56 protein-coding genes and 1 tRNA gene (2 of these 57 running past the window's edge) are annotated in these 57,671 nt (G+C 50.1%); 32 read left to right on the forward strand and 25 right to left on the reverse strand.

Translation table 11 applies throughout. The annotated features are described in order from the left end of the window. On the reverse strand, positions 1–1,495 hold the 5' portion of the coding sequence (locus Q1A04_RS05790; RefSeq protein WP_299702438.1) for a tyrosine-protein kinase. The gene continues 860 nt to the left of window position 1, outside the view; the window shows 1,495 of its 2,355 coding nt (coding positions 1–1,495); the start codon lies at positions 1,493–1,495; its stop codon lies off the left edge, out of view. Positions 1,496–1,518: 23 nt separating this feature from the next. After that, positions 1,519–2,310 (reverse strand): polysaccharide biosynthesis/export family protein, encoded by a 792-nt coding sequence (locus Q1A04_RS05795; protein ID WP_299702440.1) that lies wholly within the window; start codon positions 2,308–2,310, stop codon positions 1,519–1,521. 387 nt (positions 2,311–2,697) lie between these two features. Between Q1A04_RS05795 and Q1A04_RS05800 the strand changes: the two genes are divergently transcribed. Beyond that, a complete protein-coding gene (locus tag Q1A04_RS05800) occupies positions 2,698–3,615 on the forward strand; it encodes a flavin reductase family protein (RefSeq protein WP_299702441.1) in 918 nt (305 codons plus the stop codon). A gap of 63 nt (positions 3,616–3,678) precedes the next feature. Here the strand turns inward: Q1A04_RS05800 and Q1A04_RS05805 are convergent, their stop codons facing one another. The 4 genes from Q1A04_RS05805 to Q1A04_RS05820 form a co-directional block, all read right to left on the reverse strand. Next, complete coding sequence (locus Q1A04_RS05805; RefSeq protein ID WP_299702442.1) at positions 3,679–4,437, reverse strand: DUF6503 family protein; 759 nt, start codon at positions 4,435–4,437, stop codon at positions 3,679–3,681. Between the two features lie 414 nt (positions 4,438–4,851). Continuing rightward, positions 4,852–5,514, reverse strand: coding sequence for a YceI family protein (locus Q1A04_RS05810; protein ID WP_299702444.1), 663 nt, complete (start codon positions 5,512–5,514; stop codon positions 4,852–4,854). A 448-nt stretch (positions 5,515–5,962) separates the two neighbouring features. Then, on the reverse strand, positions 5,963–6,622 hold the full coding sequence (locus Q1A04_RS05815) for a YceI family protein (RefSeq protein ID WP_299702446.1): 660 nt from the start codon (positions 6,620–6,622) through the stop codon (positions 5,963–5,965). A 143-nt stretch (positions 6,623–6,765) separates the two neighbouring features. Continuing rightward, positions 6,766–7,215, reverse strand: coding sequence for a MarR family transcriptional regulator (locus Q1A04_RS05820; RefSeq protein ID WP_299702448.1), 450 nt, complete (start codon positions 7,213–7,215; stop codon positions 6,766–6,768). Between the two features lie 270 nt (positions 7,216–7,485). On the opposite strand from Q1A04_RS05820, the gene Q1A04_RS05825 reads away from it, so the two are divergent. From Q1A04_RS05825 to Q1A04_RS05835, 3 genes are read left to right on the forward strand one after another with little or no spacing between them, the layout of a single operon-like run. Further along, on the forward strand, positions 7,486–8,493 hold the full coding sequence (locus Q1A04_RS05825; protein ID WP_299702450.1) for a c-type cytochrome: 1,008 nt from the start codon (positions 7,486–7,488) through the stop codon (positions 8,491–8,493). Positions 8,494–8,531: 38 nt separating this feature from the next. Continuing rightward, on the forward strand, positions 8,532–9,032 hold the full coding sequence (locus Q1A04_RS05830; protein WP_299702451.1) for a methylated-DNA--[protein]-cysteine S-methyltransferase: 501 nt from the start codon (positions 8,532–8,534) through the stop codon (positions 9,030–9,032). Between the two features lie 60 nt (positions 9,033–9,092). Next, positions 9,093–9,527, forward strand: a complete 435-nt coding sequence (locus Q1A04_RS05835) for an RDD family protein (RefSeq protein WP_299702453.1) — start codon at positions 9,093–9,095, stop codon at positions 9,525–9,527. A gap of 13 nt (positions 9,528–9,540) precedes the next feature. Here the strand turns inward: Q1A04_RS05835 and Q1A04_RS05840 are convergent, their stop codons facing one another. From Q1A04_RS05840 to Q1A04_RS05860, 5 genes are all read right to left on the reverse strand, one after another. Then, positions 9,541–10,119: a histidine phosphatase family protein gene (locus Q1A04_RS05840; RefSeq protein ID WP_299702455.1), complete on the reverse strand. Its 579-nt coding sequence runs from the start codon at positions 10,117–10,119 to the stop codon at positions 9,541–9,543. Between the two features lie 461 nt (positions 10,120–10,580). Then, positions 10,581–13,457, reverse strand: a complete 2,877-nt coding sequence (locus Q1A04_RS05845) for a tetratricopeptide repeat protein (RefSeq protein WP_299702457.1) — start codon at positions 13,455–13,457, stop codon at positions 10,581–10,583. Positions 13,458–13,593: 136 nt separating this feature from the next. Continuing rightward, positions 13,594–14,289 carry a phosphatase PAP2 family protein gene (locus tag Q1A04_RS05850; RefSeq protein ID WP_299702459.1) on the reverse strand — a complete coding sequence of 232 codons (696 nt, stop codon included), beginning with the start codon at positions 14,287–14,289 and terminating at the stop codon, positions 13,594–13,596. Positions 14,290–14,471: 182 nt separating this feature from the next. Next, positions 14,472–14,553 (reverse strand) — tRNA-Leu (locus Q1A04_RS05855). A 123-nt stretch (positions 14,554–14,676) separates the two neighbouring features. Continuing rightward, complete coding sequence (locus tag Q1A04_RS05860) at positions 14,677–15,384, reverse strand: phosphatase PAP2 family protein (RefSeq protein ID WP_299702461.1); 708 nt, start codon at positions 15,382–15,384, stop codon at positions 14,677–14,679. Between the two features lie 90 nt (positions 15,385–15,474). Between Q1A04_RS05860 and thpR the strand changes: the two genes are divergently transcribed. The 13 genes from thpR to Q1A04_RS05925 all read left to right on the forward strand — a co-directional run bounded on the left by thpR (position 15,475) and on the right by Q1A04_RS05925 (position 28,635). Beyond that, on the forward strand, positions 15,475–16,047 hold the full coding sequence (gene thpR, locus Q1A04_RS05865) for an RNA 2',3'-cyclic phosphodiesterase (RefSeq protein ID WP_299702463.1): 573 nt from the start codon (positions 15,475–15,477) through the stop codon (positions 16,045–16,047). Between the two features lie 39 nt (positions 16,048–16,086). Continuing rightward, positions 16,087–16,578, forward strand: coding sequence for a CinA family protein (locus Q1A04_RS05870; protein ID WP_299702465.1), 492 nt, complete (start codon positions 16,087–16,089; stop codon positions 16,576–16,578). Positions 16,579–16,713: 135 nt separating this feature from the next. Further along, positions 16,714–16,986 carry a GIY-YIG nuclease family protein gene (locus Q1A04_RS05875; RefSeq protein WP_366943820.1) on the forward strand — a complete coding sequence of 91 codons (273 nt, stop codon included), beginning with the start codon at positions 16,714–16,716 and terminating at the stop codon, positions 16,984–16,986. Between the two features lie 28 nt (positions 16,987–17,014). Beyond that, positions 17,015–17,665, forward strand: a complete 651-nt coding sequence (locus Q1A04_RS05880; RefSeq protein ID WP_299702471.1) for a class I SAM-dependent methyltransferase — start codon at positions 17,015–17,017, stop codon at positions 17,663–17,665. 57 nt (positions 17,666–17,722) lie between these two features. Beyond that, positions 17,723–19,561, forward strand: coding sequence for a M61 family peptidase (locus Q1A04_RS05885; protein ID WP_299702474.1), 1,839 nt, complete (start codon positions 17,723–17,725; stop codon positions 19,559–19,561). A 2-nt stretch (positions 19,562–19,563) separates the two neighbouring features. After that, positions 19,564–20,067 carry a hypothetical protein gene (locus Q1A04_RS05890; RefSeq protein WP_299702476.1) on the forward strand — a complete coding sequence of 168 codons (504 nt, stop codon included), beginning with the start codon at positions 19,564–19,566 and terminating at the stop codon, positions 20,065–20,067. 107 nt (positions 20,068–20,174) lie between these two features. After that, positions 20,175–20,825 (forward strand): hypothetical protein, encoded by a 651-nt coding sequence (locus tag Q1A04_RS05895; RefSeq protein WP_299702478.1) that lies wholly within the window; start codon positions 20,175–20,177, stop codon positions 20,823–20,825. Between the two features lie 380 nt (positions 20,826–21,205). Then, a complete protein-coding gene (locus tag Q1A04_RS05900) occupies positions 21,206–22,222 on the forward strand; it encodes an MBL fold metallo-hydrolase (RefSeq protein ID WP_299702480.1) in 1,017 nt (338 codons plus the stop codon). Between the two features lie 52 nt (positions 22,223–22,274). Beyond that, on the forward strand, positions 22,275–23,735 hold the full coding sequence (locus tag Q1A04_RS05905) for a sodium:solute symporter (RefSeq protein ID WP_299702483.1): 1,461 nt from the start codon (positions 22,275–22,277) through the stop codon (positions 23,733–23,735). 173 nt (positions 23,736–23,908) lie between these two features. Then, entirely contained in the window at positions 23,909–25,711 is a 1,803-nt protein-coding gene (locus Q1A04_RS05910) for an ABC transporter ATP-binding protein (protein WP_299702485.1), read from the forward strand. Positions 25,712–25,868: 157 nt separating this feature from the next. Beyond that, positions 25,869–26,393 (forward strand): hypothetical protein, encoded by a 525-nt coding sequence (locus tag Q1A04_RS05915; RefSeq protein ID WP_299702486.1) that lies wholly within the window; start codon positions 25,869–25,871, stop codon positions 26,391–26,393. Between the two features lie 102 nt (positions 26,394–26,495). Further along, positions 26,496–27,377, forward strand: coding sequence for a DUF2911 domain-containing protein (locus tag Q1A04_RS05920; RefSeq protein WP_299702489.1), 882 nt, complete (start codon positions 26,496–26,498; stop codon positions 27,375–27,377). Positions 27,378–27,717: 340 nt separating this feature from the next. After that, positions 27,718–28,635, forward strand: a complete 918-nt coding sequence (locus tag Q1A04_RS05925; RefSeq protein ID WP_299702492.1) for a bifunctional 2-polyprenyl-6-hydroxyphenol methylase/3-demethylubiquinol 3-O-methyltransferase UbiG — start codon at positions 27,718–27,720, stop codon at positions 28,633–28,635. A gap of 68 nt (positions 28,636–28,703) precedes the next feature. Here Q1A04_RS05925 and Q1A04_RS05930 read toward each other — a convergent pair whose 3' ends face one another. From Q1A04_RS05930 to Q1A04_RS05940, 3 genes are read right to left on the reverse strand one after another with little or no spacing between them, the layout of a single operon-like run. Beyond that, complete coding sequence (locus Q1A04_RS05930; RefSeq protein WP_299702495.1) at positions 28,704–30,407, reverse strand: sodium:solute symporter; 1,704 nt, start codon at positions 30,405–30,407, stop codon at positions 28,704–28,706. After that, complete coding sequence (locus tag Q1A04_RS05935; RefSeq protein ID WP_299702497.1) at positions 30,404–30,547, reverse strand: hypothetical protein; 144 nt, start codon at positions 30,545–30,547, stop codon at positions 30,404–30,406. Before Q1A04_RS05935 ends, Q1A04_RS05930 begins: the two co-directional genes overlap by 4 nt. Positions 30,548–30,602: 55 nt before the next feature. Next, a complete protein-coding gene (locus tag Q1A04_RS05940) occupies positions 30,603–33,134 on the reverse strand; it encodes a PIG-L family deacetylase (RefSeq protein ID WP_299702500.1) in 2,532 nt (843 codons plus the stop codon). A gap of 412 nt (positions 33,135–33,546) precedes the next feature. Between Q1A04_RS05940 and Q1A04_RS05945 the strand changes: the two genes are divergently transcribed. The 4 genes from Q1A04_RS05945 to Q1A04_RS05960 all read left to right on the forward strand — a co-directional run bounded on the left by Q1A04_RS05945 (position 33,547) and on the right by Q1A04_RS05960 (position 35,687). Further along, positions 33,547–34,239 carry a hypothetical protein gene (locus Q1A04_RS05945; protein ID WP_299702503.1) on the forward strand — a complete coding sequence of 231 codons (693 nt, stop codon included), beginning with the start codon at positions 33,547–33,549 and terminating at the stop codon, positions 34,237–34,239. Between the two features lie 118 nt (positions 34,240–34,357). Beyond that, positions 34,358–34,729, forward strand: coding sequence for a DUF3221 domain-containing protein (locus Q1A04_RS05950; RefSeq protein ID WP_299702506.1), 372 nt, complete (start codon positions 34,358–34,360; stop codon positions 34,727–34,729). A 7-nt stretch (positions 34,730–34,736) separates the two neighbouring features. Further along, entirely contained in the window at positions 34,737–35,099 is a 363-nt protein-coding gene (locus Q1A04_RS05955; RefSeq protein WP_299702509.1) for a Rieske 2Fe-2S domain-containing protein, read from the forward strand. Positions 35,100–35,210: 111 nt separating this feature from the next. Next, entirely contained in the window at positions 35,211–35,687 is a 477-nt protein-coding gene (locus tag Q1A04_RS05960) for a hypothetical protein (RefSeq protein ID WP_299702512.1), read from the forward strand. Here Q1A04_RS05960 and Q1A04_RS05965 read toward each other — a convergent pair. Next, positions 35,684–35,884 carry a hypothetical protein gene (locus Q1A04_RS05965; RefSeq protein ID WP_299702515.1) on the reverse strand — a complete coding sequence of 67 codons (201 nt, stop codon included), beginning with the start codon at positions 35,882–35,884 and terminating at the stop codon, positions 35,684–35,686. The genes Q1A04_RS05960 and Q1A04_RS05965 overlap by 4 nt on opposite strands. A gap of 369 nt (positions 35,885–36,253) precedes the next feature. Here Q1A04_RS05965 and Q1A04_RS05970 point away from each other — a divergent pair, with 369 nt between their 5' ends. From Q1A04_RS05970 to Q1A04_RS05990, 5 genes are all read left to right on the forward strand, one after another. Then, entirely contained in the window at positions 36,254–37,741 is a 1,488-nt protein-coding gene (locus Q1A04_RS05970; protein WP_299702517.1) for an amino acid permease, read from the forward strand. Positions 37,742–37,899: 158 nt separating this feature from the next. Then, on the forward strand, positions 37,900–38,847 hold the full coding sequence (locus Q1A04_RS05975) for an alpha/beta hydrolase (protein ID WP_299702520.1): 948 nt from the start codon (positions 37,900–37,902) through the stop codon (positions 38,845–38,847). 56 nt (positions 38,848–38,903) lie between these two features. Further along, a complete protein-coding gene (locus tag Q1A04_RS05980; protein WP_299702523.1) occupies positions 38,904–39,557 on the forward strand; it encodes an alpha/beta hydrolase in 654 nt (217 codons plus the stop codon). Then, a complete protein-coding gene (locus tag Q1A04_RS05985; RefSeq protein WP_299702526.1) occupies positions 39,554–39,811 on the forward strand; it encodes a hypothetical protein in 258 nt (85 codons plus the stop codon). Before Q1A04_RS05980 ends, Q1A04_RS05985 begins: the two co-directional genes overlap by 4 nt. 2 nt (positions 39,812–39,813) lie before the next feature. Then, the gene (locus Q1A04_RS05990) at positions 39,814–40,953 is read left to right on the forward strand and encodes an FAD-dependent oxidoreductase (RefSeq protein WP_299702529.1); all 1,140 of its coding nucleotides are present in this window, start codon (positions 39,814–39,816) and stop codon (positions 40,951–40,953) included. Between the two features lie 129 nt (positions 40,954–41,082). Here the strand turns inward: Q1A04_RS05990 and Q1A04_RS05995 are convergent, their stop codons facing one another. The 8 genes from Q1A04_RS05995 to Q1A04_RS06030 form a co-directional block, all read right to left on the reverse strand. Continuing rightward, positions 41,083–41,304, reverse strand: coding sequence for a hypothetical protein (locus Q1A04_RS05995; RefSeq protein ID WP_299702532.1), 222 nt, complete (start codon positions 41,302–41,304; stop codon positions 41,083–41,085). 194 nt (positions 41,305–41,498) lie between these two features. Beyond that, positions 41,499–42,011: a hypothetical protein gene (locus Q1A04_RS06000; protein ID WP_299702535.1), complete on the reverse strand. Its 513-nt coding sequence runs from the start codon at positions 42,009–42,011 to the stop codon at positions 41,499–41,501. Positions 42,012–42,021: 10 nt separating this feature from the next. Beyond that, positions 42,022–43,689: a Zn-dependent hydrolase gene (locus Q1A04_RS06005; RefSeq protein WP_299702538.1), complete on the reverse strand. Its 1,668-nt coding sequence runs from the start codon at positions 43,687–43,689 to the stop codon at positions 42,022–42,024. A 115-nt stretch (positions 43,690–43,804) separates the two neighbouring features. After that, entirely contained in the window at positions 43,805–44,548 is a 744-nt protein-coding gene (locus Q1A04_RS06010; RefSeq protein WP_299702541.1) for a LytTR family DNA-binding domain-containing protein, read from the reverse strand. Further along, positions 44,541–45,245, reverse strand: coding sequence for a sensor histidine kinase (locus tag Q1A04_RS06015; RefSeq protein WP_299702544.1), 705 nt, complete (start codon positions 45,243–45,245; stop codon positions 44,541–44,543). Before Q1A04_RS06015 ends, Q1A04_RS06010 begins: the two co-directional genes overlap by 8 nt. Before the next feature lie 478 nt (positions 45,246–45,723). Continuing rightward, entirely contained in the window at positions 45,724–48,165 is a 2,442-nt protein-coding gene (locus tag Q1A04_RS06020; protein ID WP_299702547.1) for an outer membrane beta-barrel protein, read from the reverse strand. A gap of 167 nt (positions 48,166–48,332) precedes the next feature. Then, a complete protein-coding gene (locus Q1A04_RS06025; protein ID WP_299702550.1) occupies positions 48,333–48,947 on the reverse strand; it encodes a deoxynucleoside kinase in 615 nt (204 codons plus the stop codon). Between the two features lie 684 nt (positions 48,948–49,631). Next, positions 49,632–49,808: a hypothetical protein gene (locus tag Q1A04_RS06030; RefSeq protein ID WP_299702553.1), complete on the reverse strand. Its 177-nt coding sequence runs from the start codon at positions 49,806–49,808 to the stop codon at positions 49,632–49,634. Between the two features lie 463 nt (positions 49,809–50,271). On the opposite strand from Q1A04_RS06030, the gene Q1A04_RS06035 reads away from it, so the two are divergent. Further along, the gene (locus tag Q1A04_RS06035) at positions 50,272–50,451 is read left to right on the forward strand and encodes a hypothetical protein (protein ID WP_299702556.1); all 180 of its coding nucleotides are present in this window, start codon (positions 50,272–50,274) and stop codon (positions 50,449–50,451) included. A 92-nt stretch (positions 50,452–50,543) separates the two neighbouring features. On the opposite strand, the gene Q1A04_RS06040 is transcribed toward Q1A04_RS06035, so the two are convergent. After that, complete coding sequence (locus Q1A04_RS06040) at positions 50,544–51,176, reverse strand: hypothetical protein (RefSeq protein ID WP_299702563.1); 633 nt, start codon at positions 51,174–51,176, stop codon at positions 50,544–50,546. A 242-nt stretch (positions 51,177–51,418) separates the two neighbouring features. Here Q1A04_RS06040 and Q1A04_RS06045 point away from each other — a divergent pair, with 242 nt between their 5' ends. The 4 genes from Q1A04_RS06045 to Q1A04_RS06060 all read left to right on the forward strand — a co-directional run bounded on the left by Q1A04_RS06045 (position 51,419) and on the right by Q1A04_RS06060 (position 55,718). Beyond that, entirely contained in the window at positions 51,419–53,857 is a 2,439-nt protein-coding gene (locus tag Q1A04_RS06045; RefSeq protein WP_299702566.1) for a GAF domain-containing protein, read from the forward strand. A gap of 240 nt (positions 53,858–54,097) precedes the next feature. Next, a complete protein-coding gene (locus tag Q1A04_RS06050) occupies positions 54,098–54,892 on the forward strand; it encodes a hypothetical protein (RefSeq protein ID WP_299702569.1) in 795 nt (264 codons plus the stop codon). Positions 54,893–55,039: 147 nt separating this feature from the next. Then, on the forward strand, positions 55,040–55,264 hold the full coding sequence (locus Q1A04_RS06055; protein ID WP_299702572.1) for a CDGSH iron-sulfur domain-containing protein: 225 nt from the start codon (positions 55,040–55,042) through the stop codon (positions 55,262–55,264). Between the two features lie 31 nt (positions 55,265–55,295). Continuing rightward, entirely contained in the window at positions 55,296–55,718 is a 423-nt protein-coding gene (locus Q1A04_RS06060) for a DUF2007 domain-containing protein (protein ID WP_299702575.1), read from the forward strand. A 54-nt stretch (positions 55,719–55,772) separates the two neighbouring features. On the opposite strand, the gene Q1A04_RS06065 is transcribed toward Q1A04_RS06060, so the two are convergent. Continuing rightward, a complete protein-coding gene (locus Q1A04_RS06065; protein ID WP_299702578.1) occupies positions 55,773–56,024 on the reverse strand; it encodes an acyl-CoA-binding protein in 252 nt (83 codons plus the stop codon). A gap of 121 nt (positions 56,025–56,145) precedes the next feature. Between Q1A04_RS06065 and Q1A04_RS06070 the strand changes: the two genes are divergently transcribed. After that, positions 56,146–57,671, forward strand: the 5' portion of a protein-coding gene (locus Q1A04_RS06070) for a S9 family peptidase (protein WP_299702581.1). It continues 676 nt past the right edge of the window; only the first 1,526 of its 2,202 coding nucleotides appear in the window; it begins with the start codon at positions 56,146–56,148; the stop codon falls past the right edge of the window.

Raw genomic sequence — 57,671 nt, forward strand, 5'->3', positions numbered from 1 at the left:
CTGCTATCAAGGCCATTAAATAAATGTTAGTAGCTAATGGTTCAACTGGGCTCCCTCCAGCGGTGGCTGGATCGATAACGCGAGAGTTAGAAGGGGTAATTGCCTGTGAGAGGGCTGCTTCTTCACGTTTCTGCAAGAGATATAAGTATAATCCTTCTTTTATACCCTGCTGCCGACCGATTACCTGCAAATCACGCTGCATAGAAGGCACTTGACGGACTTGTGACTCGAACTGTCGGGCACTTGCTTGCAAATTACGACGGACGATCAAAAGTCCATTTTTAATATTTTGCAGGTTCTCCAGAATGTTAAGGCGTAAAGTTTCTAATTGTGCATTAACATTTCGTACCAATGGGTTAGTTTCTGTATTAATTCGTAACAAGCGACGGCGCTGATTTTGCAACTCATTAAAGTTCGCAATAAGGCCATTAAGGGTAGGGTCTGCTATATCAAGGCTGGTAGGGACTAGCTCAAACTTATTTTCTTCTTTTTTCAGATAAGCCTCTACCGAGTTAAGAATATCCAATCTGATCTCATTCTGAGTAACTTCCTGATTATACTCATGGGCAGTACTAGAATAAACACCTCCACTGGCAGCCACATCAATCATCTTATTTTCTTGTAGATACTGCACAACCTCTTTCTCTACATCTGATAGTTCTTGAGTCAGATATACCAATCGATCATCGATAAACTGAATCGTCTTTGTAACAGCTTGATTCTTTTCATTAACTGACTCACGGTTGTATACTTCAATCAGTTTATTAAGAATATCTTTTCCTTTAGCTGGCACTGGATCAGTCAAACTGAGTTCCATCACAGTGGCATACTCATTCACGCTTTTAACCACCAAATCTTTGCTATAACGATTGGCCAGTTTGCGCAGGTCATTAAAACGAACCAAAACTCGACGTCCTTTATCATTCGTGATATCTGAGTCTGCAACTACTGTAAAAGCTCCGTACTTCTTCCTGATTTGCTCACCAAACTTATGCATTGACACTTTATCTTCCCCCTCAAATATGCTGAAGGTATTATTGTCTTCTACCTCTACTATGAAACTCCGGCCCAAACCGGCAGAATCAAGATTAGCGATGACTACTTTAATTGGGCTTTTCCCACCGTACAATTCAGGTGACTTAATACGTCCTTCTCCAAAGTAAGAAACTTCCATACCCAATTCAGAAAGTACACGTTCCATAAGGCCTTTAGATTTGATCACCAAAACCTCATTAGAAAATGTTTTATTTGACTTCATCAACGCCATATCAGCGAACATCGCACTGCTCGCCAAGTCGGCTCCGCTTTCGTCCTTTATTAGTATGGTTGCTTTAACACTATAAACAGGAGTGGAATACCGCAAATAGAGATGCGCGGCAGTAAGGGCAAGGGCGACGCCAATCACGAAAAGGTACCAGTAGCGTAGGTATTTCATGATCAAGCCTTTTATATCTAAAGACTCACTGTTGTCTTCCTGAAAATCGAGTTCGGACATTTTATAAAATAGGAAGCGTTAGACTATTTGAATAATTGGTAGAGCACGAATGCTGATGAAACAATGCCCGCTGCGAAAGCCCAATTGCGTCGAATAAAGCTTGTTCCTGCCACCTTTGCCTTATCCGGCTCCACGTACACGATGTCATTCTGCTGCAGGTAAAAGTATGGGGAGTATAAAGTTTCTTTGCTGTTAAGATTCAAGCGAGCCATGGTACGAACACCTTCTTCTTCTCTGATCACCAACACATTGTTCATTTTGCCATAGATGGAAATACCACCTGCCATCGCCAGACCTTCTAGCAAGTTTACGTCTTCATTATCAGCTGGGACCTCCACCACCGTTGGACCGGTTTCACCCATCATGGTAAAACGGAAATTCTGTAATCTCACCTTTACAATCGGGTCTTGCACGTATTCGCGAACCTTCAACAGAATAGTATCACGAACTTGTTCCGTTGTAAGATTATTTACAGGCATATTCCCAATCACAGGAAAGTCGATAGAGCCTCGGGTATCTACTAAGTAGCCTTCATTCTGGTTACCTTGCTGCTGTCGTATCATCTGTCCGCCTCCAATACCACCCTCATCCATGATAACACCACGGTTAAAGAGCATATTGGTTTCAACACTAGGCGTGAGCACTTCTATTGTTAGCAGATCACCCGGCTTAATAGTCAGGCGTTTCATTTCTACCTGTTCGGTAATAAGGGGCTTTTGCTCAAGATCACTGAAATACACAATATTCCGGGTGCGCAGCGAGGTGCAGGAGGCGAAGAAAAGAAGACTCAAGAAGAGTGCTAGTTTTATTTTCATATAGGGTGTAAGCAAATTGCCTGCACGCAATCGCAACTCAGGCAATGTTTCGTATCAACAGCGGCTGCTATAGGTAGCCACCTTTTGCAAAATTAAGCAAAATGTTTTCAAATACATTTATAATATGGGGTTAATTATCCCCCCAGCCCCAAAGCTATCAGGGTCTAATAGGAACTATCCCCTTGAGGGGATTATAGGGGTGTTGGCGTTTAGTATAAGACTTTCACAACTGGCTTTACACCCCTGCGGTCCCCTCAAGGGGACAGTTTGAATGTCACAATATCAAAAGCTTTACCATTATTGTATGCACAAGTTAGAACCTATTAGCCCTAGGCATAGGGTATATTTTTCGTACCTTGCATCTCACTACCACAACACGGCTATCCCATGAAAACGATAAACCCGAAAGAAACGAAAACGGCGGAGGTGCATGCTTTATTGCTTGGGGCGATTGCGCCGCGGCCGATTGCTTTTGCCAGCACCATGGATGAGGAGGGCAATGTGAACCTGAGTCCTTTTAGTTTCTTCAACGTGTTTAGCGCTAAACCTCCAATCGTGGTCTTCTCCCCCGCTCGCCGTGTGCGTGACAATACGAGCAAGCATACACTGGAGAATGTGATTAATACAAAGGAGGTGGTTATTAATATCTGCAACTATGATATAGTGGAGCAGATGTCGCTTGCCAGCACGGAATACGATAAAGGAATAAATGAGTTCATTAAGTCCGGCTTAACACCTGAGCCCTCGGCAATGGTGAAGCCCCCTTACGTGAAAGAAGCACCTGTAGCCATGGAGTGCCGGGTAAACGAGGTGATTAGTTTAGGGCCAGAAGGCGGGGCTGGTAACCTCGTGATCTGTGAAGTGCTTCTCTTACATGTAAATGAGCATATTCTAGACGAGCAGGGCAAAATAGACCCTTACAAACTGGATGCTGTGGCCCGTATGGGCGGTGACTATTACCTGCGCGCAAACGGCGATTGTATTTTCGAGCTTCCAAAGCCCATCCGCAACAAAGGTATCGGCGTAGACCAAATCCCAGCACACATACGCAACAGCAGCATCCTAACTGGCAACAACCTCGCCCGCTTGGGTAATACAGAGGTGATGCCTAGCGCTGAGGAAGTAGAAGCTTTTAAGGCTGATCCGTTGGTGAGCTATACATTGAATAAGTATAATGAAGACAAGGAGAAAATGCGGCAAGAGTTGGAGCTGCTAGGAAAGAAGCTACTGGAAGATAATCAGGTGCAGGAGGCGTGGAAGGTTTTGATGCTAATTGCTGATGTTGATTGTTTGTTGCACGGTTAACCCACCCCTGCCCCTCCCAAGAAGGGATTTCGGTGCACGATTCGGACAGGTCGCAACCTGTCCCTACAGGGAATCTATCTCCCTTACTTCTATTTCTTCTAAGATAATCTCCGACACCTTCTCCATCTTGCCTGCTTCGAAGGCGCGGTCGTAGTTCTCGAGTGGTGTATCCTCCTTTAAGGTATAATTCACATAATCTTGAAACAGGACACCGCCGACGGTGCGGGGGTTGATGGCTTCGCGGAAGCGGGTGCCGCCGTCGTTTTCCTGAAATGAGTAAGCGAGGTAGTCCATGGTGTTGCGCTCTTGGTGGAACCAGTAGACGTACACATCCTGATAACCCTCACCGCCACCTTCCTGCGCAAAGGTCACCCGCACTTTGTGGTAGGGTTCGCCTTTGATGGTCATCTCACCAAGATACTCTTTGCGAACTGCCTCATCATTGAGGGCATAAGGCAACAGGGCAAAGTAAATAACAGAGTTTACAGAGGCAGTAAAGGCTTTTTGCCTTTCTTCAGGCAGCTCTACCTCCACATCATTCACGGTACGGTTAAAGCCACTATTGCGCCACACATCGCGCACCTGCTGGCCAGTAGAATCGGTGAAAGTGCGGCTATACACAAACACTCCGCCATCGCGCAAGGCACGGTACTGCCTGTCCCGAAACATAAAGCTGATCGCGCTTTTCTCATACCGCTCCCCCCCATGCGCCGCGATCGCCTCATCCACGATCCGCTGCGCATCCGGCTGCTTTTCGGTTTGGCAGGAGGTAATGGTGAAAAGAAATAGGGCTAATAAGGTATAGAGAGCTTTGTATAGCATGTTGTGATGGGTTTGTTTGAAGGGCAAGATACGAAATTGCCGGCCAATTTATCCAACCACCCCTAACCCCTCCTTGTCTAAGGCGGGGAATTTTACTTACTGCTTCTCCCTATCTTACTAATAGTAGCCGATCTTTTAGTAGCCGATCTTTACTTAATATACTTAGAGCAACACATATTTAAGCAGTAACTATAAAATTTAGATCCAGCTAAGTGAATAGCAGGTTCCCCGCCTTAGACAAGGAGGGGTTAGGGGTGGTTGGATCCGGCATCTGCAAAAACCCCGTGTCTCTTTTTAATCCTAAGAATCCCTAGAATAGGGGCCCTATGCGGTGATTCAGACAAACAAAAAACCCTCCCCTGTTTTTAGGGGAGGGTTTGATTGGGTTTCTCCTGCTTGGGGAGTTAATTCCAATTACTGCTTTGCTGTAATATCCAAGCTTACAGTAAAGTTATCTTCAATGGCTTTGTCGCCTAGGTTGTCAAAGAAGCTGTTAGACCCGTAGCGCACATCGTATTTAGCACGGTCAACGATCACGTCGGCTTTGGCAGTTGCTACGCCATTCTCCACGTTCACTGTAGCCGGGAAGCTTACCGGATTTGTTTTGCCTTTGATGGTCAGGTCGCCTTCCACGTTATAGTTCGGCTGACCGGCAGCTGCATCGGCAATCGGGCTGATACTATTGATTTTGAAAGTTGCGGTTGGGTGCTTCTCCACTCCAAAGAAATCATCTGACTTCAAATGGCCTACCAAATCGCTGTTATACTTGGCGTCCGTTAAATCGGTGTTGGTGATAGAAGCCATATCGATGGTAAATTCACCACCTACTACTTGGTTATCAGCCACAACCAACTCGCCGTTCTGCAGATTGATGTTGCCCGAGTGCTCGCCACCCACTTTCTTACCGTTCCAAGTAATATCGCTTTCAGCCGGAACCACGGCATAGGCCTCACCATCGGCAGCAGTTACCGCCTCTGTTGTTACGGCATTGGTTTCAGTTGTTGTTGAGTTGCTGTCGCTGCAGGATGTAAATAAAAACACCGCGGCCATTGAAGCTAAAATTGCTGTCTTTTTCATGTTGATTCTAGTTTTAAAATAAAGGTTGTTCTCTCTAAGGAGCTACAAATCTAATGTATATACATTAATTGTACAAACATAGTTCATGTTTTTTTGTTTGAATTTTCAAATTAGCCCTTTACCCTCGGATTTTCAGGATTTACGCAGTGGCCGGATCCAACCACCCCTAACCCCTCCTTGTCTAAGGCGGGGAATCTGTTGTTGTCACAGCTTAATTTTATGTTCTATAGTTGATACTTACATAAGAAGCTAATGCTTACATAACTACGGCTTATGATTCTCTTAAATAGATAGTAGTTGCGATGGGTAAAGTAAAAAGAAGTGGTAAGTAAAATTCCCCGCCTTAGACAAGGAGGGGTTAGGGGTGGTTGGATCCGGTAAATATAAAAAAACCCCCTCCTGTTTTTAGGAGGGGGATTAGGGAGGTTAATCCTAGAAGAAGGATTCCTTAACTATTCGTCAGCTTTGCCTTCACATTCAAGCTCACCGTAAATTCATCATAAATAGCCTTATCACCCAAGTTCTCGAAGAAGTTGCTAGAGCGGTAGCGAATGTCATATTTCGTGCGGTCTACGGTCACGTCGGCTTTAGCGGAAGCAACGCCGTCTTTTATAGTAACAGTAGCCGGGAAGCTTACCGGGTTGGTAATGCCTTTAATGGTTAAGTTTCCTTTCACATTGTAGTTAGGCTGTCCGGCTGCGGCTTTAGCGATCGGAGTGGCTTCGGTTATGGTAAATGTAGCCGTTGGGTGCTTCTCTACGCCGAAGAAGTCATCAGACTTCAAGTGGCCAACCAGTTTCCCGTTAGAGCCAGCATCCTTTATGTCGGCGCAGGTGATAGATGACATGTCTATCACAAAATTGCCACCGGTCAGTTTGTTCCTGTCTACCTGCAGTTGACCGCTCTTGAGCGTTATATCGCCATAGTGCTCGCCTGTCATTTTCTTGGCATGCCATTTTACTTCGCTGGCATCAGTAGCCACATGATAGGTACGGACCTTTGCAGCGGCAACTACCTCAGTGGTGTTCGGTTCGGTAATTGAGCTGCCCGTAAAGGCTGAAAGCATCAGCGCTGCTGCAAGCGATGCCAGAATTGCGGTTTTCTTCATGGTTGGTTAATTTATAGAATTGTTGATGGTTGGAGGGTTAAATTGACAAATGGTTTAATTGCTATGATTTCAATTTTATACTGCCATGGACTACGACATTACAGCTAATGCGACGTCACGGTGTAACGTCGGTACAAATCCTTCTATCCTCTAATTTTATCCAGCAGCTGGCTTAGCTGCAGGGCTTCTTCGTCTGACAGATTCGTAATTCCGGTTCCCTTCCCTCCTTCCAGTTCATCCATTTGCTTGAGCAACCCCAATCCTTTTTCAGTGATCAGGACATCGACGGTTCGACGGTCATGCAGGCACTGCTGTCGGGTGACGAGCTCCTTTGCCACCAGTTTGTCCACAATACGCGATGCATTGGAGGTTTTGTCCAGCATACGCTCGATTAACAAACTAACTGTGGCTGGCTTCGGATATTGTCCGCGCAAGATACGCAGGATGTTGTATTGTGGCAGCGTCACGCCAAAGGGTTTGAACTGAGTACCCTGCTCCTGCTCCAACCAGCCGGCCGTGTACACCAAATTGATGTATGCCTTTTGATGCGGGCTCCTGAAAGCAGGCTGTTTTATCTCTTCTTCTATTTTCATGAAAATCTATTTTAAAGGTGTCTTACAGGCCGGGATGATTAATACAGAAAAAAACCAGTTGACCATTGCAAATATATGTACATACATTTAATATAGGTGCATGGTTCATCTTTTTACTCTTTTTATTCTGGCTTTTACCCGCTGATTTTGTGCCGATACTCAAATTATAGGATAATCACTATTTACAACTTGATTTTAATAATATTTATTTCAAATATTACTTTTCAATGCAGTATTGCGACTAACTCTAAACCTTATACCTATCCCATTATGAATAAAGCTCTTAAAATCGTTGGCATTTTGGTTGTGGCGCTATTAGTGGTAGTGGCTGCTGGGGTTGTTTATCTGCGCTATACCTTCCCTAAAGTGGATGCAGCGCCTGTTATTTCCATTGAGAAAACACCTGCTTTGGTGGAACGGGGCGAATACTTAGCTCATCATGTGGCTGTCTGCATAGACTGTCACTCAACACGCGACTTCTCACGCTTTTCAGGCCCCATTGTAGAGGGTACTTTTGGCAAGGGTGGCGATGTGTTTGACCATTCAATGGGATTTCCGGGTACTTTCTACGCCCGAAACATTACTTCAGACAAAGAAACAGGTATAGGCAACTGGACAGACGGCGAGGTATACCGCGCTATAACTACCGGGGTTAGCCAAAACGGGGATCCTTTATTTCCGGTAATGCCCTACAAAGCCTATGCAAACATGACCACGAATGATGCGTACGCCATTGTTTCCTACATCCGCACCCTTAATCCTATTGAACATAAAGTCCCAAAGTCTGAGCCTGACTTCCCGATGAACCTAATCATGCGCACCATTCCTTCCGGTAACCCCACTCCTACTGATGAGCGTACTTTGGACGATGAAATGGTGAAAGGCAAATACCTGCTCACCATTGCGGCCTGCACCGAATGCCACACGCCTCAGGAAAAAGGGCAACCAATCGAAGGCAAGTTTTTAGCAGGAGGCTTTGAGTTTAAGTTTCCCAATGGCGCCGTGGTGCGATCAGTCAACATCACACCAGACAAAGAGACAGGTATAGGTAACTGGACGGAAGATGCCTTTGTGCAGCGCTTCAAAAACTATGAGGCGCCTGAAGCCACCGCCAAGCAAATCGATCCAGATGCCTTCAACACCATTATGCCTTGGGCCATGTATGCCGGTATGAAAGAAGAGGACCTGCGCGCTATCTACAAATACATGATGACCTTAGAGCCAATCAGCAACAAAGTAGAGCGTTATACCCCGCCGGGCGCTGTTGCCCAAAAGTAAAGAGTAGCTTTTATACCTGCCATAGCTTATCTTTAGGTATGGACAAGCAAAATTATTCTACCTACCTGAGCACTCCCCTTGGCCTGCTTCGCATTAGCGGTTCAGAGCAGGGTTTAGCAGAGGTAAAGTTCTGTGAAGAATCGGAGACGGCTATACCTGAGAAACAGGTGCCGGCATGTTTGCAGGATGCTCAGCGGCAGCTAGAGGAGTATTTTGCGGGCAGCCGCCGTACTTTCGAACTGCGGTTGGCACCACTGGGCACACCTTTTCAGCAACAGGTATGGCAGGAGTTGCAACTGATCCCTTTTGGCAAGACAAGCAGCTACCTCGCTGTATCCTGTGCGGTATCCACCGAAAAAGCGATCCGGGCGGTTGGTGCTGCTAACGGGCGCAACCCGCTTTGCATCGTCGTGCCCTGCCACCGCGTGATCGGAAGCGACGGTAGCCTGACAGGTTATGCGGGAGGTTTATGGCGCAAAGAATGGCTGCTGCAGCATGAAGGTGTCCTGAAGCCAAGCAAGCAATATTCACTCTTTTAAAAATACCAAATTTAACCAAAATACTGCAACCTGTTCACCGTAACACAGTATATAAAAGGTATGCAGTTATCTTATCAAAAAACGGAAACAGAGGAGCACGTTGCCAGTTTAGGTACGCGCGCATTGGCTGGTTTTCTGGATTTGCTGCTGCTGCTCACGATCATCGGGTTGATTGAATACTATACCGTAAGCAGTGACGAAGAGGCATTTCTCTTAAAAGTGGAGCGTATTCTGCATCTCATGTTGGGCTGGCTTTATTTTGCAGGTGCGGAGAGCTCGGTTTGGCGCGCCACTATCGGTAAGCACCTTCTCCAACTCAAGGTAAGCAGCACTTCCGGTAAGCGTATTTCCTTCCGTTGTGCCAGCCTCCGCTACTTACTTAAGCCGATCAGCGTTTTCGTGCTCCTCATGCAGGCCATTTCCCAAACGTCTACCACTGCCTATACCCGCCTCTTCCACGACAGGGTCTGCGATACGAAAGTGACCGACTACTAGCCTAGCGTCTATATTATTTAGCAGGAACAGCGGCCCCCACACCAAAAGTCTGCACCTCCAATTTGGCATTATCCTCCGAATCGACAAGGAGCTTGAACAGGTAGCTGTATGCGCTGTCTGGTATTTCGGCTAAAGGCTTCTCAGCGCCAAAAGCCTCGATAATAGGCAATAGCGTATTGGAGTGACCGGCCACCACCACGGTCTGTCCCCGATGCTCTCGCAGCAGGCGCTCTTTCAGTCCGTGAAAATCGTGCCCTTCATACTGCACCACTTGGATGTTACGCTCCTGAGAAAGCGGCCCTAAAGTTTGCCCCGTACGCACGTATTTGGTCGCGTATAGCGCGTGCACTTCCTCCTCAGCTAATAAAGCGCGCAAAGCCTCGGCTCGGGCATGGCCAGCTTCAGTCAGATCAGGATCCTCATTGGAGGCGTCGGTGGTGTCTTTTTCGGCATGGCGCACAAGGTATATGGTTGTGAGCTCCTCATTCTGCTGTATGATCTCATCGGAATTCTCCTGCTCGGCTGTGTTGCTGCACGCAGAGGCCAGTGTAACAAATAGAAAAATGCTGAGAAGACGGGTTAATTGTTTCATGTGATGGTGTTTTAAGGTATCGTGTTGTGAGGAAATAGTTCGTATATGTTAGTTTATGTCCCTTCTTAAAAGCCTTTTGTCTTAGCTAGTGCTTATCCAAGTACGCTCTGCCATTTCCAGCCCCTTTAACACCCCTGTGGTCCCCTCAAGGGGACAGTTTTATTTTCTGAGACTATCCCCTTGAGGGGATTACAGGGGTGTAACTTATCCCATCACATCATGGTTACAAAGTTAAAAATGGAGAAAACCAAATTCTCCCCTATAGGACAAGTGAGAACAAGAGTTCGAAACTTGCGAGCGTAGCTCTTAGAGGGGGCGTTGGTGTTTAGTATAAGACTTTCACAACCATCTTTCCACACCTATGGTCCCCTCAAGGGGATAGTTTTTAGAACTTAAGGCCCTACCCCTAAGGGGATAGTTCCCGCATCATTTCTAACCTTTAATTTGGCGCAGCACGAAGCCTAAAGCCTGTAAGCCAAATCGATGCCTTCTGCCAATAACCTTTCTGCCGAGCTTCTCTTATCTTCTTTGAGCAGCATTTGCACGAGGTTTTGGCGGGCTTCGTAAAGATATGGATTTTCGCGCAGCGCGGCTTCATAGGCTTTGCGGGCTTTTTTAGGTTCTTTTTCAGCTTCCCATATCTTGCCTGATGCAAAGAGAAAATCCGCAAGTTCGGCTGGGCTATCCTGCACGGGCTGTTTTTTGAGCTCTTCCTGCGCTTTTTCTGTCTCACCCAGACCGGCATACACCCTCGCCAGTAGAGTAGCCTCGCTTCGGGCGCGCACTTTACCGTTCAGCAGCGGCTCGAGTGCCTGACGGGCGACGGCAGCATTTCCTAAATACAAATGCCAAGCCGCCATACGCACCATGTAGCCCGGACGGGGCGTACCGGCTGCTGTCAGGATGCGCTGCGCTTCTTCAAGTGTGGCGATGGCAAATTCGTAATTGCCCTGCGTGGCCAGCACTTCGGCATACTGCTGGCGTAATTCATAGTGCTGCGGTTTGCGGGCCACCAATTCAGCCAGCGTGCGGACTGCCTCCTGAGATGGGCCAGCCGTACCACGCAGCCAGCTTGCATAGGCTTGGGCTTCGTCGCGGCGGTCGCGCAGGTAGGTCGAAATGGTCGGTGCCTCTTTCACATAGCCTTCAGCCACTGCCACCGCCTCGGGCAACTGTCCATAACTGGCGTAAAATTCCCGGAAAGACTGGTTGATGCGGGCGCGTGTTAACAGGTCGTCTTCGAGGCGCGAAGCCTTGTCGTAACGCAGCACCTGCTCCTGTATAGCTCGCCGCTGTGACATTTTGCCAGCCCGGCGCTGGGCTTCTATCAGATCAGCCTCCGCCACATACAGCGGTGCATAATTCTCATTAATTGCCTTTGCTTTGTCCAGCCACTGCTGCGCCTGACCAAAATCCAACTGGCGCTGCATGATGCCGGCATAAGCGATCAAGGCGGGCTGGTACTGGCTATCCCAAGTCAGAGCGGTGTCGAGTAAAGCTGCCGCTTTAGAGTAGTTTTGGGCTCTTCCTTCACGTTCAGCCAAGTTTAGGTATACCTGCGCCCAATTGCTAGCCATGGCCTGTTGGTCGCCGACAAGGTAAGCCTTTTGTCGTTGCACCAGATTGTCTAAGAAGGTATAGAGTTCCGGATCCTTCGCTTTGAGGTCGCTTGTGGTATTGATGGACTTGTGGTTAAGCGGATGCACCTTGACTGGTTCGAAATAAGCCGGATAGGTCTGCGCTAGATACTCATGCTCGTTGTTGGCGGAATAGTAGTCGAGGGTGCGCCCCTCTTTCATGGCGTTGTGATAGAGTCGGCGCACGGCTCTATTCTCGGCATCGGTGAACACTCGCCCATGGAACAGGTGCACATACTCATGCAACACCACATTGCGCTCGAGGTAGGCTCCCCGAATTACGTACTCAATGGCGGCCGCACCGCTTCCCACACCCCGAATGTCCATCCATTGCCGATTGTCGAAGGTGGTGGCCTGCCGGAAATAAGGCGAGTTCATGGCAATGGCAAGGTCGTTGTGCAGCGGTGGAATCACGAATTTTTCGCCCTGTCGAGACAGAAACGGGAAGTATACCGTGCTGGCGTACAGCTGCGACCAAACCATTTTCTGTACCGTCTCGCCCGGATAGTAGGTCACATCCGGAAACACGCGAGCGAAGTTCACCGGGTCGGCTATCTGGGTCTGCTGAATGACTTGTGTGAGCGAATCGTAGGCGCTCAGGTATACTAGTTGCTTTTGTTTGATAACAGCTGCTAAGGCATTGTGGGCCGGACCGTAGTGCTTCTTTTTTTGGAGGATGCGCTGAAAGATCACCTCAGCTGAATCGAGACGGGGCTGACGGGGCAAGTCAAAGGCCATGTAATAAGCGGAGCCACGTAGCATATCGGGCAGCACCGAAGTTGGATATTGCTGCTGAACTTTTCGAATCTCAACGAGCGCCTCCTGCAGTTTGCTCTGCGAGATCAGTCTATCAGCGGACTGTAAGGCCTTTCGTACTTCCTCATCTTCAGGCTGGGCATAGTCGGCGTAAGTCAGGTTTGTATGGCCATTGCCCCAGTGCCAGTGCGTGACATAGTGCAGCGGGTTCAGTTCAAGGGCAAGCTCCCACTGGGAGGCCATGGAATTGAGTTGTGTCGCATCCACCCGCCGCCAGATGGCATAACCATAGTTGAAGCGGGCATCGGCATCAAAAGGGTTCAGTGTTAGGCTTGTCACTAGAGGTTTAATTGCCTCCTCCGGTTTCTGGTCCCAGAACAGTACATCGGACTCCAACAGAAAGGCAGCCGCATTTTTAGGGTTCCAGCGCTGTACCTTAATAGCCTGTGCCAGCGCCTCGTTATACTTTTTCTGCAGCATCAGGATACGCCCGACTGCCAAGGTGGCCTCCTCATCGCGTGGATTCACCTGCAAAAGCCTATTCGCCGTTGCCAGCGCCTGCGGCAATTCCCATGCCTGCACTTGCAATTTGCTCTTAAGCAGAAGTGCCTCTCTGTGAGCCGGCTCCTTTTTTAAAACCCCTCCTACCAACGCATCTGCCGCATGATACTCGTTCTGCAGCATTGCCATCCGGGCCTTGGCCAAGTTTGTCTCCTGCGAAACAGGTGCTTTCTGCAGCAAGGCCTTGGCTTCCTGCCACATCCCGAGCGAGAGCATCCGGTTTGCCCTGTCGGCTACAGGCGACTGCTCCGCTTTGCGCAATTCCTGTCTTTCCTTCTCCAGTCTGGTCCGCACCTCATCCACTTGGTCCGGGTGCTGGGCAAGCGCAGGTATAGTAAGGAGCAACAAGGTATAGCAAAGGAAGGCAACAAGAAGGCGAGACATAGTTTTTGTTTAAGGTAGGCGGTTGATAGCCCCTAAAATAACCTTCGGCCCGCTCATATCAAAATTAAAGGGCAATGGTAGGCAGTTGGAAGGTGAAATTTCGTTGATTGTTGATTGTTTGGTGCCCGATTCAGGCTCAGGTAACGTCGGTACTTCCTAACTTTAAATACATCTTTTCCAGCTTTTTCATGAGCAGGATCGCGATGAACAGCCAGATGATGCCCATCGCGTACCCGGCCAGCACATCGGTGGCGTAGTGCACATTGAGGTAGATGCGACTGTAGCCTATGAGTAGCAGCAGCACAGTGAGCAGGCTTACCCACAGCCAGCGCCAGAAAGGGTGCTGCACCTCCCGCCAGATGATATAGATGAGCAGACCATAGAAGGAACCGCCGATCATGGCGTGGCCGCTGGGGAAACTCAGCCCCGACTGCTCGAGCATGGCGGTGACGGGGCGGGGTCGCTCAAAGAGGCGCTTAAGCGCTTGGTTAAGCATGGTGCTGGTAAAGGCGATTAACAGCACTTTGAGGGCATACCAACGCAGCTTATGGAACCATGACATGCCCAGTACTAAAAGCGCCGGGGCGACCAGCAGGTAATCGGCGGAGGCAAAAAAGGAGAAGAAACGCATCAGGCGGGTCATGCCTTCGGAGCGGTGTGAGGCGGCGTACTGAAACAGGGCGGTGTCCAGTCCTTTGTCCTGCAGAATGAACACTTCCCGCGCCATGTAACTGAACACAAACAGGCAAAGGAAGAAAGCCAGCGCAATAAGCACAGCCTCTGCAGTAAGCAGGGCCAGTAGTTCCAGCAGTCGTTTAGTTATGCGCTTCATGTCGGCAAAAGGGTGATACCGGCCTGCTTTACGCATTTGATTGCCCGCTAGTTGGAAATTGCAAATAGCAGATCATTAGGAGCACAGGGGAGAAGGCAGTCTGGAGCAGGTAGGTATAGCTGCGTTCTTGGGAAAACAAAAAAGCCGGCTGCAAAGCCGGCTTTTTTTACATTTTGGATTAGTGCGCACGGGGAGACTCGAACTCCCACACCCGAAGGCACAGGCTTCTGAGACCTGCACGTCTACCAATTTCGCCACGTGCGCAGCTGGTATTATTCAAAATGTGTTCCCAAAACCCTTTAACCCTTGTTGATTGGGATTGCAAAGGTATGACAGAATTTTTTATCTGCAATAGTCCGCTTCTAAAAAATTTTCATCCCCTAAAAATCAATCTTCCTCCACTACCGGAGCGATCTCTTTTCGGGTGAATTTCTCGATGCGCCGCAGCAGCCCGATGCCGATGATAACCCACAGAATACCAGCCGCAAAGCCTGCCACCACATCAGTAGCATAGTGTACCCGCAGGTAGATGCGGCTAAAACCGATCAGCAGGATAAAGATCACGAGCAGGGCTACCAGAAAATTGCGCAAGGGCTTTGAGCCCACATGATGCCAGACCAGATAAATGAGCAGGCTATAGAAAGAGGCGGCGATCATGGAATGGCCGCTCGGGAAACTGAGTCCGGAAGCGTCTACCAAGGGCATGTCCGGTCGCTGCCGGTCGAAGAAAAACTTGAGCACAAGGTTAAGCGAGATACTGCCCAAGGCCACTACCGGCACTTTGAGCGAATACCACCTGTGGCGTCGCACAAACAGGAAATAGGCAATGAGCAGCAGTCCGGCGGCCGTCATGAAGTGCCGCGAGGCGAAAAAGGTGATGATCTCAATGAACGTGGTGAAACCGCTACTTTGCATGTCGGCGGCCAAGGCGAAGGCAGACTCGTCGAACTTGAGCGGACCGGGAGCGGCTACCACCTCAGCGCTGACATACAGAAATACCAGCACGCAAGCCAAAAAGACCGCCATCACAAAAATCAGCTCCAAGGTGAAGAGCGCAAAACTTGCCGCCAGTTTTCTATAATAGTGTCGTATCATGAGTTATCAGTGTAAATTCCTAGGCGAAACCAATAGGCGCCTGTGTAGCAATTACGTAAGTCCTGCATACAAGTATACCTTAACCGGCCTATGCATCACACAACCAGACTTTTCATAGCCGCTCCCGTGCCGGAAGAACTGAAAAGCTACCTCAGCCGACAAGCGTCCTCGTTCCAGCACGAGGCCATCCGGATGGTGCCTGAAGTAAACCTGCACCTCACACTCTTTTTCATCGGCAACGTGCCTATTGAGCAGCTCTCTGACATCCGAGAAGTGACGGCCCACATGGCAGGGCAGTTCGCACCTTTCGACCTCAAACTGCAAGCTGTGGAGCCCGGACCCAAACCGCGCTCTCCCCGTCTTGTCTGGGCTCGATTCGCTCCTGATGATACTTTCGCGAACCTAAGCCGTGGGCTGGCGCAGGCCTTGAGTCCCCAGCCGCTCAGCCAGCGTGACCCCATTCCGCACATCACCTTGGCCAGATTTCGAAAAGACAGACCCACCCCGCATAATCTTGAGGCAATCTCCCCTACCGAACGTATCGTGCTGTCTGTTCGGGAAATTGCAGTATGGCATTCGGAACTGGCCTCGCCGCATCCGCGCTATACCATCCTGCACCGCTACCCGCTCACCGGAAACCCACAGGCAGCAGATACAGTATGATAAGCACCAATTGGGGACCTAGCCTATACCTATACAAACATGAACCAGACGGAACTGACAGAATTAACGATGATGCTGAAAGACAAAGGCCTGACCGTGGCCTTTGCGGAGAGTTGCACGGCCGGCATGCTGGCCTCGGAAATGGCGAAAGCCAAGGGAAGCAGTGATGTCTTAAAGGGCAGTCTCGTCGTGTATCAGCCGGAAGTCAAGAAAAAGCTGTTGGGTGTGACACAGGCTACACTCGATCTCTATACCGCCGAATCGCAGCAGGTGACCAACGAGATGGTGATGGGCCTGAAAAAAGCACTGGACGCTGACATTAGCATTGCTACTACCGGGCTAGCCGGGGAAGGAGGCTCCGAGACCCCGGAAAAGCCTGTCGGTACCACATTCGTTTCCTTCCTCTATGACGGCAAAGCGGAGGAGTTCCGGGAGGTTTTCGAAGGCAACAGCCTCAGCATCCGGAAACAGCTCACCGACTATGTGTTTGAGAAGCTGAAGGGAATCATGGAAGAGCATTATGACCGGTAATTATTGTCATTTCGAACGCTAGTGAGAAATCTGGAGTATCCACACAATTATTGATCACAACAAATCTTCATGATAGGCCACAACTACTTTGTCTATATCACAACGAACCCGAAGAAAACAACTTTGTATGTGGGAATGACAAATGAGCTTCCACGAAGAATTGATGAGCATACGCTAAATGCTGGCGACCCTAGTACTTTTGCAGGCCGGTACTATTGCCATAATCTTGTCTATTATGAGCGTTTCACATACGTACAACATGCGATTGAACGGGAGAAACAAACAAAAAAATGGAGCAGGAAGAAAAAAGAAGAGTTAATTAGCAGTTTTAATCCTGATTTGAAGAGATCGCAGATTGGGATGAATAGTACACTATTTGGACCTTCATTCCTTCAGATTTCTCACTAGCGTTCGAAATGACATTATTGTTTAGCCCTTGCCTAACCCCACCACCCCCAACTTCGACAGCATAGCCCCCATCTACGACAGCCTCTCCCGCATGGTGTTTGGTGATGCCCTGCGGCGAGCGCAGATGGAGCACCTAGGTGCTATACCTGAGCAAGCGCATGTGCTGCTAATCGGGGGCGGCTCGGGTTGGCTCTTAGAGCAACTGCTCCTACAAAAGCCGCAGGTACAAGTCACCTACCTCGAGTCATCGACCAAAATGCTTGAACTGGCGCAAAAGCGCTGTAAACAACTTGCTATACCTACCGCCGCTGTCTCTTTCCGATTGGGAGATGAAAACAGCCTGAAACCCGACGAGAAGTTCGATGTCATCATCACCCCTTTTCTGCTCGACCTCTTTCCAGATGACAGGCTGCAGCACCTCATGGATCGCCTTTTCACAGCCCTCCGCCCCGGCGGACTTTGGTTATTCAGCGATTTTTGGCCTGTGCATGAGCCTACTCCGTTTTGGCAGCGGCTGTTGTTGCGTAGTATGTACACCTTCTTCGGTGTGGTCAGCGGGGTGAACGCCAGTCAACTACCGGATTTTGGATTGCACTTTCAGCGTCTTCGGCTACAAGAGCAGGCAAGTACCCAATTTTATGGCAGCTTGATTCAGGCTAAGGTATATCGCAAGGTATAGCCAATTGCACAGATGCGTTAATTTCTATACTTTTAAGTTCGAACCAACAGCCTGTTTATGTCGATAAGACTGATTGGCGCTTTGTGCGCTGCCTTTTTCTGCACCCTATCGCCTGTGCTGGCGCAGCAGCAGGTCAACTACCACCTCTCCTTCCCCAACGCCCTACACCACGAGGCTCAAATCAGCATCACCTTTAAAGGGATAACCTCCGATACACTGCAGGTACTCATGCCCCGAAGTTCACCGGGACGCTATGCCCTGCACGAATTCGCCAAGAACGTTTATGGTGTAAAAGCGACAGACGGCAAGGGCAAATCACTGAATAGCAGCCGCCCGAATCCGCATCAATGGAACGTGAGTGGACACGAAGGCGAGGTAACGATCACCTATACCTTATTCGGCGCGCATGCTGACGGTACTTACACTGGCATTGACGAAACGCACGCGCACCTCAACATGCCAGCTACCTTAATGTATGGTAAAGGCTTTGAGAAGGCACCCGCCCGTGTCACTTTTCATGCCCCTAAAGACAGTAACTGGAAAATAGCCACGCAGCTCCAGCCGGAAAACGACTCCACCTTCACGGCGCCTGACTTTCAGTACCTCATGGACAGCCCGACGGAGCTGAGCAATTTTGACTTTGCGGAGTGGACTGTGCAGGACCGCGGCAAAAACAAAACCATTCAAGTGGCCGCGCACCATTATGGGGATAAGGCACTGTTTGAAGAGTACGTGGCAAAAACCAAACAGATCGTGGCTGAGCAGCAGGCGGTTTTCGGCGAGCTACCTAATTTTGATTTCGGCCGCTATACCTTTATTGCCTGCTATGGTCCGCAGGCGGTGGGTGACGGCATGGAACACCGCAACTCCACCATCCTGACCAGTTCTCGCCCTATGAAAGGTTTCCTGTCGTCCCTCCTCAACACGGTGTCGCATGAGTTTTTCCATGCTTGGAATGTGGAGCGCCTGCGTCCGCAGAGTCTGGAACCTTTCGACTTTCAACAGGCCAATATGTCGGAAGCACTTTGGCTGGCCGAGGGCTTTACCTCCTACTATGGCGACCTGACTATGCGCCGCAGCGGCATTTTCGATACGAAAAAATATGCCAGCGACTTGGCCGGTGACCTGAATTATGTGCTGCTATCACCGGGCAGGCACTACCACAGTTTGGTTGAAATGAGCAAGCAGGCTCCCTTTGTGGATGCGGCTCGCTCCGTGGATCCGCACAACCGCCATAACACCTTTATCTCTTACTATACCTATGGCAGCGTGCTTGGCCTTGGGCTGGACCTAACTTTGCGTCGCGACTTTAACACCACACTCGATGCCTACATGCAGGCGCTTTGGCAAACTTATGGCAAACCTGAAAAGCCTTATACCATAGCTGATCTGGAGCGCACTTTGGCCGAAGTAACCAAAGATACGGCGTGGGCGGCCGACTTTTTCAGGCGACAGGTATACGGCAGCGAACTGCCGGACTATGCGGCCCTTTTAGCCGAAGCCGGATTACAGCTGCGCCAAGCCAATCCCGGCAAGGCCAGTTTAGGTCCCGCCAATCTGGAATACACCAAAAACGGGGCAAAGCTCCTCAACGGCACCTCCGTGACATCTCCACTTTATAAGGCCGGGCTTAACCGAGGTGACATTATCGTGACACTCAATGGCAAGAAAGTAACAAGTGCAAAGGAGCTGGAGAAGATCATGAGCAAGCTAAAGCCTACGCACAGTGTGCCGATTACCTACCGGAGCAGTGAACAGGCCCCGATTATAAGTACCCAGATTGTATTGCAAGAGGACCCGGAGCTTATGATCGAGCATTTTGAAAACATGGGCAAGGAACTGACTCCGGCCATGCAGGCTTTCCGACAGGCTTGGCTAAGTTCTAAGTCAAAATAAGCATGCAGGGTATAAACCTTAAACTTATCCTGTTGCACGGACTCGTGGTCCTGCTTTCATCCTATGCTTTCGTCGCGCTGGGCTACATTTTTGACACGCCGCTGGCAGAGCTATACTTGGAAACAGGGGACTTGAGTGCCTTTGAGGAAAGTGCCCTGCGCTACGAAGTGGATACAGAACGGATCGGCAAGCTCAAGCAGGTGCTTCAGTTTGCGCCTTTTGCTGGGGGCCTTTTCGGAGTGGTGCTGTCTTTCATCGCCATCAGGCGCAAGAAGCTGGCTTTACAGAACGCACTGGTTGTTTTAGGCCTAGCCATCCTTCTTGCACTTATCGGACTCTTAGACAATGAGATTATAAAAGGTATACTTTTTGCTCCCGGCAGGCTGGTTTCTGACTCAGTGGCAACTGTCTATACCTTGAACTACCTGCTTTTGCTGGGCCTCAGCTTTTGGCTGGCTTTTACGCGCAGGTTAATTCCCGAGGCGGACCGCAAAACCAAGGTATAGCCCCCTGACAACAAAAGTGTTGCGTGCGCGTTTGCAAAAATAAGGCAAGCTTGTTTCAGAAGCGATTGTATCTTAACTTAGTACGAAATCACTTAGACCGTTTTCACGTGAAAATATTTTTAAGCACCATACTGACCTGCAGCCTGCTTTTTGCCGGTACTGCCATGGCGCAGTCGAACCAGAAAGCCAGTCTGGATGCGGCCCCTGCTCCTGCCATACAGGAGGCACCCGCACCTCAGGCTGAAAAAAAGTCTTCTATGCTGGAAATGCCGACAAACCGGATCAGCTATAGCTTATCGGCTGGAGCGAGCTTCGGCAGCGGTTTTGGCGCCACGTATCTGGAGCCTACCGTGCGTTACCAGCTCACACCGCGTCTGCGCGTGTTCAGCAGCCTGACCTATATGTCGGTGATGTCGTCTCAGTTCACCGTACCGACCGCTGAGGGCGGCACCATGCTGCAACGCACCAGCCCGAGCAACCATTACATAGCCCATGTGGGCGCTGACTATTTGGTAAACGACCGCCTGATTCTGAGCGGCAGCGTTTGGAAGGACTTTTCGAATGTTCCGGCCCAGAATGCAGCCTACATGAATTTCATGACGCCGGGCCGTCAGGGAATGGATTTCCGGGCGACCTATAAGATCACAGAACACTTCTCCGTGACGGGTGGCATGCGCTACTCTAATGGTGCCTCACCTTTTTACGGACCTTTCCATCACCCGGTCTCTGTGGGCAGAAGCGGCGGTTTTTGGTATTAGCGATTTAAAGAATTAGAACTTAGAAGTAATGCGAAAACTGTCCCCTTGAGGGGACCATAGGGGTGTAAATTCGGAGTTAAATTGCCAATAGTTGGCAATTTCTAAATTCACCCGCAACTGTAAACACCCCTCTGCGCTCCCCTCAAGGGGAGAATTCGCAAGAATGTAACGACCCTGCCCCTGAGAGGACAGTTTCAATTAAAGATCAAATGGGGAATCACTCACCAACTTGCATAAGTTAAGAATTCAAAAGCGTCTTTTCTAAACAGAGAAGGCGCTTTTTTATAGCTGAAACTTCACTTTTATCGATTTTCGAAATACTCTTCAACTTTAAAACGCGTTAAGCTGTTTATATTTATTAGAACAACCCGAATCAGATTTTGACGCAGAAGAGTAACAAAGTACGGCATCTAAAGAATGAGCGGCTAGAGGTGGTAAAGCCTGATTTCCGCGGCAACAAGACCATCGATGGGCAGTTTGCGAACGGCACTGAGCTGTATACCCCTACGTTCAGCAAGGTGATCCGCTGGAAAACAACCCGCAACCCGCAGCGAGAGGAGAAAAAAGCCGATAACTACACACCGCCCATCTTATACGGCACAGATTTTCTCCATTCATCCGAAGACATGGTGGTTTGGCTCGGGCACGCCACGTTCCTGATCCGGGTGGGCGGCCTCACCATGATCACTGACCCGGTGCTCTATGACCTGCCCATGATCAAACGCCGCATCGGTCTGCCCTGCGCTCCGGAGCAACTTACAGGTATAGACCTCGTGCTGCTTTCGCACGGCCACCGCGATCACCTCGACGAAAGGTCCCTTAAAACCTTATACCGCCAAAATCCCGATCTGAAGGCGCTGGCTCCTTTGCATGCCGGCAATCTGCTGCGCAGCGCCGAGCCGCAGCTGCCATACCAAGAAGCGGGCTGGTACCAGAAATTCGACTTGACACCGGCAGGTATAGAGATTTATTTTCTGCCGGCCTCGCACTGGCACCGTCGTGGGTTACTTGATATGAACAAGGTGCTTTGGGGAAGCTTCCTGATCAAAACACCCACTATGCAGCTTTACTTTGCCGGTGACACAGGCTACAATGGCCACTTTGAGGAGATAGAGGAGCTATTTGGTCCTATGGATGTGTGCCTGATGCCAGTAGGTGCCTACCGTCCGAGTTTTCTGATGCAGAAGAGTCACCTGAATCCGCATGAAGCGGTGCGGGCCTACAATGTGCTGCGGGGCGGCACTTTCATACCGATGCACTACGGTACCTTCGACTTGTCGGACGAGCCGCCTAGTGAGCCTGTGCGCTTGCTGGAGCAGATTGCCGCCTCGGGCGTGATGCGGGGCCTGCGTATACCTGCCATTGGGGAACCGGTGCTGCTGCGGGAATTGCTATAGCCCAAAAACCGGCGGGCTGTACTATATTTGCAGCTTCACGACGGCAACCCACATGTCTGCAACGCTTATCATCAGCCTGATCATAGGCTATTTCGGCATCCTTATCCTCATCTCTTTCCTCACGGGCAAGAGCACCGATTCCGACACTTTCTTTCTGGCCAACCGCAAATCGCCTTGGTATGTGGTGGCATTCGGTATGATCGGTGCAACACTCTCGGGAGTGACCTTTGTGTCGGTGCCGGGCATGGTGCGCGACCTGCAGTTTACCTACATGCAGCTGGTGCTGGGTTATCTGGCGGGCTACATGGTTATTGCCACAGTACTATTGCCGCTCTATTACCGACTCAATTTAGTCTCCATCTATACCTATCTGGACCAACGCTTCGGTTTCTGGTCCTATAAAACAGGCGCGGCTTTCTTTCTCCTTTCCCGCACCTTGGGCTCAGCCATTCGCCTCTTTCTGGTAGCCAGTGTACTGCAGTTGGCGGTGTTTAACGAAATGGGCATCCCTTTCGCGGTGACGGTAGGCATTACAATTCTACTGATCTGGGCCTATACCTTCCGTGGGGGTATGAAAACCATTATTTGGACCGACACTTTCCAGACCACGGCCATGCTCTTGGCGGTAGGCATCAGTATCTGGGTGGTTTCAGATGAACTGAATTTCGGCTTTCAGGGGATGGTGGAGACGATATCAGCCAGTGAGTATGGTAACGTGTTTAACTGGGAGTATAAGGAGAACACCTATTTCCTGAAGCAATTCTTCTCGGGCGCCTTTATCACAATCGTGATGACGGGCCTCGATCAGGACATGATGCAGAAGAACCTGAGCTGTAAAAACATCGGGGAGGCGCAGAAAAACATGTTCTGGTTCAGTGTGATACTGGTGGTCGTGAATGTAATGTTCCTTTCACTGGGTGCCTTGCTATACCTGTATGCTTCCTCCAAAGGTATAGCGCTGCCTGACCGTGGCGACGATGTTTTCCCGTTTCTGGCGCTGAACCACTTCCCGGCAGTGGTAGGCATTGCGTTTATCTTGGGCATCATTGCCATCGCCTACGCCTCTGCCGACTCCGCCCTTACCTCGCTCACCACTTCCTTCTGCGTGGACTTCCTCAACTTTAAAGAGCGTAGCGAGCACGAGCGGGTACGTCTGCGCTATATCGTACACATTGGCTTTTCGGTGGTGATGATGCTCGTGATCCTGCTCATGAACGAAATCAACAGTCAAAGCCTTATCTCAACCTTGCTGCAAGTGGCGGGCTATACCTATGGTCCGCTGCTAGGGCTCTATACCTTCGGCCTCTATACTCGCCGCCAAGTGCGCGACCGCTTTGTCCCAGCCATCTGCCTTGTAGCCCCCATGCTCACCTACCTCATTAGCGCCAACTCCGTCGAATGGTTCTATGGCTACCAGTTCGGCTTTGAGGTGCTGATTTTGAATGGGTTTTTGACATTCTTGGGATTGTGGGCTATCTCTGTGAAGGATACGCCGCTGCCGGAGTTAGATTAATGATATCTGTCACCACGCAAATAGGACGGCTATATCCCATACTTTACTTACCTTTGTAAGATTTTTCGGGTACGTGGCATTTTTAGCATGCATTAGCTGTTATACCTGCACATCTCGGGCCAATGCAGTGATCACCTGTGGTTGGCACATATTATTAAGTATAGATTTCATTAATGGCAAAACGCGGAATCGGGCTAAACGACAGCACGCAGGAGAAAGAAGGCAGAAAGAAGATCAGCAAAGAGAGCTTTCGTCGCGGCATCAGGATTTTTAGCTACGTACTACCCTACAAGTTTAAATTCCTCATCGGTCTGGGCTTTCTGGTGCTCTCCAGCCTGACTTTCATGATTTTCCCGTATCTGGTGGGCAAGCTCTTCAATGAGTCTGAGAACGAGATGATCAATATGTATGCGCTGGGCCTGCTGGCAGTGATCTTGTTTCAGGGTATTTTCTCCTTTTTCAGGGTATACTTTTTTGCTCAAGTCAGCGAGAACGCCGTAGCAAACATCCGCCGAGACCTTTACAGCAAATTCGTACAGCTACCGATATCCTTCTACGAAAAAAGACGCGTAGGCGAGATTACAAGCCGCATTACTACTGATGTGGCGCAGGTGCAGGATGCCATGTCCATCACCTTGGCCGAACTTTTCCGTCAGGTTACGACACTCATTGTCGGCGTAGCCCTCATCATGTGGATCTCCATCAAGCTATCTCTGTTTATGCTGGCCACCTTCCCGGTGCTGGTAATACTGGCTATGATTTTTGGCCGTCGCATTAAGAAGCTCTCCAAAAAGACGCAAGACGAACTGGCAAACACTAACGTGATCGTGGAGGAAACACTTCAGGCGATCAACACCGTGAAAGCTTTTACGAACGAAATGTTTGAAGTTGCCCGTTACCGCACCACACTGGCCAAGGCGGTGCGCACGGCTATTGCCACAGCAAATTACCGGGGCGCTTTCATCACATTTATCATTGTGGGCTTGTTCGGCGGTATCATTCTCGTGATCTGGTATGGCGCGACGTTGGTTGCCAACGGAGAGATCGAACGTGACAGCTTTGTTTCTTTTGTGCTCTATACTGTGTTCATTGGTGCCTCAGTAGGTGGTTTGGGTGATCTTTACGGCAAAATACAGACAGCCTTGGGTGCTACGGAGCGCATACAGGAGATACTGGCAGAAACAGAAGAGCCAACTGACAAGAGTCAGCGTCCGCTGAGCGAGATTAGACGTGTTCGCGGCGATATAAGCTACCACCAAGTGGCCTTCTCCTACCCTACCCGCCCGGACATTCAGGTGCTCCGCGACATCAACTTCAGCATCAACTCGGGCGAGAAGATCGCGGTGGTGGGTCCAAGCGGTGCGGGTAAGTCAACTATTGTGCAGCTACTGCTTCGTCTCTACGACGTGAGACATGGCAGCATCACTGTCGATGGGCAAGACATCCGTAACATGAGCCTGACCGAGTTGCGTGCCAATGTGGGCATCGTGCCGCAGGAAGTATTGCTGTTCGGCGGTTCCATCCGGGAAAACATTGCTTACGGCCGTCCAGAGGCTACAGAAGAAGAGATTATCATGGCGGCCCGCAAAGCCAATGCCTACGACTTTATCATGACCTTCCCGGAAGGACTGGATACACTAGTTGGCGAGCGTGGCATCAAGCTTTCCGGTGGTCAGCGCCAGCGCGTGGCCATTGCCAGAGCCATCCTGAAAAACCCGGCCATCCTCGTGCTTGACGAGGCTACCAGTTCTCTTGACTCAGAATCAGAGCACTTAGTGCAACAGGCCATGGATGAGTTGATGAAGAACAGGACTACCATCGTGATCGCACACCGTCTGGCAACTATCCGCAAGGTAGATAAGATTCTGGTGATCGATGGTGGTGAGATTGTAGAGGAGGGTCCACATGAAGTGCTGTCGCTCAACGATAATGGCATCTATGCTAATCTGCTCAGGCTGCAGTTCGAGATGAGTTAAGATTTAAATCTTTAAGGTATAGGAGCCCTGTTGGAGTTTAACTAACAGGGCTTTTTGTTTTAAGGTCTAGCCTTAATTCAGTATTCATATATCCTAATAAATCACTAATTTGCAAGGCAATAGTTTATACCTGTACCAGACGCTTCTAAACTTTTCTATGCACTTTACCAGCGCTTTTACCCGAAGCCTCTTAGTTTTCTTTCTGCTCTTACTTGGCTTCTCGGCTTCTGCCCAGACCTACCGCGACTCATTTAGGGCGCGCAATGCGGTGTATGGAGAGCTCGGCGGCAATGGCGACTTTCTTTCTGTCAACTACGACCGCATTGTTTACCAGAAGTCCATGGTGAAGGCTGCGCTCCGGATAGGCATTACCACTAACGCTTTCTTTACGGCTGAGGAGTCTGGCGTATACCCCGTTATACCGGTAGAGGCGCTCGGCATCATTGGCCGTTACCAGAAGCACTTTGAGTTCGGACTCGGCTATACCCGCCGATTCACGAATGACCCCGATCTGTTACAAAACCTGTACTTTAGCCGTATAGGGTTTCGGTACCAGCAACCAACAGGCGGACTTGTGGTGCGAGTTGGCTTTACACCGTTCCTGTCTACGGAGAGTAATCCGAGGAGACCTGGAGCGGCAATTATACCGCGTTTCGGGTTGAGTGTGGGGTACAGCTTTTAGTTCGTCGAAAACAAATGGCCATCCGGATGGTTAGGCTATCTGCAAGCATAAATTTTAGTATTTTCAAGACTCAAAACTTAAACAAAACATAAATATAAAACCATGAAAAAGATTTTATTCAGCATGATGCTGTCGGCGGCGCTGCTAGGCGGCACAGCCATAACAGTTCAGGCCCAGCAACAGGGTATTGCCATGCCGGCCGCCAGCCCAATGGCCACCGTAACGCAGAAAGTTGGCCTTTCGGATGTAAAAGTTGAGTACTCACGCCCTTCTATGAAAGGCCGCTCCATCTTTGGTGGCGACGTGGTACCTAACGGAAAGCTATGGCGCACCGGAGCAAATGCCTCTACTAAGATTACGTTTGGGGAGGATGTGACCATCCAAGGCAACAAGATTCCAGCTGGTGAGTACGCGCTCTACACTATTCCGAACCAGAACGAGTGGACGATCATCATCCACAAAAACACCAAGCACTGGGGTGATGGCGGACAGGCATACAAGCAGGAAGAAGATCAGGCCCGCTTTACGGTAAAGCCACAGACTAACCCAAGAACCGTAGAGACTTTTACGATCAACTTCGCCAACTTGAAGGCCAACAGTGCTGATCTTGAGATCCTGTGGGACAAGACCGTCGCCAGCTTTACCATCGAAGCCGACGTGGACAGCAAAGTGATGGCCCAGATTCAGGAGCGTGTTGTGAATGGCAAGGAAGTACCAGCCGGACTGTATGCACAGGCGGCCAGCTACTACTACGACAACGATAAAGACATGAAGCAGGCGTTGGAGTGGATCAAGAAAGCCAATGCCAACGACCCTAAATTCTGGCACTTGCACACACAGGCTAAGATTCAGGCTAAGATGAAAGACTACAAAGGCGCCGTGAAAACCGCTGAGCAGTCGATGGCGATGGCCAAGAAGGAAAACAATGCCGACTATGTGCGTATGAATGAAAAAGCCATAGCCGAGTGGAAGAAAATGAAGTAGGCCATACCTGCCTGCTCTTTACCGAAAGCCTCTGCTCTGGCAGGGGCTTTCCTTTTTAACAATATTGAGGGTGAAAACCCAGCCTCCTAATAGGCAGGGCTGTTAAATTCTAGCAAAAACTATCCCCTCGAGGGGATTGTAGGGGTGTAAGGCCAATAATGTGAGACTTCTTCTGTCATTTCGACCTTTGGGAGAAATCTGAAGAAGAGCTGGTGTATTGAAAGAATCCAGATCTCTCATTCCATTCGAGATGACAAAAAGGACAGGATACCCTAAATTGACGGCATTGGGGTTTGGTGGTGGGTTAATTTCCTGATAAATATTTAATACATAATACATATTGGAAGAGAAAAAACATTCAGAAGACCACTTGGGTCCGGCCCGCGAATACTGGTGGAACGACGATTATCTAGAGTTGCTAGCCCACCGGCTGCACTTGGACTATACCGGCACGCTGGTGGATATAGGTTGCGGCAAGGGTATGATGGGCTTCATGTTTTCGCGGCACCTGCCTCCGGGCGCCAAGGTATACGGCGTCGATTTTGAGCCGGAATACATTGAGGAAGCCAAGCAAAAGGCCCAAAGCATCTACCTGCATAACGACATCAGCTATGACTTTCGGGTGGGCAACGCTTCTAATATTCCCCTGCCCGACAACTTGGCTGACATTACTCTTTGCCAGACCCTGTTGATCCATGTGAAAGATCCGAAGCAGGTCATCAACGAAATGATCCGGATCACGAAACCCGGCGGCTGGGTGCTGGCGCTGGAGCCAAACAATCTCGTACCTAACCTGATGTTCGACCGCTACGGAGAAACTGACTTTGACGTGGAGAGCACCCTCGAAGTGCTAGAGATAAAACTGCGCATTGAGAAAGGCAAAAAACGACTCGGCGAGGGTTTCAATTCACTGGGCGATGTTATACCTGACCTCTTCCTGAAAGCCGGGCTCGAAAACCTCAAGGTATGGATCTCAGATAAAGCCCTCTCCATCATTCCGCCCTACGACACGCAGGAGAAAATGCTGCGCGTAGAACAGATGCTGCAGTGGATCGACTCCGACTCGATGGGCTACGACTATCAGGACAACCTGAACTACTTCATGGCTGGCGGTGGCGACAAAGACAAGTTCGACGCCTATTGGCAGCGACTGCTTTACAACAAGATTGCCCTCAAGCAGCGGCTCCTGAACGAAGAGTACGTGTCGGCGGGTGGCAGTCTGGTGTATATTGTGGCAGGGCAGAAGCCACGGTATTAATATTTATGGTGCGAGTTGAAGATCCCGTACTCGATTCGGGGCTTCCTCGCTTGCACTATAAATATTCGTTAAGCATATAATCTCTCATCCTTCTGACCGATAAAAAACTGAAGGATCGCCCCAAACACAAGCACCGCTACACAGCCGATCACGTTGAACCACAGGAAAGCGATATCGGTGTAGAAATGGCAGTATAGCACTACGGCTTCTGCCATCAGCGCGGCAATGAATACGGCGTGCCCTTTGATGTACTTCACGTAGAACGCCACGAGAAAAATACCCAAAATGGTGCCGTAGAAGATAGAGCCAATGATGTTGACGGCCTGAATCAGGTTGTCGAGCAGGGAGGCGTAGGTGGCGAAGATGATCGCCAGCGTACCCCAAGCGGCTGTAAAAATACGAGAAGCCCGCAGGTAGTGGAAGTTGTCTTTGTCCTGCTTAACGGAGCGTTTGTAAATGTCCACCACCGTGGTGGAGGCCAGCGCATTTAGCTCCGATGCCGTGGACGACATGGCAGCCGAGAAGATCACGGCCAAAAGTAGCCCCACCAGACCGGCTGGCAGGTATTTCATCACAAAAGAAATGAATACGTAGTCGGTGTCCTTGGTCTCAGCCTCGGGCGTTGCTTTGGCGATAAGTGACTTCACCTCGGTGCGCACCGCTTTGGAGGCGTCGGTTATACCTTGCACTTCGGCTTGAGCAGCGGCAATGGCATTTCCGTCATCAGTGCGCAGGGCGGCAACCAAGCCGTGCACTGCTTCCTGCTTTTGGTTGAACAGGGCGGTATGTTGCTCTTCAAGCGCTTCCATCTCTGGGGCAAACTCGGTGGCGTATACCTTGTCTTTGGCGGCTTCGTTGAAGAAGAGCGGCGGCTGGTTGAACTGGTAAAATACGAACACCATCACTCCAATAAATAGAATAATAAACTGCATCGGAATCTTAAGTAGCCCGTTGAAAAGCAAACCCAGTCGGCTCTCTCCTACCGATTTGCCACCCAGATAGCGGGCCACCTGACTTTGGTCGGTGCCGAAGTAGGAAAGCGCCAGAAACAAACCGCCCGTCATTCCCGACCAGAAGTTATAGCGGTCGTTCCAATCGAAGGAAAAATCCACCACGTTCATCTTCCCCATCTTCCCGGCCACAGCCACGGCATCGCCGAAAGACACGCTTTCGGGTAGGTAGCGAACGACCATAAAACCAGCCACCAGCATGCCACCCATCATCACGGCCATTTGCTGTTTCTGTGTTACGCTCACCGCCTTTGTCCCCCCCGACACAGTATAGATGATCACCAATATACCGATCAGCATGTTGGTGGCCGTCAGGTTCCAGCCCAAAATGGTGGAAAGGATAATAGCCGGCGCATAGATCGTGATGCCCGCCGCCAGTCCGCGCTGCACCAAAAAGAGGAGGGCGGCCAAAGAGCGGGTCTTGAGGTCGAAGCGACTCTCGAGGTACTCGTAAGCCGTGTATACCTTGAGTCGGTAGAAAATAGGTATAACCGTGATCGAAATGATGACCATGGCAATCGGGAGGCCGAAGTAGAACTGTACGAAGCGCATGCCGTCTTCGTAGGCTTGGCCCGGTGTGGAAAGGAAGGTAATGGCACTGGCCTGTGTCGCCATGATGGACAGACCGATGGTCCACCATTTCATGCTGTTGTCACCTTTGAGGTAGCCCTCTATGTCTTTGCTGCCACGGGTTTTCCAGACGCCATAGCTCACAATAAAGCCCAGCGTGCCGAGCAGTACAATCCAGTCGAGTAGCCTCATGAATAGATGCGGGTGATGATGTAGAACAGGGTGATCAGAAAAGCGAGATTGCCCAGCACCAGCCAGTACATGCTTTTCCAGCTCTTAAAGAAGGGTGGCTTGTCGAGCTCCTCGGTAGACTTGCTATCGGTTTTTTTCATGGTTTTTTATGCGTGTCTCGTAGCACTACATTTTATCATGCGCTACGCTAAAAGCCTACTTCACTGCACTGTCAGCGCTGCTGCCTTGGGCGCTATGCCCGTTTCCGAGAGAGATCAGGTTGGCAAAGATGCGATAGGCACCCGGCACACCGGCAGGCAATTGCCTGAACCAAGAATAGCCGGTATACACAAAATGGCCTTTGCCGTAGCGGGCAACCAAAAGACCGCCGTCGCGGGCCGGTTCTCCGGGATCGTTGCTCGATAAGATGGCCTCAAACTCACTCCCCCACTCACTCGGGAAGTATAGGCCGCGCTCCTGCACCCAGCCTTCAAAGTCTTTCTTCGTGATCTTGTTCGGGCTGTTCAACACCTGATGGCTTGGTTTTAGGAAACGTACTTCAGCATCCTCTACCGCTACTCGTTGGCTCGAAATCTTCAATAGATAAGGGGCAATGTTAGTGGTTTTGAGGCTGTGTCCGGTGTTATACTGCACAATGATTGTACCGCCCTGCTGCACGTAATTGAGCAGACGCGGCTGGTAAAAATTCATCCGTTCTACTGTATTGTAGGCCCGAACACCCAGTATTACTGCATCGAAACGCTTCAGATTCTGGTCTGTGATATCTTCGTCTTTGAGCAATGTTACATTATACCCGATCTGTTGCAGGCTCGCAGGTATATCATCTCCGGCCCCCATCAGGTAGGCGATCTGCTCCCCGTTACGCTTCAGGTCGAGACGCACGGCTTTGGCCACGGCCTCGGGAAAGGTAGTTTGTGTTGGGATGTGGCTGTACTGGATCACATTGAGCCCGCGGGTATAGGATTTACCTGCTACTGTAGCCACGGCTTTCAGTTCCACTTCCTGCTGTCCTTTAGGTGGGTGCACCATGAAGCGTACTAATTGCTCCGCCCCGTTCTGCTCCAGATCAAATGCCACCTGCGCTGGCTCGGCACGCCAGCCCTTGGGTAATTGCAATGCCACGTTACCTTTTATACCTGCCTTACCAGATTTCACCAGCACATGCACCGGCTTAGGCTCCTGCAATGCGAACATCAGCACTTTTTCCGAAATATTCACAAACACGGGCGGCGTAATGGCCAGTGGTCTGTACTGCTCCCCGTCCACCGGATCGTTGCGCTTGTAAACCACCGGCACGCTATAGCGGAAAGGCTCACCGCTGATCATCAAATCAAGCTGTACCTCAGCAGCCGGTTGATTTTCAGGCGCACCGATTTCCTGCAGATCCTCCACTCGGAACAGGCCCAGTGTTCCCTCCTGCCTTAGCCAGTACGGCTGTGAGAGTGGTGCTGAAGCCGGAACCTGCATTTTGAAAGGGATAAGATGCCCCTCGTTCGGAGCGAGTGTTTTATTCAAGCTGCTGTCTTTAGCCGCGAAGGTAGGACGCATGCTTACCAACTGCACAGGTATAGTCGAGCGGTTGATGGCTTCTAACTGCATGTTCAGGTGCTCGCCCGGCGTTACGGCATATTCAGTAGCAACTGCCTCTAGGTATAGACCAAGGCTGTGCTTCACCACTTCCTCCAACTCTTCTGTCTTCACGCGTTTCCAATGGCTGTCGGGGAGCTTTGTAAGTTCTTTACGGGCGGCCAACAGGGTGGGCACCACGGCTGCCGGTTGCTCCGGCTTAAACTCTGACACCGCCTGCTGCAACAGTGCCGCTACTTTCTCACTGCCCTTCACGCGGCTCCAAGTGGTGTTTATACCTTCAAACAATTCCTCTTTGGCTCGGTCACCTTTTGTGTGCTCCAAGTATTCCAAGGTCACACCCCGTGTACCCGTGGCGCCGAAGCCTTGGCTTTTGTGCATGCTGCGGCTCAGGGCGGCGATCTCTGGGTATGACTTGCCTAGCAGTGGGTTGAAACCGCCAACATCAATCTTTAGAAGTTGAGAACCGTAGTCTTCAAATTCTTTTTGGCTGCGGAATGACCATATGCCCGTGTTCCAAAGCACCCGCTTGGCCTGCCATACCTGCACATGCTTGAGCTGTTCCGGAAAGCGTTTTGGATCGGCGGCAGCTTCAAAGGCCTCGTTAGCCAGCATGGCAGAGGCCGTGTGATGGCCGTGTGTTTCAGAAGGGCGCGGTGAGAAACGGGTGATGATTACATCGGGGCGGAACTTGCGGATCGCCCACACCACATCGTGCAGCACCTTTTCCTTACCCCAAGTGGCAAAAGTCTCTTCCGGATTCTTGGAGAAGCCGAAATCATTGGCGCGGGTAAAGAACTGCTGCCCCCCATCAGTTCGTCTGGCCTGCAGTAGCTCCTGTGTGCGGATAATGCCCAGCCCCTCTCTTATCTCCGGTCCGATGAGATTTTGTCCACCATCGCCGCGGGTCACCGACAGGTAACCGGTATTGTAGAGCTTCTCGTTAGCGAGGTAAGCGATAAAGCGGGTGTTTTCGTCATCAGGGTGCGCCGCCACATAAAGAGCAGTTCCTAGCACGCTCAGCTTTTTAATGTCCTGCAGTAGTTCTGCGGCATGTGGCTTTTCAGGTGCCTGCGCCTGCACTGGCCCATACACGAACAGCATGAACAAGGTGAATAAGAGAGAAAAACTATTTTTCATGTCTTCAGTAAAAGGGTAAGACCAAAAAGCTAGACAGCCCATGGTGTAAAACTAAAAAATTTGCTTCAGCCTACACAGTTTAACGGGTTTATACTTGACAGAAAGTATTCCTAACTCGACATATAACAGCAGGCATTAGCTTTTTGTATTTAACACAGCCTATACAGCAACAACTAACAATTAAGCAATATAGTCTTGTAATATGACTAGTCAGGATTTAGCTAAGACCAATATAGGTTAAAGCAAAGACAATAAAAAAATAGTTAAATTATTTAGTATTATATACTTGACTTTATATATTTGTAAAACTTTGGAAATCAACTTTCCAAAAACTGCCCTAAGGCTGATCAGTTTTACTGTGTAGCCCCAACTATGAAGCAACGTATTTGAAGGCCACAATAATCTGACACCCATGGCAGATCAAGGAGAGAACAGGATCGAGGACTACGCAATAGACTTCCTTGGTTCATATTATGCCAAACATCAAAAGAAGTCCGGTCTACTTATCAATAGGCACGTGGCCACCCAAAAAGGCGCCTTTGCAGACGCACTTCTCGCTTACCAGAAACACGACAATAGTTTTTTTGCTGCTTCCCTAAGCGTCCGCCGATCCGACAGATTAGCCACTCTACTCAAATCGTATAAGAAAAAAGGTCTCGGCAGACTCCGCTACCTAACGGCGATCACGCTTTTTTCCATAGCTGCGCTTGCCTGTTTTATGGCTGGCAGTTGGCTGGCAACAGCCGTTATTCCCCCACTGCTGGCTGTTGCCGGTTTTTATCTGCATTCAACACTCAAAAGACGCTACTTGGAGCGGCAGCTCAGCACCGCCGTAGACGAACTGAGACAGCAACCGGCCGACCACCAGTGGTTGGGCATACGGGTGAGCAGCCTGCACTGGGGCGGCAATCCGATGGCAGACTACCTCTCAAAACTTTGCGAAAGACGCGGTATAGGTCTGATTACGGTTGGTAAGAGAGCCCGTTTGACACTGCGCCAAGAGCCACGTCTGGCCAATTGCCGTCGTCAGGATTTTCTTTCTTACTATACTTCGGGCGACAGTCTGCGCAAGGAACTCGGTGATCAGTTTATGCGAGTGGCCTAGGTTTTCTGCTTAAAATAGTACGCCGGGCCGTTACTTATCCTCTCCCGCCTCCGTACATTGTGTTGAGCACCCCGGCCCCGTTTTGCAAGTGGCTTGGGCGCGTACATGATACCATACCATGAGAAGATTTATTAGCATACTACCCGTAGTGGCGCTCCTGCTGGCCGGGTGCCAAGCACAGGATGGCTCCCAGATCCCCAGTACCCAACCTGATATGCGAGGCAATATCATAAGCCTCAAAAAAACCAACTCAAAGAAAAAAGCCGGTGTTGCCATACTGCTCGTCGAATCAGTGGAGGGCGTACAGACCAATCATACCAAAGCGACTTTACGCATCGACGGCGACACGCATATCGAAGGCATTGATGGTGCGATACTCCGACTGGAGCAACTACGCGAAGGGCAGTTGGTCGAGGCTTGGTTTGGAGATGAAGTGATGGAATCGTTCCCGGTGCAGGCCCACGCCACCGCCATACGGGTAAGTAACTAACACGGGAATGGATCAAAGCAAAGCGGACTATACTTGGCACAAAGTGTTTGGGAGCTCGGCCGAAGCCAAGGAGCAGGTGCCGGTACGCAAACTAAAGCAACTCGTGTTGGGAGGGCGTTCTATTTGCTTTGCCCACACAGCGGCGGGATTCTTCGCCCTCGACGATGCCTGCCCGCACCTTGGCTATTCTCTCAGCAAAGGCACGACCAATTACCTGAACGAGGTTATCTGCCCATGGCACAGCTACCGGTTCAGCATGACAGACGGAAGGGAATGTGAGTTTCGGACACGTAAGGCGGAGCTGCATCCCGTGGAGGTAAGGGAGGACGGCGTTTACGTTGGTATAAAGGAGGAAGCGCCCGCTACCTGATTTTAAGGGTTTACCCTCTCCTATGGGCTATCCGCTCAGATTAGTCGCCTATTTTATCTGGGCAAACACAAATTGCCTACCTTGCCGGATACCACCAACCATTAAGCGTCTATGGCACCCAAAACTATTCATCGGGAAACCAAGCCCTTAGAGCCGGTAGAGTTGCGGCATGTGATGGGCGATGTGTATGTTACGATACAGCAGAAAGCCGATTATATCGAAGCCAAGTGGTCAGGCCATATTACGGCGGACGAAGTGGTGAGCGCGGCTCAGGCTTATCTGGAACTAGTACGCAGCAGCGGCTGCTCTAAGCTCCTAAACGACAAGTCGGATGTAACCGGCGACTGGGAGGAGGCTAACGACTGGTTGCAGTACGAGTGGCTGCCCCGGGCTAAAGAAGCCGGTCTGCGCTTCTTAGCGCATGTTTACTCTTTTAATATGTTCAGCAAACTGGCCGCCCGCGAACTCCAAGAGCGTGTGTCGCCGGAGTTGTGTATGAAAAACTTTCACGAGCGGCATCAAGCGGAAGAGTGGCTGTCCCAGTGGGACGCCTCAGCGCCGGCCAACAGGCGGGCTGCAACGACTTAGCGCACGTTGGCAGCAACCGCGTGTGGCGCAACTGGCGTGATAACCACAGTATCGAGCAGCACGGTCATCACTGGCTCCTCTACTTCCATTTCTACTGTGTGGGCAGCAACTACTGCTGGTTCTGTTGTTTTTGTATCTGGTTGCAAGGCAAGTCCGAAGCAAGATACAGTGGCGGCGATAACGAATAATACTTTCATGGCTATAATATTTAAGTGTTTTACAATTGATTACTGTGACAAAGTTATTATATAGTACTTTGTTATGCAAGGTACTGTTGCGCAAATCACTACTGTTTTATACCAACAAGCTGAAAACCTCCGTGAACACTTCTGAAAACCGGACGAACGGATTAATTATTTTTTAGCCAAAAAGCCCAAAAATCACTAGGTATAGTTATATATAATTCCTCCTATCAAAACTTAAACATGCCGCATTGTATCCCATTTGCGCTATACCCGGAAATTAGGTTTAATTTTGTCTTTAGGCTGTTCAGAGATACTCGTGGCAGCTAACACAATCAACTTTTAGAAAAACGGCGCTGGATTGACAAGTGGCCACAAGACAGGATGCAGGATATAAAAGAAGCGCAGCAAGTGCAGGAGAGCAAGGGAGAAACCGGGTTTAAGCGGGAGATAGGCCTTTTTGACGCGATTATGATCGTGACGGGCGGCATGATCGGTTCGGGTATATTCATTGTGACCGCTGATATTTCGCGGGCGGTGGTTACGCCGGGCAATATGCTGCTGGTGTGGGTGCTGTCGGGCTTCCTAACCATGGTGGGCGCCATCAGCTATGGCGAACTCTCGTCTATGTTCCCAAAAGTAGGCGGACAGTATGTATACCTGAAAGAAGCTTACAACAAGATGGTCGCCTTCCTTTATGGCTGGACGCTGTTTCTGGTGATACAGACGGGCGTGATTGCGGCTGTGGCGGTGGCCTTCGCCCGTTTCACCGGGGTGCTTATACCTTGGTTCAGCGAAGACAATGTGCTGTTTTCCATACTCGGTTTCAAATTTAGCTCCGTGCAGCTGCTGGCTATTCTGAGCATCGTATACCTGACTTACATCAACTCACGCGGCGTGAAAAGCGGCAAGCTGATTCAAAACATATTCGGAAGCACCAAACTCATCGCCCTCTTTGGCCTGATACTCTTCGGTTTGCTTTTCGGCATCAACGACACGGCGGTGCAGGCCAATTTCTCCGATTTTTGGGGCTCTGCCGCTGCTGCCACAGGTGCCAGCGAGGCTCCTCCGGTAGGTATGGCTTTGATCACCGCCATCGGCATTGCCATGGTAGGCGCCCTGTTTTCCGCTGACTCTTGGAACAACATCGGCTTTTCCGGCGACGAGATCGTGAACCCGAAGCGCACGATCGTGCTGAGCATGGTCATCGGCAGTGCTATTGTGATGGGCCTCTACCTAATCATCAACCTCGTATACCTGCTGGTGCTGCCCCTCAACGGCGACCCGAACGCGACCGATGTGCTAGGCCAAGGTATAAAATACGCCTCCAACGACCGCGTGGCAACCGCTGTCGCTGAAGTAATTGGGGGCTACCCGGCTACAGTGGGTATCGCCATCCTGATTATGATTTCCACATTCGGCTGTAACAACGGGGCGATTCTGTCAGGTGCGCGGGTATACTATGCCATAGCCAAAGACGGACTGTTTTTCCAGAAAATGGGCCACTTGAACAAGAACGGTGTGCCGGCCGCTGCCCTGTGGCTGCAATGTATCTGGGCCTGTCTGCTCTGCCTATCGGGCACCTACAACGACCTGCTCGACTATGTTATCTTCGCCGTGATGCTCTTCTACATCGTTACCGTAATCGGGGTGTTTGTGCTGCGGGTACGCCGTCCGGATCTGAAGCGCCCTTACAAGGCTTTCGGTTATCCGATATTGCCTGCCCTTTATGTAATCTTGGCTTCGGGTATCTGCATCATCCTACTCATTTATAAACCGGTCTATACTTGGCCGGGACTCATTATTGTAGCACTAGGTATACCTGTGTATTATTTCTTCGGAAGCAAGTTCAGGGAGGAGTCGGGGTTGTAAAGCCGTCCAGTAAGAGCAAAGCCACAAAAAAACAGTCTGTCAGAGTTTGGCAGACTGTTTTTTTGTGGCTTTTAGAAAAATATTCCTAACATGGAGAACGCACACAAACAACAAATTCATATTTTAGTACAAGTATATACTATGCTAAAGTTGGTTCTATGCTCCCCAAAGTAAAACGAATGGTGACAGCCCTTGCGCTGATCCTAGTGGCGGCCTTTGCCCTTATGATTCGGGCTGATATACCCGCAGCTGAGTTGAAGGCGAAGTACACAACGCCCACCTCTCACTTTATGAAGCTAGGCGATGCTGAGCTGCATTACCGCGACGAGGGACAAGGTATACCCATTGTGCTGCTGCATGGCACGGCCGCTTCGCTTAACACATGGGATGGCTGGTCTGCCGAACTCAGCAGGCAATACCGGGTGCTGCGGCTTGACCTGCCCGGCTTTGGCCTCACCGGCCCCAATGCCTCTGGCTCCTATTCCATCGACTACTACAGCAAACTATTGCATCAGTTTCTAGACAGCTTGGGTATAGACCAAGCCCACATAGGCGGCAGCTCCCTTGGCGGTCAGATTGCCTACGACTTTGCCGCCTCTTATCCGGAGCGGGTGCATAAACTGATATTGGTTTCCCCTACTGGTGTCACCAATGCCAACGACAAGCGCATCACGTTGCCTTTCAGAATGGCGCAGACGCCGCTGCTCAAACACTCCGTGAAATACGTCACCCCGCGGTTTATTGTGGAGCAGAGTCTAAAAGAAGTATATGGCGATGACAGCCGGCTAAAACCCGAAACCATCAGCCTAAGCCATGACCTGTTGCTGCGCGAGGGCAACCGCAATGCCTTTGTCGCCCGCCTGAACACCGTGGACAACGACAACCTGCACAAGTTGGCGCAGGTACAAGCGCCTACGCTCATTCTTTGGGGTGAGGCCGATGCTTGGGTGCCTGTTACAGATGCGAGCCGTTTTCAGAAAGGTATAAAAGGATCTCAACTCAGGCTATATGCGGGCGCAGGTCACATCCCCATGGAAGAACAGGCAGCGGAAACCGTACAAGACGTAATGGCTTTCCTGAGCCAAGAAGTCGCTCTGCTGGATTAGTTGAAAAGCCGTAGCTTTGCAGCTGAAACCGGGTCTGTACCGGAGAAGCAAAGCCTATGAGCACCGTTTATTTTATCAGTGGCCTTGGTGCCGATGAGCGCATGTTCCAGTTTCTGCACCTCAAGTGTAAGAACAGAGTATATGTGCAGTGGATTCAGCCCCATGAAGACGAACCGCTGCATGCATATGCCGTCCGGCTGGCCGAACAGATAAAAGAGCCGAACCCGGTGTTGGTGGGTATGTCGTTTGGAGGCGTGGTGGCCATAGAACTGGCCAAATTCCTGCACCCACGCAAGACCATACTCATCTCCAGCATCGCCAGCAGCAAGATTCTGCCTTGGTATTATCGCCTGATGGGTTTCTTGAGACTGCATCGTGTCATACCGGTTCCGCTGCTCAAGCGCTTTCATTTTGTAGGCCCTATCCTGTTTGGAGCCAGTACAAAAGCCGAAAAAGCACTTCTCAAACAGGTAATCCTCGAAACGGACCCGCATTTCCTGCGCTGGGCCGTGGGGCAATTGCTTAACTGGCATCAACCCGACCATTACGAAAACGCTATGATGATACACGGCACGGCCGACCGCATCCTGCCCATGGGCACCTACCCGGGCATCATCAAGATAAAAAGGGCCGGCCACCTCATGGTTTTAAGCCACGCTTCAGAGATAAGTGCTATCTTAGATAAGATTTTAGAAGATTGCGACACATGACAACAGATAAGAAAAGATTCATCATCAAGACGCCGGAGGGCAAAACGGCCGACCTTACCCATGCCACCACACTGAAGAGCAATAACCTCTACCCTTTCGGTCGACACAATTACTCCATCTACGAAAGCCCCGAAGGTGTTTTCGTGCGCGGCTATAACAATGGCGAGCGGGAGATCATGCTGACCAGCTTTGAGATAATAGACGAGGCTACGGCCCGTAATTACAAGCACACCTATACCCGGGAGGACGACTAGTCATGGAATTGAGTTTCTGGGAAAAGGAGTCGTATTTCGGAAACATCGACGTGCTTATTGTGGGCAGCGGCATCGTAGGCCTAAATGCGGCGCTATACCTGAAAACCAAACAGCCCAGCCTGAAGGTAATGGTGGCGGAGAGAGGACTGCTACCAACCGGAGCCAGCACCCGCAATGCCGGCTTTGCCTGTTTCGGCAGCCCCTCTGAACTGCTCGACGACCTGAGTCACCACAGTGAAAGCGATGTGTTTGCGCTGGTGGAGCGTCGCTGGCGAGGTCTGCAGCGCCTGCGCCAAAACCTCGGCGACAAAGCCATCGACTTCCACCGCTGGGGCGGCTACGAGCTTTTTGAGGAGAGTCAACAGCCCTTGTACGATGCCTGCCTTGAGCAACTGCCCTACCTAAACACACAGCTAAAGCAAGTGACCGGCGAACAGGACGTATACCGTCTGGCTGATCTTAAAATAAAGGAATTTGGTTTCCGGCACGTATCCCACCTGATCGAGAGCACCGCCGAAGGGCAGATCGACACTGGCAAGATGATTTTGGCCCTTACGCAAAAGGTGCAGGCCTTGGGTGTGTTTGTTTTGAACGGGCTGGAGATCGAAACGCTGCAGGAAGAGAGCCAAGGTATAACTGCCCTCACCAAACAAGGCATCGCCATACCTGCCCGTGCCGCACTAGTGGCCACCAACGGTTTCGCAAGGCAATTGCTGCCTCAGTTGCAGGTAGCGCCAGCCCGTGCGCAGGTGCTCATCACCAAGCCTATACCTGATCTCCGCTTCAAAGGCACTTTCCATTACGACAAGGGCTTTTATTATTTCCGCAACATCGGCAACCGGGTACTGTTCGGTGGCGGCCGCAACCTCGATTTCAAAACAGAAGAGACTACCCAGATGGGCCTAACGGATTTGGTGCAGCACAAACTCGACGAGCTGTTGCGCGAAGTCATCTTGCCCGACACGCCTTATGAAGTAGAGCAGCGCTGGAGCGGCATTATGGGTGTTGGCCCTGAAAAGACAACCATCATCCAGCCAGTATCGGAGCACGTGTGTTGCGCTGTGCGTATGGGAGGTATGGGTGTGGCTATCGGTTCGCTGGTAGGTGAAGATGGGGCTGAGCTCGTGCTGGAGCGGCTTTAGAAAAAAAAGTAAAAGCTATCCGGTTTGTCCCAAGGTATACGAGGCATAAGCCCGCAACCAACTTGACAAAAATAAAAAAGGTAAACCTTGAGCGGGTTTACCTTTTTTATTTACTATAATCAGTAGAATCTACATTCGCATCCATTGAGTCGGGTTCGTTTGGGTAGGGATCATTAGAGGTCTAGAGGCTTCTTTCTCTGCCCTAAAGAATTCTTGGTACTCTTCTTCGCTCATTTCCTCACGAAGGGCAATGTGGAACTTGGCCAGTTCTGGGTACAGTTGATTGCGCTCTTGGCGTTCCTGTGGGCTGTTTCGGTTAAAATCGTAAAAGGATTTCACTAAATTTTTCATAATTAAATATTTGATTTAAAGTGAGTTGGAAAACAGTTTTACTCCTAGGCCGCTTTTTAAGTTGTCTATATTTAGAAGCAATTTTCCACATTCTGCCCTCAGTGCAGTCAGACAAACCATAGGCGACGGATTTGCATTAAAATAAAAAGGCCCAACCAAACGGCTGGGCCTTTTTTTATCAGTTTGTTAGATACTTATCTGATGATCTGGAGAAAGATCGGAGTAAAAACTGCCACCATGACAGCGGCTTGGCTATCAGCCAGCGTTTTGAAGTAAAGCCCTGTAGCCACAAGTAGCAGCTTGGTCAGTTCAGGGATTTCACTATGTATGGCGATGTTTCCTTTTGTGCCACCAAAGTTGCTTGGGTCGAAATTGATCACGGTGTTGCCAGCTGCATCCACCAAGGCTCTGCTGCTGCCAAACGCCTTACTTTCCAGTGCAAATCTTTCGCCTGTTACCAGTGTGGTCGTGGTCTTGCCAAAGCCGGATGTTTTACTCATGCCCACTACTTCGCCCTTAAAGCTGATGGTAACTTCATGCTCCAGCCAGCCCTGTCTTCGAAAAGCAAGATTGATTCGCTCGGAGCTAAAATCTGCATCAAAGCTTGTCCAACCTTTAAAGTCCAGCCTGCCGACCAGCCCATTGTTTCCGCTCACTGTATACTTTCGCGCCGTGAACCCTTCCTGCTTCCAAGTCAGTATCTCCATTTTTTCTTTTTTATCTCAGTCCGAGCACATCCACGCCCTGCTCAAAAACGACATCCACAGGTATGTTCTTCTGGCTCAGCATATCGAGGTCTGCCTGTAGTTCGGCACTGATCTGGCCCTGCTCATTCAGCAATTTGCCCACGCCAGCATAGTCGCCATTACCCTGCAGCGTCAGGATCAGTTCAGACAGCTTGTCCATGGCCTCTCCCATTTTCACATAGTTCACGCGGTACTTGCCGGTCTGTGCATCACGTTCAAAGGCACCATTCTCTTTAAAGAAGTTGAAGCGCACCATATTAGCCTTGCCATGTGCACTGGCTGCCCCGAAACGTACCGAGCGGAAAATGCCCGCCATAAAGGTCGTGTAGTAATCTTCGAGGCTGCCACTCACTTCGCCTTTCTTGTGCAGCTGCGTGATCATGTAAAGCCCCAAGATATCGGCCTTTCCTTCTTCTAATGCGGAAGCGTGCTCTTTCAGCGTCTCCCGCACCGTGCCTTTGCCATTGATGGTGTTTTTGATGCCCAGTCCGTGTGCTACTTCGTGAAACATGGTGTTGGCAAAGAAGGCATCGAAGGTGATATGTTGTTTTTGATCATCGGCAATCAGCTCCTCGGCGATCGGCAGCATGATTTTGTCGAACTTAGCCTGCATGGCGTTTTTGAGTTGCAGACGGCGTGTGCCTTTCTTCAGCTGCACCTCCTCGTCGTTTGGCAGGTTGATGGCGATGGTCTTGCTGCCCGCGTTACAGTCGCCGGCGTAATACACCACGTCATAGGCGTTCAGGTCGGAGTCGGTGCCGGGGGTTTCTTTTTTGTAGTTGGGCGCCACCGGCAGTCCGCGCTGCAGTTCCGGCAAAAAGGCCGCATACTTCTCGAGGCGCTTGCTCCAGTCCATGTCCTTAATCAACACATAGGCTTCGTGCGCGGCTTTGTAACCGAACAGCTTATCCTCGTAGGTTTCGATCGGACCAATTACCACATCGATGCGGTTGTTCTTCATGTCCATCCAAGCCAAATCGCTAGGCTGGTAGTTGTCTTTGAGCATGGCATCTGCACGCAGGGTCAGGTACTTCTTCAGCCCCGGCTCCTCGGCTAGGTTAGCAGCCTGACGCAACAGGTCAGAAGCTCGCTTCACCTGCTCCTTAAACTGCACGTGGTAAGGCACCGTAATCAGCTGGCCGTTGGCATCACGGCGCAGGAAGGTATACTGGCTGGCCTTGTCTTTCAGATTGGCTTTTTCAAACTCCTCCTTCGTCATATCGTGCGGGTAGAAGTTGGCCGCATCGGGTTTCGGCCCCACCCCGGGTATAAAAGGCTCATTATTATTCAGTCGGTCCCAAGGGCCGTAGTTGATCATCACAAATTGCTTTGCGGCATCGTCTGTCAGCGCGTTCAGCAGCGAGTCTTTCTTACCGTAGGCTTCATACCAGAACAGCTCGTCCATGATGTTGCCGGCCTCGATCAGCAGCGGAATCATCTGGCGTTCTTTTTCGCTGAGCGAGCTCATGTCAGCAGTTAGGCGCACTGTGGTGTACATACCCAGTTTTTGCTGCAGGTCAGTTGCAGCGGCGTCGGTTTGCACGGTTTCGGAGGTTTGCGCGTCGTTGGTGGTGCTGCCCGTGCAGGCGGCCATCATGGCAGCCACGGAAGCAGCCAGTATCAGGTGGCGTGATTTCATGTTTGTATAAGGTTAGTTTTATTTTTCAAGAGAAAGATACAGGATTTGAGCTAAAAGAAAAAGCCGCCGCCCCTGAACGGGGCAACGGCTTATACCGATTCGTACTACTACACACCTAGTAGAGCCACTCCGCAATCTCCCGCTTAATCTGTTCGCGATAAGTACTCCCAATCAGAATCTCTTCGTCCAGTTCTGTCTCAATCATGTTGCCGTTTATCGCCCTGATGGCGGATTTGCGGACGATATAAGAGCGACTCACCCGCAGAAATTGCGTGGCAGGCAGCTTCTCCTCTATTTTAGCCATGGTCATGTGCGTCAGTATTTTCTGGTTGGGCAGGTATAGCTGGATGTAGTCTTTCATGCCTTTCACCAAAATCAATTCTTCTGTGTTGATTTGAACGAGTTTCTTATCCTGCTTTACCCAGAAGTTTTGTTGGTCGCCTCTGTTTTTCGAGTGTTCGTTTTCAGCTGGACTGTTGACAGCTCGCTGCATCCTAACCTGCTCATCCACCTTGTGCACTGCTTTCAGAAACCGCTCAAACGAGATCGGTTTGAGCAAGTAGTCAGCCACCGCCAGTTCATAGCCGTCCAAGGCGTAATCAGGGTAGGCGGTAGTCAGGATAACTTGCATCTGGTGCGCCTGCGTCAGATGCAGCATTTCCAGCCCAGTCATTTCGGGCATGTTGATGTCCAGAAATATCAGGTCGGGCTGCTGTTCGCGAATGGTGACGAGTGCCTCGATGGCGTTGTCGCAGACGGCTGCCAGTTGCAGAAAAGGCACCCGCGCCACATACTTGGCTATAATTTCCTGTGCGATAGGCTCGTCATCGATAATAACGCAGCGTAGGGGCTTAGTCATGGGTTTGAAGCTTTAGGCTGACCTTATAGGAGTCGGCTGTTTCAGTAATGGACAGTTGGTGCTTTTCGGGATAAAGCAGGGCAAGGCGTCGCTTCGTGTTCTCTATACCTATACCTGCGGTTGCAGGGCGCTCTTTATTGGTAGCGGGCTTGCTATTTTCCACTTCAAATAGGATGGTTTGGCGCTCCTGCTTTAGATGGATGTGCACCCACGCTTTGCCAATGGTAGCGTTAACCCCGTGCTTAAAGGCGTTTTCGACAAAGCTGATGAGCAAAAGCGGCACGATAGGCGTTTCGCTATTTTCGATGTGCTCGAAATTGTAGCTGATAACCACGCGGGTATTGTGATGGCGAATCTGCTCCAGATTGATGTAGTCGGACAGAAACTCCACTTCCCTCCCGACAGGTATGCGCTTGCCGCTGCTCTCATACAACGAAAAGCGCAGCAAGTCCGACAGCTTGAGTACCACCTGCCCTGCCCTCTCGTTCTCCATCACCATACCGTAAATGTTGTTGAGCGTGTTGAACAGGAAGTGCGGGTGAATCTGCGCTCGAAGGAAGTTCAGCTCCATTTCGGTTTTCTCTTTCTGCAGCATTGCGTTTCGTTTGTTGGCTTCGTAGTTTCTTTTGAAGTAGTAAAAGGCAGCGGCGATCACGTTGGGTAGCAAGACGAGCGACAATACCCAAATAAGATTCATATAGGAAAATATGTCTGCTACCGACCTTAGCTTATTTGCCACAGCGAATTGGGGAAGCCGACCCGTGTCTGGAAAAAGATTTACTAAGGGGTCTAGTGGCAGTTTAATGACCAATACACTTGCCACATAAGCAGCTAGTAAGACTATTGAAAAAATTACCCAACTTCCAGAACTAATAAGATGTGCGCCAAACCTTACCACTGCCAGATGGTTCGCATATACCAGTAAGACAAGTATGGTAGTATAAATTAGGGTGGGCATAACAAAAAATGTTGTCCCAAACATAAAGGCATTCCCATTCAGGCAAATCAAAAAAATTAGTCCCCAGACAATGATGTCAAGTGCTTTACCTTTAAGAGAAACCATCCGAACCAAACTTCCAGCCACTGCAGTCATATAAATGTAAGAGAAGCATATACCTGCAGCTAGGGTAAGCCGCAGGTATAGGTATAAGAAAAGCTAATATAGCGAAAATGGCTTAATTGGCTCTATTGACCACGTCTTCGTTGCCCAGCTTTTTACTGGCTGCCGACTTCACGGTTTGCTTGCCGAACCTATATACCAATCCCAGCTGCACCCGCCTGGCATCATCATAGCTCACGGAGCGGGTCTGAATGTTTGAGCTGTTCACCACTCCGCCGTTCACGCTGCCCCTGAACACATCGAGAACCGCCAGGGTATACTGCAGCTGCTTGTTGAATAAGTTTCCTTTCAGAGCTACGCGGGTATAGTGGTTGCCTACTAATTCAGCTAAGCCATAAGTAAACGGCCCTGTGTAGTTGAAACCAGTTTCCAGTTTCAGGTCGCGCGGCAGCGAGAAGCTGTTTTGCCATCCTATCGCATGGTAAAAGCTAGTAGGTACAGCCAAGCCGCCAAACTCTTCCTGCTTCATGGCAGAGGTCATCAAAGCGCCCATACCGAACACACTGCCCGACCACCTGTTGGTCACTTGGTAGCTGTAGTTGACATTGCCCCCGACTGATGTCATGTCGAAGTTCCTGTTTTTCCAGTGAGCCACCCCGTCCTGGTTAATGGGCAGGTTCAGGAACACGTTCTGCTCCTGCCTGTACTCCAGCTCCACATAGAGGTTGTTTTTGTAAATGCCGTTCAACGAGAAAGTATGCGTGTACTGCGGCAGCAAAGCGGGGTTTCCTTCTTCTATGGTAAAATCGTCGAGATAAACCCGGTAAGGGGTGAGCACACTAAAACTTGGTCGCTGCACCGTTTTGCGATAATTCAACGTCATGACCAAATCATCTGTCATGGGGCGGCTCAACATCAGCGTTGGGAAAAAGTCGGTGAAAGTACGATCAACAGGCTTGCGCTTGTTCACTTTGTCCTCTACTTGCATGGTGGCGTGCTCTACCCGCATACCTGCCCGCAGGGTGGTTTTGCCTAGCTGTTTGTCCAGCGTGGTGTAGCCTGCCAGAATGTTCTCCGTAAACACGTTCTCAAAGCTAAAAGCTTCGTCGCGGATAAAGCGTCCATCCTGCAAATAGTCTTGCGTCGGCTGCGTGCGGTTGCCTGACATGGTCATCTTGCCCCCCGCTGTCACATTCCAGCTGTTCCGAAAAGGGAGCTCCCAATCTATCTGCCCGACCATGATGTTGGCCCTGCTCTGATTGTCATTTCTCACCCTTCTCAAAGGCCCCAACAAGCTGCCATCAGGACCGTACATGTTTTGCGACAGCATCTCGTTGGTGGTGTTGCCTTGAATCGGGGTATAGGTGAAGATAAGGTCCAGCGACTTGCCCAGGCTATCGAGCTTCCCCGTGTAGTAAAGGCCGTAAGTCTGTACATGCCTAGTGGAATATTCCCGCCCGTCTGCCAGCAAGGTGGAATCTGTTGTACCGTTGAGCTGTTCCACAAAATCAATTCGCTTGCTAAGAGTAGTATTATTGTCCACTCTTGTCTGCACATAGTTAGCTTGTATACCCAGCGCGTGCTTATCAGACAGCTTATACTCAAACATACCTCTCACCGAGGGTATGGTGTTACTGTACCGAAATAAACCATATTCGTGCAGCACAGGGCCGCTGCCATTTAGGGGCACTCTATAGCCATCGTGCTCGGAGTGTGTCAGTGATTTGTTGTAGTTCAGGTTGATGTTGCTTACCCATTTTTGCTGGCGGTAGGTAAGCGAGGTGCCTACCAGTCCCCTGCCCCTGATGCCCTGCGACACGGTACTTCTGGCTGAACCTGTTATACCTAAGGTGCGGGCTCTCTTGGTAGTGATGCTGATAACGGTACTGATGTTGGCGGGGTAGCGGGAAGATGGATTCGTGATAAAATCAATCTTCTCGATTTCGTCGCCTGTCATGGTTGCCAGCACAGATTGAAGCGTGGCGCCAGGCATTTGCACTTTATCCAACAGAATCAGAACGCCGCCTTTTCCATTTACCGACACGCTCTCGCCCTGCACCTGCACAAAGGGCATGGCCCTAAAAATATCCAGCAAGTTATCGCTCTGAAATGTGCTCGCTTCTACGTTCAAGGTATAGCGGTCGGGGCTGCGCTCCACCACCTGCCGTTGCGCCTGTATCAGCACTTCGCCTAACTGGTTTGTGTTTCGCTGCAGCTGCAAAACGCCAATATCAGGTGCAGGTTGCTCCGCCTGTATGCGGACCGTTTCAGAATAAGCTGGCTGAAAACCAACATACCTTACCGCTACAAGATACTCTCCATAAGGTAGGTTCTCGAATACAAATAGTCCGCGCTCGTCAGTTACTTTGCCCTTTACCAAGCTGCTGTCTGTTGCTGTCAATAGGGTTACGGTGGCAAAGGGGGCTGCATTAGCAGCGTCTTCTTTCACTGTGCCGCTTATCTTACCTTGCGCCAACACAGGTATAGCTGTCACAAGTGACAGGCAGATGCAGACGAGAAGAAAAATCAGGTGTTTGGGAGAAAAGGTCTGTTCCATAAGCTATTAGTTAATTCACAGACCAAGTAAGCTTCCTGCCAAACTTTATTCGATTTTATTCGACGAAAGCGGCTTCAGCTTCGACGTTGAATAGCCTTTTCAACAAAAAAAGCCGCCACCCCTGAGCGGGGTAGCGGCTTATACCTATACGAAACTTTTGTCTTGATTTAAAACAGGCCGAAAAGTTCGCTGTTTATACGCTCAATAATGCTTCCCAAATCCTCTGGGTTAGCTACAAAGTCCATGTTGTTCACATCGATCACCAGCAGCTTGCCTTGGTCGTAGTTGCTCATCCAGTTGTTATAATGCTCGTTGAGATTGCGCAGGTAGTTGATGCTGATGCTGTTCTCGTAGTCGCGGTTGCGCTTCTCAATCTGCCCAATCAGCTTGGGTAGGTCAGCCTTCAGGTAGATCATCAGGTCAGGTGCTTTCACCATGGTAATCATCGACTGGAACAGGGCAAAGTAGTTCTCGTAATCCCGCGTGGTCATCAGCCCAGACTGGTGCAGATTTTTGGCGAAGATGTAGGCATCCTCGTAAATCGTGCGGTCCTGAATCACATGCCCGTCCTTGGCCTGTATCTGCTGCACCTGCCCAAAACGGCTGTTCAGGAAGAACACCTGCAGATGGAAAGCCCAGCGCTCCATGTCCTCGTAGAAATCTTTCAGGTATGGGTTATTCTCGACTGCCTCCAAGTATAGGTCCCACTTAAAGTGCTGGGATAGTTTGGTAGCCAAGGTGGTTTTGCCGGCGCCAATGTTGCCGACGATTGCAATGTGCATGGTAATAGTAAAGTTGGTGAAAAAGCAGGTTACAAAGTAAAGCTTTTTTTGAAGATGATACTGCCTCCACTGACTTCTTCGTGTAGGTTTTTTATGCCCCTGTTAGCTACACTTCAGCTTACACACACGTATCCAACTCACTATCAATACTTTGTTTAATTATTTGTTTTTAATTGATGATACAAGCACACCACCGAGGAAGAAATATTCAAGCGCAAGATTCATCACCCCTAAAGTCCGTACATGCTGACCGGACTTTTTCACCTCAGCCGAATCAGCTTCTGCATGTCCTCCACCGCATCAGATTCCTCCGTAATTTCCAGCCCCAGCAACGTCTCGACAATGTATTCTCCACACTCACAATGCCAGAAATCACGCCATATTCATCAACCAGCAATGCAATGTGGTCTTTGCTTTCCATCATGCGGGTGAAAAGCTTCGTCACAGGCCTGTCTTGATGAACCGCTTGTAGAGACCGTTGTAGTTAGGCCGGCTTTGCTCCCCCTGCCCTTCATTGAGGTTGTGCTGTACCTCACCTTAAGCACGTTGCCGGTGAGATGGTCATTGGCTTTATATTCTATGTAAAACACAGCGCGCTATAAAGCAACCTCCGGCAGCATTGGCACCGGAAGCAACTCCCTTGCCCCTTCTAGGGACGGGCATAGTGCGAACTGATAATGCTGTTTATCTCCTGAACATCTTGGCTATAAAATAGATGATCAGCACAATGACGGCGATAATAATTAGAGCAGTCCACATACCGAACTCTAGTATATCGCCTACGAGGTCGCAACCGGTGAGGGTGAGGGAGAAGAATAGGAAAACAAGGCTGTAGAGCCATTTGAGGGAAACACTTTTCATAGTTTTGTCTTTTAGTTTTAGCTGGAAGCCGCATTTGCCTGTCTGTCAGGTATAACAGCTCCTCCAAATGAAATACCTGTTTTAGGAACTATGGGTTTCGAATGCTTCGACTGTGCCATCCAAAAAGAATAAAACTTAACACACTCTCTTCAAGCGTTTTTGTTCACAGAAAGCGGCTTTTACTACAATTCAACTGACCTAGCTGGTATAAGCTTATCCATACTGGCGCATGCCCTGTAGTTATTGTTGCCATAATTTTTATATGAGGGCTCAGCAGTCGGAAGAACCGCTCCATAAGCAGTGAAAGGGTAAATCAAGCTACATCTCCCGAAAGCACACACTGAAGATTCATATGGCTTCAGATTGTTTAACTATTCTAGCGTCGCCTCGTTTCTAATAAAATAAGGATGAGTTAGCTTTTAACTCATCTTAGAAGTCTATCAACTACTTAAAACCTAAAGCTATGACAAAGGGACACAATCAAGACAAAAACAAGTCGCAGCAACAGCCTGAGGCAAAGCATAAAGGCGGTCAGGAAGGGAACCGTAGCCTGAGCGATCAGCAGAAGAACAAGGACCCGAATCAAGGCCGCAATGAAAAGAAGGATCAGTCTGGCGGCACCAAGGGGCAGAACGCCATTTAGAAAGGTATAAACTAAAAACAGCCGGGGCGTGTAGTATTGCAGCTACACGCCCCGGCTGTTTTTATACAGTACGTAAACCCTTCAAGGTATACCTAACGCTGCTCCCGCATGTGGTTATACCTGTCTTTGGCGTCGCGGCTCTTGCGCAGCGTGTTAAACTCCACTTGTAGGGCGGCCAATTTCATTTTATCGCTGTTGCTCATTTGGCTGAGCACTTGCTGCTTGCGATCGCTGAGCTGCAGGTATACATGCTCGGCATAGTCCCAGTCACGCAGACTCCAGTCGGAGCGCTGTGCCCGTACGTTTTCCATGAACCGGATAAAAGTGCTTCGCAATTGGCTGGCTTTTAACTGCCCGATCTTATTTGTGCCAGCTAGGCGACGCTCCCAAGTGGCAGCCGTTTCGCGGTTAAGCGGCTGCCCGTAGCGCTCTTCCTTCTCGGCTTCCCACTCGTTGTAGCGCCCCTTCAGTTCACCGTACTCCTGCTTCGAGGCTTCCGTCATTTGGCTGCTGCCCCGTTCCAAGCTTTGCGTCTTGGCTTTAAACTCTTGCTTGATCAGAGGCCATTCAGCCCGTGTTACACTATCACCTTGGCTCACTCTTTTGTTCATCCAAGTGCGGAAATCTTCGAGGTCCTGCTCCAGTTTCGATTTGGTCTGCGCCTGCGCACTAAGCGTGCACATTACTAAAAAAAGTGTCAGTGCGGCTAGTAAGGTCTTTTTCATGGTCTTTGTTTTTTATCGCGGATCGTTTTTCTAACAGTGCTTCTCAATAAATATTATGCCAAAACATTTAGTTACCACTATATTTTTAGCGCAATAACTAAACCTATCGAATACCTAATGCATCGAGCGCTATCTTTTTGCGGTGGCTTACGTTTAAAGCATCAAAGGTAAGCAGGTTTGCCTAAACCGCACTTGGGACTGTGCCACACACGTTCTTCCCCCATCCAAACAATCGAATTTATATGCGTAAAACAAGGGACAACTTCCACGAAACCGTTGTTTCTATACCTAACCGGGACGAAATCAAACTGAGCGCCGAGCGCTTCCCATTTAAGGCGACACTCAGCCTGTCGCCGCTTATCTCCTACTGGGAGAACAAGATAGAGACTGACCCGAACTGCAATGTGGCCCGTGTAAACGAGCTGGCCAGCCTACTGCGCAAAAACCCTGAGCTACTGGAGCCCATCGAAGACGTTTCTATTATAGAAAAACACATCGACACGGTGGACATCCTGATGGAGGACATCTTCCCGAGTGCCCTCTGGGAGAACGACCTGCGCGCCACGGTGCGACCCTTTCACTTCGACAGCTTTTACTCCACACCCCGCCTTGAGGAGCTCGACCTGCTGGGCGGCGGCAACTATACCGAGAAGCTCAATCTCAACCTGAAAACGCTTATGTTCAGGCAGACCCTGTCGGCCTATACCCTGATTCTGGAGAAGTTCTACAACGCCAACTTTGTGGTGGACGAGCCTTTTATCTTCACCATCAAAGATAAATTCACCAAGCTCGACCGGCACTACAAACTCAGCGTCGACCTGAAATTCATGAAAGTGAAGGCCAAGGGAGAGATCAAGAAACTGAAAACGCAGGAGATCAATTTCCTGATAAACCGCTACAATGATCTGGATCTGTGGATGAAGAAGCTGCCACCCGAGAACTTCGAGTTCAGCGGCTTTGCCATTTACGACTTCACGGACGTGACCAACGAAGAAACCATTTCCTCGCTACGCTACGACCTGTTGGATCAGGATTCGGTGACAACTCAGGAAGGCTTCGAGGACCTGCAGCAGAAACTGCGGGTGCTGTTCGGACTGCCCGGCCTGCGCCTCGGCCTTGCCTCCTGCCCCGCACAGCAGGAGCTTGACACCAACTACGCCCGCAAAACGTGGAACGGCTTGGTGCTAACCAAGACCTGCCACGTAAAACTGGAAGATCTGAATGATTCTATTTATGCTCCGGTAGTAAGCAGTGGCAATACCATTGTGGTGGACGACTTGGAGCTGCTGGAAGAGCCGGGTATTTTGGAGAAGGACCTGATCAAGACAGGGGTGCGTAACCTCATCATCGCCCCTTTGCACTATGAGGGCAAAACCATTGGCATGCTGGAACTGGCCTCGCCTATACCCGGTGAGCTGAACGCCCTGTCCACCATCAAACTTAAGGAAATCCTACCCCTCTTTGCCCTTGCCCTTAACCGTATGCTGGAGGAGTTGCGCAGCAGCATCCAGAACATCATCAAGGAGAAATACACGGCCATACACCCGATCGTGGAATGGCGCTTCACGCAGGCGGCCATCAACCTCCTCGACAAGATGGACCGTAACGTACCAGCAGAGATAGAACCCATCGTGTTCCGCGACATCTACCCGCTTTACGGGGTTTCCGACATCCGAAGTTCCGCCTCAGAGCGCAACAAGGCCATACAGGGTGACCTGCTCGATCAGCTGGTGCTGGCCAAAGAAGTGATCTTGGCCGCCAAGGATAATTTGCCGCTCTCCATACTGGATGAGCTGGTGTACAAAATTGACAAGTACTCGCAGAGCATGGTGCAGGAATTGAGTTCTGGCGATGAAGCAACCGTTCTGGAGTTTTTACGCACCGAGATAGAACCGCTTTTTAACCACTTTGGCCCAAAATATCCTTCTACACAGAAAGCGATTGAGAATTACCGTAAAGCCACCAATAACCCCAACCATGTCGTGTACAACAAGCGACGGGCCTACGAGGAAAGCCTATACCTGATCAACGACACCATCTCGAGGTTTTTGGACCGGGAGGAGGAGAAGGCGCAGCATATCTTCCCACACTATTTTGAGAAGTACAAGACAGACGGGCTGGAGTATAATATTTACATAGGGGCCTCGCTACTGAACAACGGCCACTTTGAGGAGATATACCTTAAAAACATGCGTCTGTGGCAGCTCATGCTCACCTGCGAAATCGCACGCCGCATACACAAGCTGCGCGCCAACCTCAAACTTCCGCTCGAGATTACGCAGCTCATTCTCGTGCATAGCAGCTCGATCTCTATTCGTTTCCGTTTGGATGAGAAGAAGTTTGACGTGGAGGGTGCTGACAATATCCGCTACGAGATCATCAAGAAGCGCATCGACAAAGCCACCCTGCGCGGTAGCGAAGAGCGTTTGACACAACCCGGCAAAGTAGCCATTGTCTATACCCAGCCACGCGAGGCGCAGGAATATATGCGCTATATCGACTTTCTGCAGGCAGAAGGCTATGTAGAATCGGAAGTAGAGGACCTAGAATTAGAGGAATTGCAGGGTGTGCAAGGACTGAAGGCGCTACGCATCAGCGTTAATTTCCAAGAGCAGCTCCGCCACGATATTGATGCCGGCGACGAGCTCCTGCAGATAGCCCGAACAGCCGCCTTAAACTAAAATTGCACTTTTACCTAAACCGAAACTTTTTTTCATACCTCAATCAAATAACAAACACCTAAAAGACAGACACTTATAAACAATACCTTGTAGCAGGATTCTCCCAAGCACAGGCTAGTCTTTGATTTTATTTACATAGGTGCAATTTTTTTTGCGTGAAGGGCGTTTTACCTGAGACTGCCGGGGAAATGCCCCGTGCTGTTTATTTATTTTCACTTTTCAACTTTTAGCCAAATGAAATTGAAAAACAGATTTTTACCCGCCATGCTTGTTTTTGGCGCGGTAGCGTTCTCCTCTTGCGAGAGAAGCGAACAGGACTCAGCCCAACCGTCGTTTGACCAAGGCACCCTGTCGCATGTGATGATGGACTCTTCGGAGGTTACCTCTTACCAAGTAGTGGGCCAGTCCTTAAATCAGGTGAACCACTACAACCAGCAAACTGGTGAGGTGGAGAGTTTCGACAAGTATGAGCGCGACAACCAAGGACGTCTTCTCAAGAGCACGACCTATGCAGGCAAGGGCCAAGTGGTGCTAGCTGAGCAGCACTTCACCTATAGCGACAAGGGACAGTTGAACAAGTCCGTGTCGACTTATTTTTCAGGAGGCAAGCCAGAGTACCAGTCTTATGCAACTTATTCTTACAACGCTGACAACAAGCTAGAGAAGAAGTCTGTTTATGCGGGTACAGAGGAAGAAGGTGCGTTAAAGTCTTTCACGACTTTCGAAGTGCTGCCAAACGGAAACTACACACAGGAGCAGCAGTTTGTAGTGGATGGAACCGGAACGGCCAAGCTTTACTCTACCACCACCAATTCATTCGACTCTAACCCGAACCCATTCCAAGCTTTTGCGGAACCGGGAACGGCCAGCAGCACAAACAACCTCGTGCGTTCAGCAATGGAGGTGCATAACAGCAAAAAAACCTTCACGCGCACCTTCACTTACGAGTATGGCGAAAACGGCTTGCCGACTAGCCAGACTGTAACCCTGCCAAACGGTAAAACACAGAAATTCACTTACGTGTACAGCAACTAAGTCTGTCACAGAAGCTTGAGAGCACCAGCCCCCGAACATAGCCTGTTCGGGGGCTGGTGCTTTTATGGCGATGCATTATTCTCGTTTTTGCACGGAGGTAATGTGCCGTAAAAAAGCTATATTTGTTATTGTACTAAACACGAGACAATGGCAAAGACTAAAATAACAGTGAACAACAATGGTTCGCTCCGCATTGAGGGCGAATTTGAGATAGTGGACAAGGAGGGCAATGTGTATGGACTCGGCGGTAGAGAGTTGGTATCCATCTGCCGCTGCGGTTTGTCTAAGAACAAGCCTTTCTGCGACGGCTCCCACAAAGGCCACTTCGAGCATGATGCGCAGGCTTTTGACCTGCCTCCTAAAAAACAGTAACAAGCAGCTTCAATAACACAACCTGTTTACCATGGCAGAGCGCCTGATCACCGTTGCCACCTTCAGCCAGCCCACTGAAGCCCACATTCTAAAAGGTCGCCTCGAGGCGGAAGGCATTCCCTGTTTTTTAGGGGATGAGCACATTATTGCGGCCCAGCCCCTGTACTCAGTGGCCGTGGGCGGTGTGAAACTGCAGGTCACGGAAGGAGACGTGGAAGAGGCGCTCGAAATGCTGGCCCGCATACAGGGCGGCACAAGTGAGTACATCCTAGACGATAACATCGAACTGGCCTCGCCCACGCAAGTGTATCACGATGTAGAGATCTGCCCCATCTGCGAATCAAAAAATATTTCAACCAAGGGATTCTTCGGAGGTGTGCTGGGTATAACGCTGCCCTTTGTCAGTCGCCGCTATGGCTGCCACGACTGCGGCTATACTTGGAAAGAAAACTAAAAAAGCGCCCCGTGGGGCGCTTTTTTTATACCTGCTTTTGTATACCTGCTGGTTTTACTTCAGGCTGTTCACCAACTGCACATACTGTGCGCGGGCATCCTCTTGGCTTGTTCCTTCCAGATTCTTCCAAGCATCCCATTTGGCTATGTTTTTAAAATCGAAACCACCCGGGCGCTCCGTATTCACATCACCTTCCGTGGCCTGCTTGTACAAACTGTAAAGCTGCAGCAAAATGTTGTTCGACGGACGCTCCGTTAGTTGCTTGGACTGCACTACCGCCTGCTCAAATTCTTCTTGTGTTGCCATAGTTCTTCTATTGTTGTTTTGCTGTAACAAGGTATAAAAAAACACGCTGCATGCATAACTTTTATTTAATTAAATGTTTGCTGGATTTTGTTTATTTTAGATCGATCAATTGATACACACTATGAAAAAAGCACAGATTAAAGCAACAGCCCCGGCCTTGTTACTCTCCGCCTGCCTCGTAGCGGGATCCGGCTGCAGTTCCAGCCAACCCACAGCTACAGCCACTACCGCAGAGCAGACCACTGAAGCAGCTGTTAGCACCGCCCAGCCACAGTTACCACAGCCTCCTGCGGCTGCCAAAAAGCCGAAAGAGCTTACTGCCCACGGCCATACTCGCGTGGATAACTACTACTGGCTGAACGAGCGTGAGAACCCGGAAGTGATCGCCTACCTTAACGCCGAGAACGATTATACCAAGCAGATTATGGCCGATACGGAAGACCTGCAGGAGAAACTCTTCAACGAGATTGTGGGGCGCATCAAGCAGACCGACGAGTCAGTGCCCTTCAAGAAGAATGGTTACTTCTACTATACCCGTTTCGAGGCAGGCAAAGAGTACCCGATCTATGTCCGCAAAAAAGGGAGTCTGGATGCCAAAGAAGAGGTGATGGTGAATGCCAACGAGCGTGCCGAGGGTAAGAGCTATTATGCCGCCGCTGGTATGAACGTGAGCCCCAACAACCGCCTGCTGGCTTTTGGCGAGGACACCGTGAGCCGTCGCCAGTATACCATCCGCTTCAAAGACCTGCAGACCGGCGAGCTGCTGCCTGACCGCATACCTAACACCACGGGCGGCGCTGTGTGGGCTAATGATAACAAGACCGTATTCTATACCATGAAGGACCCTTCGTTGCGCTCTTTCAAAATCTTCCGCCATACCTTGGGCACACCCACCTCGCAGGACAAAGAGGTGTACCACGAAGCCGACGAAACCTTCAGCACCTTTGTGTATAAAACTAAATCCGAGAAATACATTATCATCGGCTCCAGCAGCACTTTGTCGCAGGAGTACCGCTTCTTGGATGCCGCCAATCCAACTGCCAGTTTAAAGATCATTCAGCCGCGTGAGCGAGGGCTAGAGTACGACGTCGACCACTTCGGTGACAACTTTTACATCCGTACCAACAAAGACGGCGCCACCAACTTCAAGCTGATGAGGACCCCCGTAGGCAAAACCACCAAGGAAAACTGGAAAGAGGTGATCCCGCACCGCGCCGACACCTACTTGGAGGGCACTGAGATCTTTAAGGATCACCTCGTGCTGCAAGAGCGAAAAAATGGCCTAACGCAGTTGCGCATCAAGAAGTGGAATGATCCGAAAACCGATTACTATGTGGATTTTGGGGAAGAGGCCTACACCGCCGGCATCAGCGTCAATCCAGACTTCGACAGTAAGGTGCTGCGCTATGTGTACAGTTCTCTCACCACCCCAAGCTCCACGTTCGACTACAACATGGAGACAAAGCAGAAAACCCTGCTAAAAGAACAGGAAGTAGTGGGCGATTTTGACAAGAACAACTATGAGGCCAAGCGCATCTATGCCACCGCCAAGGATGGCACCAAGATTCCGGTATCGTTGGTATACCGCAAAGGCCTGCAGTTGAACGGCAACAACCCGACTCTGCAGTACGCTTACGGTTCTTATGG

This window comes from uncultured Pontibacter sp. (assembly GCF_947499215.1).
Lineage (GTDB): Bacteria > Bacteroidota > Bacteroidia > Cytophagales > Hymenobacteraceae > Pontibacter.

Coding starts and splice junctions, on each gene's coding strand:
- Q1A04_RS05795 (WP_299702440.1), bottom strand. CDS start 2,310: ATGAAAATAAAACTAGCACTCTTCTTGAGTCTTCTTTTCTTCGCCTCC.
- Q1A04_RS05800 (WP_299702441.1), top strand. CDS start 2,698: ATGAAAACGATAAACCCGAAAGAAACGAAAACGGCGGAGGTGCATGCT.
- Q1A04_RS05805 (WP_299702442.1), bottom strand. CDS start 4,437: ATGCTATACAAAGCTCTCTATACCTTATTAGCCCTATTTCTTTTCACC.
- Q1A04_RS05810 (WP_299702444.1), bottom strand. CDS start 5,514: ATGAAAAAGACAGCAATTTTAGCTTCAATGGCCGCGGTGTTTTTATTT.
- Q1A04_RS05815 (WP_299702446.1), bottom strand. CDS start 6,622: ATGAAGAAAACCGCAATTCTGGCATCGCTTGCAGCAGCGCTGATGCTT.
- Q1A04_RS05820 (WP_299702448.1), bottom strand. CDS start 7,215: ATGAAAATAGAAGAAGAGATAAAACAGCCTGCTTTCAGGAGCCCGCAT.
- Q1A04_RS05825 (WP_299702450.1), top strand. CDS start 7,486: ATGAATAAAGCTCTTAAAATCGTTGGCATTTTGGTTGTGGCGCTATTA.
- Q1A04_RS05830 (WP_299702451.1), top strand. CDS start 8,532: ATGGACAAGCAAAATTATTCTACCTACCTGAGCACTCCCCTTGGCCTG.
- Q1A04_RS05835 (WP_299702453.1), top strand. CDS start 9,093: ATGCAGTTATCTTATCAAAAAACGGAAACAGAGGAGCACGTTGCCAGT.
- Q1A04_RS05840 (WP_299702455.1), bottom strand. CDS start 10,119: ATGAAACAATTAACCCGTCTTCTCAGCATTTTTCTATTTGTTACACTG.
- Q1A04_RS05845 (WP_299702457.1), bottom strand. CDS start 13,457: ATGTCTCGCCTTCTTGTTGCCTTCCTTTGCTATACCTTGTTGCTCCTT.
- Q1A04_RS05850 (WP_299702459.1), bottom strand. CDS start 14,289: ATGAAGCGCATAACTAAACGACTGCTGGAACTACTGGCCCTGCTTACT.
- Q1A04_RS05860 (WP_299702461.1), bottom strand. CDS start 15,384: ATGATACGACACTATTATAGAAAACTGGCGGCAAGTTTTGCGCTCTTC.
- thpR (WP_299702463.1), top strand. CDS start 15,475: ATGCATCACACAACCAGACTTTTCATAGCCGCTCCCGTGCCGGAAGAA.
- Q1A04_RS05870 (WP_299702465.1), top strand. CDS start 16,087: ATGAACCAGACGGAACTGACAGAATTAACGATGATGCTGAAAGACAAA.
- Q1A04_RS05875 (WP_366943820.1), top strand. CDS start 16,714: ATGACAAATGAGCTTCCACGAAGAATTGATGAGCATACGCTAAATGCT.
- Q1A04_RS05885 (WP_299702474.1), top strand. CDS start 17,723: ATGTCGATAAGACTGATTGGCGCTTTGTGCGCTGCCTTTTTCTGCACC.
- Q1A04_RS05890 (WP_299702476.1), top strand. CDS start 19,564: ATGCAGGGTATAAACCTTAAACTTATCCTGTTGCACGGACTCGTGGTC.
- Q1A04_RS05905 (WP_299702483.1), top strand. CDS start 22,275: ATGTCTGCAACGCTTATCATCAGCCTGATCATAGGCTATTTCGGCATC.
- Q1A04_RS05910 (WP_299702485.1), top strand. CDS start 23,909: ATGGCAAAACGCGGAATCGGGCTAAACGACAGCACGCAGGAGAAAGAA.
- Q1A04_RS05915 (WP_299702486.1), top strand. CDS start 25,869: ATGCACTTTACCAGCGCTTTTACCCGAAGCCTCTTAGTTTTCTTTCTG.
- Q1A04_RS05920 (WP_299702489.1), top strand. CDS start 26,496: ATGAAAAAGATTTTATTCAGCATGATGCTGTCGGCGGCGCTGCTAGGC.
- Q1A04_RS05930 (WP_299702495.1), bottom strand. CDS start 30,407: ATGAGGCTACTCGACTGGATTGTACTGCTCGGCACGCTGGGCTTTATT.
- Q1A04_RS05935 (WP_299702497.1), bottom strand. CDS start 30,547: ATGAAAAAAACCGATAGCAAGTCTACCGAGGAGCTCGACAAGCCACCC.
- Q1A04_RS05940 (WP_299702500.1), bottom strand. CDS start 33,134: ATGAAAAATAGTTTTTCTCTCTTATTCACCTTGTTCATGCTGTTCGTG.
- Q1A04_RS05945 (WP_299702503.1), top strand. CDS start 33,547: ATGGCAGATCAAGGAGAGAACAGGATCGAGGACTACGCAATAGACTTC.
- Q1A04_RS05950 (WP_299702506.1), top strand. CDS start 34,358: ATGAGAAGATTTATTAGCATACTACCCGTAGTGGCGCTCCTGCTGGCC.
- Q1A04_RS05955 (WP_299702509.1), top strand. CDS start 34,737: ATGGATCAAAGCAAAGCGGACTATACTTGGCACAAAGTGTTTGGGAGC.
- Q1A04_RS05960 (WP_299702512.1), top strand. CDS start 35,211: ATGGCACCCAAAACTATTCATCGGGAAACCAAGCCCTTAGAGCCGGTA.
- Q1A04_RS05965 (WP_299702515.1), bottom strand. CDS start 35,884: ATGAAAGTATTATTCGTTATCGCCGCCACTGTATCTTGCTTCGGACTT.
- Q1A04_RS05970 (WP_299702517.1), top strand. CDS start 36,254: ATGCAGGATATAAAAGAAGCGCAGCAAGTGCAGGAGAGCAAGGGAGAA.
- Q1A04_RS05975 (WP_299702520.1), top strand. CDS start 37,900: ATGCTCCCCAAAGTAAAACGAATGGTGACAGCCCTTGCGCTGATCCTA.
- Q1A04_RS05980 (WP_299702523.1), top strand. CDS start 38,904: ATGAGCACCGTTTATTTTATCAGTGGCCTTGGTGCCGATGAGCGCATG.
- Q1A04_RS05985 (WP_299702526.1), top strand. CDS start 39,554: ATGACAACAGATAAGAAAAGATTCATCATCAAGACGCCGGAGGGCAAA.
- Q1A04_RS05990 (WP_299702529.1), top strand. CDS start 39,814: ATGGAATTGAGTTTCTGGGAAAAGGAGTCGTATTTCGGAAACATCGAC.
- Q1A04_RS05995 (WP_299702532.1), bottom strand. CDS start 41,304: ATGAAAAATTTAGTGAAATCCTTTTACGATTTTAACCGAAACAGCCCA.
- Q1A04_RS06000 (WP_299702535.1), bottom strand. CDS start 42,011: ATGGAGATACTGACTTGGAAGCAGGAAGGGTTCACGGCGCGAAAGTAT.
- Q1A04_RS06005 (WP_299702538.1), bottom strand. CDS start 43,689: ATGAAATCACGCCACCTGATACTGGCTGCTTCCGTGGCTGCCATGATG.
- Q1A04_RS06010 (WP_299702541.1), bottom strand. CDS start 44,548: ATGACTAAGCCCCTACGCTGCGTTATTATCGATGACGAGCCTATCGCA.
- Q1A04_RS06015 (WP_299702544.1), bottom strand. CDS start 45,245: ATGAATCTTATTTGGGTATTGTCGCTCGTCTTGCTACCCAACGTGATC.
- Q1A04_RS06020 (WP_299702547.1), bottom strand. CDS start 48,165: ATGGAACAGACCTTTTCTCCCAAACACCTGATTTTTCTTCTCGTCTGC.
- Q1A04_RS06025 (WP_299702550.1), bottom strand. CDS start 48,947: ATGCACATTGCAATCGTCGGCAACATTGGCGCCGGCAAAACCACCTTG.
- Q1A04_RS06030 (WP_299702553.1), bottom strand. CDS start 49,808: ATGAAAAGTGTTTCCCTCAAATGGCTCTACAGCCTTGTTTTCCTATTC.
- Q1A04_RS06035 (WP_299702556.1), top strand. CDS start 50,272: ATGACAAAGGGACACAATCAAGACAAAAACAAGTCGCAGCAACAGCCT.
- Q1A04_RS06040 (WP_299702563.1), bottom strand. CDS start 51,176: ATGAAAAAGACCTTACTAGCCGCACTGACACTTTTTTTAGTAATGTGC.
- Q1A04_RS06045 (WP_299702566.1), top strand. CDS start 51,419: ATGCGTAAAACAAGGGACAACTTCCACGAAACCGTTGTTTCTATACCT.
- Q1A04_RS06055 (WP_299702572.1), top strand. CDS start 55,040: ATGGCAAAGACTAAAATAACAGTGAACAACAATGGTTCGCTCCGCATT.
- Q1A04_RS06060 (WP_299702575.1), top strand. CDS start 55,296: ATGGCAGAGCGCCTGATCACCGTTGCCACCTTCAGCCAGCCCACTGAA.
- Q1A04_RS06065 (WP_299702578.1), bottom strand. CDS start 56,024: ATGGCAACACAAGAAGAATTTGAGCAGGCGGTAGTGCAGTCCAAGCAA.